This window comes from Streptococcus sp. HMSC072G04 (assembly GCF_001813295.1).
In the GTDB taxonomy this organism is placed as follows: domain Bacteria; phylum Bacillota; class Bacilli; order Lactobacillales; family Streptococcaceae; genus Streptococcus.
Map to the genome: position 1 here is coordinate 82029 of NZ_KV812035.1, position 57671 is coordinate 139699.

Annotated in this window: 49 protein-coding genes and 1 pseudogene (1 of these 50 only partly in view); 7 read left to right on the forward strand and 43 right to left on the reverse strand. The window is 42.8% G+C overall.

What is annotated here, in order from left to right:
* From HMPREF2904_RS11965 to HMPREF2904_RS07810, 33 genes and pseudogenes are all read right to left on the reverse strand, one after another.
* A pseudogene (locus tag HMPREF2904_RS11965) lies at nucleotides 1–513 on the reverse strand (hypothetical protein); the annotation flags it as partial.
* 138 nt (nucleotides 514–651) lie between these two features.
* A complete protein-coding gene (locus HMPREF2904_RS07660; protein ID WP_070661564.1) occupies nucleotides 652–4125 on the reverse strand; it encodes a GBS Bsp-like repeat-containing protein in 3474 nt (1157 codons plus the stop codon).
* 145 nt (nucleotides 4126–4270) lie between these two features.
* Nucleotides 4271–5323, reverse strand: a complete 1053-nt coding sequence (locus tag HMPREF2904_RS07665) for a glycosyltransferase (RefSeq protein WP_070661567.1) — start codon at nucleotides 5321–5323, stop codon at nucleotides 4271–4273.
* A gap of 15 nt (nucleotides 5324–5338) precedes the next feature.
* Nucleotides 5339–6436 carry a UDP-galactopyranose mutase gene (glf, locus tag HMPREF2904_RS07670; RefSeq protein ID WP_070661570.1) on the reverse strand — a complete coding sequence of 366 codons (1098 nt, stop codon included), beginning with the start codon at nucleotides 6434–6436 and terminating at the stop codon, nucleotides 5339–5341.
* Between the two features lie 78 nt (nucleotides 6437–6514).
* The gene (locus HMPREF2904_RS07675; RefSeq protein WP_070661573.1) at nucleotides 6515–7672 is read right to left on the reverse strand and encodes a polysaccharide polymerase; all 1158 of its coding nucleotides are present in this window, start codon (nucleotides 7670–7672) and stop codon (nucleotides 6515–6517) included.
* 139 nt (nucleotides 7673–7811) lie between these two features.
* Nucleotides 7812–9230 (reverse strand): flippase, encoded by a 1419-nt coding sequence (locus HMPREF2904_RS07680; RefSeq protein WP_070661576.1) that lies wholly within the window; start codon nucleotides 9228–9230, stop codon nucleotides 7812–7814.
* 6 nt (nucleotides 9231–9236) lie between these two features.
* Nucleotides 9237–10262, reverse strand: a complete 1026-nt coding sequence (locus HMPREF2904_RS07685) for a zinc-binding dehydrogenase (RefSeq protein WP_070661579.1) — start codon at nucleotides 10260–10262, stop codon at nucleotides 9237–9239.
* A 1-nt stretch (nucleotide 10263) separates the two neighbouring features.
* Nucleotides 10264–10971: an IspD/TarI family cytidylyltransferase gene (locus HMPREF2904_RS07690; RefSeq protein ID WP_070661582.1), complete on the reverse strand. Its 708-nt coding sequence runs from the start codon at nucleotides 10969–10971 to the stop codon at nucleotides 10264–10266.
* A gap of 56 nt (nucleotides 10972–11027) precedes the next feature.
* Complete coding sequence (locus tag HMPREF2904_RS07695) at nucleotides 11028–11993, reverse strand: glycosyltransferase family 2 protein (protein WP_070661585.1); 966 nt, start codon at nucleotides 11991–11993, stop codon at nucleotides 11028–11030.
* Nucleotides 11993–13087, reverse strand: a complete 1095-nt coding sequence (gene wecB / locus HMPREF2904_RS07700; protein WP_070661587.1) for a non-hydrolyzing UDP-N-acetylglucosamine 2-epimerase — start codon at nucleotides 13085–13087, stop codon at nucleotides 11993–11995. The genes HMPREF2904_RS07695 and wecB overlap by 1 nt, the downstream gene beginning before the upstream one ends.
* A complete protein-coding gene (locus tag HMPREF2904_RS07705; RefSeq protein WP_070661590.1) occupies nucleotides 13084–14169 on the reverse strand; it encodes a glycosyltransferase family 4 protein in 1086 nt (361 codons plus the stop codon). Before HMPREF2904_RS07705 ends, wecB begins: the two co-directional genes overlap by 4 nt.
* Nucleotides 14144–14869, reverse strand: a complete 726-nt coding sequence (locus HMPREF2904_RS07710; protein ID WP_371106549.1) for a WecB/TagA/CpsF family glycosyltransferase — start codon at nucleotides 14867–14869, stop codon at nucleotides 14144–14146. Before HMPREF2904_RS07710 ends, HMPREF2904_RS07705 begins: the two co-directional genes overlap by 26 nt.
* Before the next feature lie 17 nt (nucleotides 14870–14886).
* A complete protein-coding gene (locus HMPREF2904_RS07715; protein WP_070661596.1) occupies nucleotides 14887–15672 on the reverse strand; it encodes a LicD family protein in 786 nt (261 codons plus the stop codon).
* 3 nt (nucleotides 15673–15675) lie between these two features.
* Nucleotides 15676–17052 (reverse strand): sugar transferase, encoded by a 1377-nt coding sequence (locus HMPREF2904_RS07720; protein WP_049484064.1) that lies wholly within the window; start codon nucleotides 17050–17052, stop codon nucleotides 15676–15678.
* 19 nt (nucleotides 17053–17071) lie between these two features.
* Nucleotides 17072–17764: a tyrosine-protein kinase gene (locus tag HMPREF2904_RS07725; RefSeq protein WP_021154082.1), complete on the reverse strand. Its 693-nt coding sequence runs from the start codon at nucleotides 17762–17764 to the stop codon at nucleotides 17072–17074.
* A gap of 12 nt (nucleotides 17765–17776) precedes the next feature.
* Nucleotides 17777–18472: a Wzz/FepE/Etk N-terminal domain-containing protein gene (locus HMPREF2904_RS07730; RefSeq protein WP_070661600.1), complete on the reverse strand. Its 696-nt coding sequence runs from the start codon at nucleotides 18470–18472 to the stop codon at nucleotides 17777–17779.
* Between the two features lie 44 nt (nucleotides 18473–18516).
* Nucleotides 18517–19248 carry a capsular polysaccharide biosynthesis protein Cps4B gene (cps4B, locus tag HMPREF2904_RS07735; RefSeq protein WP_070661603.1) on the reverse strand — a complete coding sequence of 244 codons (732 nt, stop codon included), beginning with the start codon at nucleotides 19246–19248 and terminating at the stop codon, nucleotides 18517–18519.
* A complete protein-coding gene (locus tag HMPREF2904_RS07740) occupies nucleotides 19245–20714 on the reverse strand; it encodes an LCP family glycopolymer transferase CpsA (RefSeq protein WP_070661606.1) in 1470 nt (489 codons plus the stop codon). The genes cps4B and HMPREF2904_RS07740 overlap by 4 nt, the downstream gene beginning before the upstream one ends.
* 188 nt (nucleotides 20715–20902) lie before the next feature.
* Entirely contained in the window at nucleotides 20903–21508 is a 606-nt protein-coding gene (gene nrdG, locus HMPREF2904_RS07745) for an anaerobic ribonucleoside-triphosphate reductase activating protein (RefSeq protein WP_031574364.1), read from the reverse strand.
* A gap of 4 nt (nucleotides 21509–21512) precedes the next feature.
* Nucleotides 21513–22013, reverse strand: coding sequence for a GNAT family N-acetyltransferase (locus tag HMPREF2904_RS07750; protein ID WP_070661609.1), 501 nt, complete (start codon nucleotides 22011–22013; stop codon nucleotides 21513–21515).
* 43 nt (nucleotides 22014–22056) lie between these two features.
* Complete coding sequence (locus HMPREF2904_RS11500; RefSeq protein ID WP_009731858.1) at nucleotides 22057–22197, reverse strand: hypothetical protein; 141 nt, start codon at nucleotides 22195–22197, stop codon at nucleotides 22057–22059.
* An 11-nt stretch (nucleotides 22198–22208) separates the two neighbouring features.
* Nucleotides 22209–24419 (reverse strand): anaerobic ribonucleoside-triphosphate reductase, encoded by a 2211-nt coding sequence (gene nrdD, locus HMPREF2904_RS07755; RefSeq protein WP_070661710.1) that lies wholly within the window; start codon nucleotides 24417–24419, stop codon nucleotides 22209–22211.
* A 122-nt stretch (nucleotides 24420–24541) separates the two neighbouring features.
* Nucleotides 24542–26380, reverse strand: coding sequence for an MFS transporter (locus HMPREF2904_RS07760; protein ID WP_049492625.1), 1839 nt, complete (start codon nucleotides 26378–26380; stop codon nucleotides 24542–24544).
* A 171-nt stretch (nucleotides 26381–26551) separates the two neighbouring features.
* Nucleotides 26552–28087 carry a cardiolipin synthase gene (gene cls / locus HMPREF2904_RS07765; protein WP_070661612.1) on the reverse strand — a complete coding sequence of 512 codons (1536 nt, stop codon included), beginning with the start codon at nucleotides 28085–28087 and terminating at the stop codon, nucleotides 26552–26554.
* Nucleotides 28088–28364: 277 nt separating this feature from the next.
* Nucleotides 28365–28775 (reverse strand): SP_0198 family lipoprotein, encoded by a 411-nt coding sequence (locus HMPREF2904_RS07770; RefSeq protein ID WP_070661615.1) that lies wholly within the window; start codon nucleotides 28773–28775, stop codon nucleotides 28365–28367.
* A 76-nt stretch (nucleotides 28776–28851) separates the two neighbouring features.
* Complete coding sequence (locus HMPREF2904_RS07775; protein WP_070661618.1) at nucleotides 28852–30084, reverse strand: bifunctional folylpolyglutamate synthase/dihydrofolate synthase; 1233 nt, start codon at nucleotides 30082–30084, stop codon at nucleotides 28852–28854.
* Nucleotides 30085–30391: 307 nt separating this feature from the next.
* A complete protein-coding gene (locus HMPREF2904_RS07780) occupies nucleotides 30392–30697 on the reverse strand; it encodes a DUF1292 domain-containing protein (RefSeq protein ID WP_003001941.1) in 306 nt (101 codons plus the stop codon).
* A gap of 22 nt (nucleotides 30698–30719) precedes the next feature.
* Nucleotides 30720–31139, reverse strand: a complete 420-nt coding sequence (ruvX, locus tag HMPREF2904_RS07785; protein WP_023919889.1) for a Holliday junction resolvase RuvX — start codon at nucleotides 31137–31139, stop codon at nucleotides 30720–30722.
* Nucleotides 31139–31405 (reverse strand): IreB family regulatory phosphoprotein, encoded by a 267-nt coding sequence (locus HMPREF2904_RS07790; RefSeq protein WP_003002070.1) that lies wholly within the window; start codon nucleotides 31403–31405, stop codon nucleotides 31139–31141. The genes ruvX and HMPREF2904_RS07790 overlap by 1 nt, the downstream gene beginning before the upstream one ends.
* A gap of 124 nt (nucleotides 31406–31529) precedes the next feature.
* Nucleotides 31530–32126 carry an SP0191 family lipoprotein gene (locus tag HMPREF2904_RS07795; RefSeq protein WP_049492643.1) on the reverse strand — a complete coding sequence of 199 codons (597 nt, stop codon included), beginning with the start codon at nucleotides 32124–32126 and terminating at the stop codon, nucleotides 31530–31532.
* A 135-nt stretch (nucleotides 32127–32261) separates the two neighbouring features.
* Nucleotides 32262–32660 (reverse strand): transcriptional regulator Spx, encoded by a 399-nt coding sequence (spx, locus tag HMPREF2904_RS07800; protein WP_003009108.1) that lies wholly within the window; start codon nucleotides 32658–32660, stop codon nucleotides 32262–32264.
* 87 nt (nucleotides 32661–32747) lie between these two features.
* Nucleotides 32748–33893 (reverse strand): recombinase RecA, encoded by a 1146-nt coding sequence (gene recA, locus HMPREF2904_RS07805; RefSeq protein WP_003002082.1) that lies wholly within the window; start codon nucleotides 33891–33893, stop codon nucleotides 32748–32750.
* Nucleotides 33894–34013: 120 nt separating this feature from the next.
* A complete protein-coding gene (locus HMPREF2904_RS07810; RefSeq protein ID WP_049507412.1) occupies nucleotides 34014–35282 on the reverse strand; it encodes a competence/damage-inducible protein A in 1269 nt (422 codons plus the stop codon).
* A 377-nt stretch (nucleotides 35283–35659) separates the two neighbouring features.
* Here HMPREF2904_RS07810 and HMPREF2904_RS07815 point away from each other — a divergent pair, with 377 nt between their 5' ends.
* The gene (locus HMPREF2904_RS07815) at nucleotides 35660–36691 is read left to right on the forward strand and encodes a S66 family peptidase (RefSeq protein WP_070661621.1); all 1032 of its coding nucleotides are present in this window, start codon (nucleotides 35660–35662) and stop codon (nucleotides 36689–36691) included.
* Between the two features lie 62 nt (nucleotides 36692–36753).
* Here HMPREF2904_RS07815 and HMPREF2904_RS07820 read toward each other — a convergent pair whose 3' ends face one another.
* From HMPREF2904_RS07820 to mutL, 3 genes are read right to left on the reverse strand one after another with little or no spacing between them, the layout of a single operon-like run.
* Nucleotides 36754–37317: a DNA-3-methyladenine glycosylase I gene (locus tag HMPREF2904_RS07820; protein ID WP_070661623.1), complete on the reverse strand. Its 564-nt coding sequence runs from the start codon at nucleotides 37315–37317 to the stop codon at nucleotides 36754–36756.
* A gap of 9 nt (nucleotides 37318–37326) precedes the next feature.
* Nucleotides 37327–37920: a Holliday junction branch migration protein RuvA gene (gene ruvA, locus HMPREF2904_RS07825; protein ID WP_070661626.1), complete on the reverse strand. Its 594-nt coding sequence runs from the start codon at nucleotides 37918–37920 to the stop codon at nucleotides 37327–37329.
* Between the two features lie 20 nt (nucleotides 37921–37940).
* A complete protein-coding gene (gene mutL, locus HMPREF2904_RS07830; protein WP_070661713.1) occupies nucleotides 37941–39884 on the reverse strand; it encodes a DNA mismatch repair endonuclease MutL in 1944 nt (647 codons plus the stop codon).
* Between the two features lie 249 nt (nucleotides 39885–40133).
* Here mutL and HMPREF2904_RS07835 point away from each other — a divergent pair, with 249 nt between their 5' ends.
* Together HMPREF2904_RS07835 and HMPREF2904_RS07840 are read left to right on the forward strand one after the other, a co-directional pair.
* Nucleotides 40134–40574: a LytTR family DNA-binding domain-containing protein gene (locus tag HMPREF2904_RS07835; RefSeq protein WP_049503862.1), complete on the forward strand. Its 441-nt coding sequence runs from the start codon at nucleotides 40134–40136 to the stop codon at nucleotides 40572–40574.
* On the forward strand, nucleotides 40568–41023 hold the full coding sequence (locus HMPREF2904_RS07840) for a DUF3021 domain-containing protein (RefSeq protein ID WP_070661629.1): 456 nt from the start codon (nucleotides 40568–40570) through the stop codon (nucleotides 41021–41023). Before HMPREF2904_RS07835 ends, HMPREF2904_RS07840 begins: the two co-directional genes overlap by 7 nt.
* Before the next feature lie 32 nt (nucleotides 41024–41055).
* On the opposite strand, the gene mutS is transcribed toward HMPREF2904_RS07840, so the two are convergent.
* Nucleotides 41056–43605 carry a DNA mismatch repair protein MutS gene (mutS, locus tag HMPREF2904_RS07845; protein ID WP_070661633.1) on the reverse strand — a complete coding sequence of 850 codons (2550 nt, stop codon included), beginning with the start codon at nucleotides 43603–43605 and terminating at the stop codon, nucleotides 41056–41058.
* A gap of 131 nt (nucleotides 43606–43736) precedes the next feature.
* Nucleotides 43737–44177 (reverse strand): arginine repressor, encoded by a 441-nt coding sequence (gene argR, locus HMPREF2904_RS07850; protein ID WP_023919910.1) that lies wholly within the window; start codon nucleotides 44175–44177, stop codon nucleotides 43737–43739.
* A 104-nt stretch (nucleotides 44178–44281) separates the two neighbouring features.
* Here argR and argS point away from each other — a divergent pair, with 104 nt between their 5' ends.
* Together argS and HMPREF2904_RS07860 are read left to right on the forward strand one after the other, a co-directional pair.
* A complete protein-coding gene (gene argS / locus HMPREF2904_RS07855) occupies nucleotides 44282–45970 on the forward strand; it encodes an arginine--tRNA ligase (protein WP_070661636.1) in 1689 nt (562 codons plus the stop codon).
* A gap of 153 nt (nucleotides 45971–46123) precedes the next feature.
* A complete protein-coding gene (locus HMPREF2904_RS07860; RefSeq protein WP_070661639.1) occupies nucleotides 46124–46369 on the forward strand; it encodes a MarR family transcriptional regulator in 246 nt (81 codons plus the stop codon).
* Nucleotides 46370–46563: 194 nt separating this feature from the next.
* Here the strand turns inward: HMPREF2904_RS07860 and nrdI are convergent, their stop codons facing one another.
* From nrdI to malQ, 5 genes are all read right to left on the reverse strand, one after another.
* The gene (nrdI, locus tag HMPREF2904_RS07865; protein ID WP_045760033.1) at nucleotides 46564–47019 is read right to left on the reverse strand and encodes a class Ib ribonucleoside-diphosphate reductase assembly flavoprotein NrdI; all 456 of its coding nucleotides are present in this window, start codon (nucleotides 47017–47019) and stop codon (nucleotides 46564–46566) included.
* 61 nt (nucleotides 47020–47080) lie between these two features.
* The gene (locus HMPREF2904_RS07870; protein ID WP_070587705.1) at nucleotides 47081–47596 is read right to left on the reverse strand and encodes an ABC transporter permease; all 516 of its coding nucleotides are present in this window, start codon (nucleotides 47594–47596) and stop codon (nucleotides 47081–47083) included.
* Nucleotides 47597–48022: 426 nt separating this feature from the next.
* Nucleotides 48023–50833: a GbpC/Spa domain-containing protein gene (locus HMPREF2904_RS07880; protein WP_070661645.1), complete on the reverse strand. Its 2811-nt coding sequence runs from the start codon at nucleotides 50831–50833 to the stop codon at nucleotides 48023–48025.
* A gap of 494 nt (nucleotides 50834–51327) precedes the next feature.
* The gene (gene glgP, locus HMPREF2904_RS07885; RefSeq protein ID WP_070661648.1) at nucleotides 51328–53586 is read right to left on the reverse strand and encodes a glycogen/starch/alpha-glucan family phosphorylase; all 2259 of its coding nucleotides are present in this window, start codon (nucleotides 53584–53586) and stop codon (nucleotides 51328–51330) included.
* A 45-nt stretch (nucleotides 53587–53631) separates the two neighbouring features.
* Nucleotides 53632–55161: a 4-alpha-glucanotransferase gene (gene malQ, locus HMPREF2904_RS07890; protein WP_070661661.1), complete on the reverse strand. Its 1530-nt coding sequence runs from the start codon at nucleotides 55159–55161 to the stop codon at nucleotides 53632–53634.
* A gap of 446 nt (nucleotides 55162–55607) precedes the next feature.
* Between malQ and HMPREF2904_RS07895 the strand changes: the two genes are divergently transcribed.
* Both HMPREF2904_RS07895 and HMPREF2904_RS07900 read left to right on the forward strand, forming a co-directional pair.
* The gene (locus tag HMPREF2904_RS07895) at nucleotides 55608–56864 is read left to right on the forward strand and encodes an extracellular solute-binding protein (RefSeq protein WP_070661664.1); all 1257 of its coding nucleotides are present in this window, start codon (nucleotides 55608–55610) and stop codon (nucleotides 56862–56864) included.
* 127 nt (nucleotides 56865–56991) lie between these two features.
* Nucleotides 56992–57671, forward strand: the 5' portion of a protein-coding gene (locus HMPREF2904_RS07900) for a sugar ABC transporter permease (RefSeq protein WP_070661667.1). 616 nt of this gene lie beyond the right edge of the window; only the first 680 of its 1296 coding nucleotides appear in the window; the start codon lies at nucleotides 56992–56994; its stop codon lies off the right edge, out of view.

A 57671-nucleotide genomic window follows, 5' to 3' on the forward strand; every position in this document is an offset into this window, starting at 1 on the left:
GGCATGAGACCAGAATGGAATCTTCACTTCTTCATAACCATCCAAGCCTTGAAGATTCTTAGCCGTAATGGTGAAGGTCCCCTCTGAATCTGATTTTTCAATAGTCAAATCTGCTGAAACAGGAGATTCCTGTTGAGGAACACTCTCATTTCTTACTGCTACCACTCGTGCGCGTGCGCCATATGGTGCACGACTAGCTACCACAGCTGGTGCTGGTTGCTCTGATACAACCTTGTCGCTAGTGCCCTTGTCAGAAGACTGGTTATTGCTAAGAGTCGGTGTGATAGGTGCTGCCTCTGTTGCAACGGTATTTTCTGTCTGAATACCTTTCTCAACTCCCACTTCTTCGCTCACGGTATTCTGTGCTTCTGATGAAGTTGTTGTTGCAACGATAGCTGATGTATTTTCTGGTGTTTGATCAGACGCATGTTGCTCATCGGCTTTGACTTGTTGTGTCGAAAAAGCCAACAAAACGGCTGTCCCAGCATAAAAAATAAGATCTTTCTTTTTCATGTATCTTCCTTACAATTTTTTATACGGTTGTACCCACATAGTAGTATTATAGCACAAACCGCCGGATCAAGAAACAATATCATGAGAAGAATCCTATTTTTAAAGAAAACAGAAGGCCAGATTGGCCTTCTGATTAGCTTATGCAAAAATTGAGAAGAAAGGTGCTCCAAGCTTGTTATCCATCGGGTCCTTACTCTTAATAGAGTGAAGATAATTGATGGAGTACCAGCCGTTGTTGCCGCTATTATATGGATCGCGAACATAGGTTCTTCCATTGTCATAACCATGCAAGACCAATTCATGAGTATAAGGATCACTAGTAAATTGGCTATTACCTACTGCAGCAAGTACATGCTTGCCAGCCATGAGGGCTTCTGCAATGCCTCCAGCTCCATTAATCAATTGGCTCTTCAAGCCCCAGTTACGAGTGGCAGCTACAATCCCATCAGAATCTGTTCCTGCTTCACCTTTGTTGAATGAATCCGTATTGTTGTAGAGATAATCAGCTACTGTTGTTGGCAAAATAGTTCTACCTAGGATATCTGTGAAGGTCATAGCAAGGGAGGTTGGCACACAACCTGACTGATCGACATTGCTCACACCGTAATATTTTCCAGCCCAACGAGGATCCCGTTGAGAATAATAGGTTGTTTGTGGATTCACCTTTTGATTTCGTGGAGACAAGGCTGTCTGACCGAGGTTAAAACCTTCAACTCCTCCATCTTTGTAGTCTACATAGACGTGAGTGGTATAGTTGCCCGCTTCATTACCGTGATTATTGGCAGAGACAGTGATCTCTGTGTGCATACCTGTCGGCGTTGCGGAATACCAGTAAAGATTTTCTTGATGAGCTTTAGACCAAGCTGCGACACGAATATTCTTAATCTGACGTCCCTGAGGTGCTTGATCTACAGCTACTGTATAAGTCCCGTTCGTTGCATTGACATTCTTGATAGCAGCTTGCGTCTTGGTCATGGCATTTCTAACTTCTACGTCTGTAGTAGTGGTACCAATACCGATCCGAGAACCATCATTTTGAATGTAATAAAGGTGAACATGGTACTTACCAGTAGAGTTCTTATGATCGCTCGCTTTGACCGATACCTTGTAATCTCCGTTCGCTTGGCGTGTTGCTTCATACCAGCGAATATCGTCTTGGCCATCCTTATCAGACCAAGTAGGAACTTGCACAGTCTGCACCCCTTTAGGGCTGTAGACATCCTTGATGATGACGTCAAATGTTCCTGTATCCTTATTGTTGTTTTGGATCAAGAGAGTGCCGGTTGGACGTGATTGATTTTTGTAATCAATAAAGGCTTTCTTGACAAACTTGTTTTGGCCTTGAGCGTCCACATAGAAGACCTGCGCTTCGTATTTGCCATCAGCGTTTTCGTGGTCACTAGCTTTGGCCGTTACAGTATATGAACCGTCTGCCTGGCGAGTTGGCGTGTACCAGATGATATCTTTCATCCCATTGGCATGAGACCAGAATGGAATCTTCACTTCCTTGTAGCCGTCGAAGCCTTGAAGGTTCTTAGCCGTGATGGTGAAGGTCCCATCTTTTTCTGATTTTGTAATGGTCAGATCAGCAGATGGTTTAGAAGCTGTGTAATCGATAAAGGCTTTCTTGACAAACTTGTTTTGTCCGTTAGCATCCACATAGAAGACCTGCGCTTCATACTTGCCATCAGCGTTTTCGTGGTCACTGGCTTTGGCCGTTACAGTATATGAACCGTCTGCTTGACGAGTTGGAGTGTACCAGATGATGTCTTTCATCCCATTGGCATGAGACCAGAATGGAATCTTCACTTCCTTGTAGCCGTCGAAGCCTTGAAGATTCTTAGCCGTGATGGTGAAGATGCCATCTTTTTCTGATTTTGTAATGGTCAGATCAGCTGCGACAGCATTGACCGGTTTTGTCGCCGTATAATCGATAAAGGCCTTTTTCACAAATTTGTTTTGACCTTGAGCATCTACATAGAAGATCTGCGCTTCGTATTTGCCATCAGCGTTTTCGTGGTCACTAGCTTTGGCTGTTACAGTATAAGAACCGTCTGCCTGGCGAGTCGGAGTATACCAGATAATGTCTTTCATGCCATTAGCATGAGACCAGAATGGAATCTTCACTTCTTTATAACCATCGAAACCTTGAAGGTTCTTAGCTGTAATGGTGAAGGTACCGTCTTTTTCTGATTTTGCAATAGTCAAATCAGCTGACACTGGTGTCTGATTTTTCTTTCCAATGGCTACTGTCGTCGTTGTTCCACCTACACCTGTCATTTGTCCATTGTTCTGAACATAGTAAAGATGGACATTGTAAAGACCGGTTGAGTTTTTATGGTCCGCTGCTTTTACATTGACGGTATAGGTCCCATTTGCTTGACGATTAGCTGTATACCAAACAAGGTCATCTTGACCACCTGTTTCTGACCAGATCGGTACAGAAACGGTTCGAACTCCATTTGGTGCCTGAACATTTGAGATGACAACGTCAAAGCGGCCCGTCATAGTATCGTTATTGACAATATCAATCTTCCCACTTAAGCTGCCTTCTGTTGGATCCGCTGCAGGTTTTGCGTTCGCTGTGAAGCGACCGGTATAGTCCACACTGTGGTCAAAGAGGTGTTTTCCTGGAAGCAATTCCGCTTGAGAAGTGAACTGCCAGGCGCCAGCTTTCCCATTGTAACGCAAGCTTTTCGCATCGTTTACAGACAGTTTTGGAGAAGGGTATTGGGCAACCCAGAAATTCTGAAGACCAAATTGAGCGGTGTTGACAGGACCTTTCTTGCGAAGATTGTTTTCATCCAACCAGCTAGCACTGGTGTAGAACATCAAGTTGGTGTAACCATTTTTACGCATTTCGTCCGCCCAAGCTTGGGTGTTGCGGTTAATATTTGGCTGCATCTTGGCATCCTCAAAGTCATTGACCATGAGGGTGTTCTTTGGAAGATTCAAGCGTTGCGCTTCTGCAATGTAGAATCGCGCTTCTGCACGCGCTGCTTCCTCAGAAGTATAGCGTGAGAAGTGGTAGGTCGATACTTGCAGACCCGCAGCCTGTGCATTACGAATTTGGTTCTCCGCATTTGGGTTCTTGTACCAAGTGTCTTCTGTCAATTTGACAACGACACCGCCCACGCCTTTATTAGCTAGGGTACGGTAGTCGCCAATACTAATGTCTCCGTTGTGGCTACTCACATCAACGAATGATTTTGGTTGAACCGCCACATCTGTTGAACGACCAGCAGGAGCGTGAGCGCCTGTGTTAAAGAAGGTCGTGCTTCCTGTATTAGACGGAAGAGGAGTTTCTTCTTTCTCAGTCGTCGATGCTTCTGTAGCTTTCTCTACAGATGGGGTTCCACTTTCTGAAGCCGTGGTCTTGCTCGCAGGTGCTACAGACTGTTCGGTCACATTTGCTGGTGCTGCATAGTTACTTGCGATAGGTGCTACCGACTTTTCAGCAACGGCCACTTCTGGCACTTTTTCAGCTTGGACTTGCTTGCCTTCAGTAGTAGCGGCCTCGTTTGAAACCAGCTCATCTGCACTGACTCCCTGAGCAGATACAGCCATCAAGACTGCCGCTCCGGCATAAAAAATAAGATCTTTCTTTTTCATATAAACTTCCCTTTATACAAATTTTATACGTTAATCATTTTACCACACGGTTTCAGCGATGAAAAGTTTTATAAGGCAAATTTTTAAAATTAGTGATATTTTTTTGAAAAACTAAAAAAAGAAGTCTGTCTGACTTCTTTTGATCTTATGATAAATGCTTTAAGGCTGTCTTTAAATAGTGACCATCTCGGATTTCCTGACCAACACGCTTGGCATTGTCTACCAAATCTTGGTAATCGGCATCTGAAAGATTGTCGATTGTCTCCTTCAAGTCATGAAGAGACTCCACTGCAATCCCACAGCCCTTCTCAAGCACAAAGTGAGACAAGGCTGACTGTTTCCACACCACCAGCGGGAAGCCCGATGCTAGATAAAGCGACGCCTTGTGAGAGTTGTTGTAGCGAAGGTACTCGCCAAAAACACCACTACAGGTTTCCGCACTATCCCCATCCCAGACAAGTCCAAAACCACCCTCAAGGGCTGCAGGAAGCTCATCCGGTAGGAAGGATCCAAAATAAGTTTCATTCTCTAAAGCTCTACTCTCATCAAAACCAACACCATAGAGATTATAGGCAGGTTGTGCAGGAAGAGCATAGAGATAACCAGCTTTTTCCTGGGCCAAATTACCTGCCACAATCATCGGCTGGTCTTTTGTTTGCCCACTCTTCTCTTGGAAATTTGGAATCAAATAGTCGAAAATGCCAAGGCTGACAATCTTATCTTCCGCAATTCCTTTATCCACCAAGACAGATTTCATCACCGGGTTGTGGGCGATGATCCCATCAGCTGCTTTGAGAAAACTTGCTTCTTGAAGGTACATCCGAATTCTGTGTTTTAAAGGTAGTGAAGTCATGTTGGCATGGCGAAGCACTTCTAGGTCATGAATCAAGAGATAGACTTTAATCCCTCTTTTTTGTACTTTTTTAACCAAATGGGTTGAGAAAAAACTATGGTGAAGCATTGGAAACTGGATCAACAACTCATCTCCTTGCTTTAGTTGATCCAAGGCTTGTCCAAAAGCCTTTGCCTTATGGCGTTGAGCCGCAAGGGTACTCATTTGATACCAATTGTCGACGGACAAGACCAAGGGGTGATAGCCTTCTTCTTTTACAATACTTTCTACGTCATTGCGCGCTTTATTTCCCGCGTTCTTTGCGTTGACATCATGCAGGAATTCTTCTTTTAAGTAGTATTTCATAGATTATCGTTTCTCTTAATCAAACTCATTTGCCACGACTTCTAGAGCACGCTCAATGACCACGTGCATGTCGTAGTATTTATAATCTGCCAAACGTCCACAGAAGATAACCTTGTCATTTTTGGCTGCTTCTTCTTGGTACTTAGCAAACATGGCATTGTTCTTTTCATCATTGATGGGGTAGTAGGGCTCATCGCCTCGTTTCCAATCAGCTGGGTATTCACGGGTAATCACCGTCTTCGGTTGAGTCCCATACTCGAAGTGCTTGTGCTCAATGATCCGAGTATAAGGAACTTCACGCTCGGTGTAGTTGACCACAGCATTACCTTGATGATTTTCCTCATCCAAAACTTCGTGTTCGAAACGCAGACTACGATATTCCAACTCCCCATGTTTGTAGTCACAGTACTGGTCAATCATACCTGTAAAGACAACTTTATCAGCTGAAGCTTCAAGCTCTTCACGATTGGCAAAGAAATCAACCCCAAGTTCTACTTCTACATCACCCAACATGTTTTCAATGATGACGTTGTAACCACCGATTGGAATCCCTTGGTAACGGTCATTAAAGTAGTTATTATCAAAGGTCAAACGAACTGGTAGACGTTTGATGATAAAGGGTGGAAGGTCTGTGGCAGAACGTCCCCATTGTTTTTCAGTGTAGCCCTTAATCAACTTTTCGTAGATATCTGGGCCGATCAACTTGATGGCTTGTTCTTCCAAGTTCTTCGGTTCAACATCTTTCATGTCAGCTGTCTGCTCAGCAATCTTGTCCTTGACTTCTTGAGGAGTCTTGGTTCCCCACATAGCATAAAAAGTATTCATGTTAAAGGGAAGATTGTACAGATTGCCCTTGTAGTTAGCTACTGGTGAGTTGATATAGTTGTTGAATTCAGCGAACTGGTTGACATAGTCCCACACTTTTTTGTTGGACGTATGGAAAATGTGGGCACCGTACTTATGGACGTTGATGCCTTCAACCTCCTCACAGTAGATATTTCCACCAATGTGATCTCGCTTGTCAATCACTTTTACTTTTTTACCACGTTTTGTAGCTTCATGTGCGAAAATGGCTCCAGACAAACCAGCACCAACAATCAGATAATCGTACATAATAGACTCCATTTTTCTATTTTAAAATATATCTAAGCTCTCAGCCGTATCATAGACTCATAGCTATAGATTAGATCTTCAAATCCCCCCAATTTCCTCACTATAAGAGAGGGAATGGTTCGGCTTCTTTTTGACAACTTCTGTCGCAAAAAGTGTGAACATAAAGATGTTATAAGTCGGTACAAACCAAAATGCTTCAATCATACAGTTAATTGCAATGAGGGACAAGATCGCAACAAATAAATAACGCCCCTTCTTGAATTCATATTTTGAAACAATGACATAAATGCCGACTAATAAAGCAACCGGTACGATACCATATGTAAATAACATCTGAACATAAGACGAATCGACATAATTATAATTGAGGACAGACTCTGTGCTTCCTCCGGATCCAATAAACTGAACCTCTCTTGTTCCAAACCAATTCAAAGGATATAAATTAAAAGCATTTTTACCCAAGGCTAACCGACCTGTAATGAATTGATTAATTTGAACATAAAGTGGAGATGACCAGGAGAAATGATAGGTCAAGTAGATCATTCCGCTTGAAAAAAGGATGATCGAATAGGGCAACAAGTGGTACAACTTCAACTTTTTCTCTTTTGTGAAATAGAAGAAGAGAAAGAGCAAGACAGCGACCAAAAGCGAGATCGCATTCATACGAGCGTCACAGAACTTGATAATAAAGAGAGCTAGAAGAACGCCGCTCAGAGATCGTAAGCCAATATACCGATCTTTTAGCAAATAGGAGATTGCGACATAAAGGTAGAAACAATGGGCTGCGAAATCTGTTGGATAGATAAACCCAAATGAATTACGGATAACAGCACCCCGACTATATTGTAAGTTTGGAACTACCTTTAACAGTGACAATAGAAATACTGTAAGGACTATCGTACCTGCAACACCTACATAAGTTTTTAAAATGACTTTCCTATCCGCATTGACCAGTAAAACCATTAAGAGAGAATAAACTAAGAAATTTAACTTATCCGTCTTGAAATAAACCATAACAGCTACCATCAATAACATGGCAGACAAGATTAGATAATGATAGGGAATCGAGATTTTATTAAAAAAACGAAGCAATAAGAGAGCTACAACCACTAAGAGGGAGCTCGCACCAACATGCAAAAAGCCCTTATTTAACATCGTAGTGGATATTGTATTAAAGAAGATCACAATCGAGACGACAAAACCAACCAGTAGATCGTCAAATTTCATTTTTATCATTAAATTACCTGATAAAGAATTTTTAAAGAAAAGCTCATTCTGTTTAGATTAGAAGGCCTGCTTAGGGAACACCCCTGCTATAGCATTCTTTTCTAAAGATTTTGTTTACTTAAAAATTCATATCCTTCCTTTCTACTCTCTACTGTTTATTTAAAAATTGTTGTTTTAATTCTTTCACATCTACCACTCTCAGAGATAGGATAGCGATCAGATAAATGATCCCACCAAGCACCGCATACACGAGTACATTCAGAGTAGGGGTGAAATGTAGGAATGGTTTTATAAGGAGCAAGAGGCCATACATCACAGCAGATGCAAAAATAATTTTTGTCATAGACCCAATAATTGGAACTTCCCTGAGGTAATGACGGGTATAGTACAATTGAATCAGCCATACCAAGGATTCTGTTAAGACGGATACAATGGCTGCACCGATAAAACCAAAATGAGGTAAGAAGAGCACATTCAACCCGACACTGACGATAGCAGGAATCGTAGTTGACAGCATAAATTCTTTGTTCTTATCATGCGGGATGAGAATTTGAATCCCCATGATATTGGTCCATCCGATGAAGAACATACGGAAGATCATGATAGCGATGGCATAGCGAGCATCTTGGAAATCCTTCCCTAAGAAGAATCGAACAAAGTCATCGTTGACGATCAGCATACCCGCAATAATTGGGAAAATGACCAAATTATAGATCAAAAAGGACATTTGGTGCATCTTATTGACAGCCTTGTGGTCTCCTGAAGCCAAGAGACTCGCCACGCGCGGAAGCATGACACTTCCTAAAGACGTCACAAGGGTCAGCAAAATATTAACCAATTTCAAGGCCTGGTCATAAATCCCTACATCCTTTGTAGAGGCGAGAGCACCCAGCATAGTTCGATCCAAGGTGACATAGAGGGAAATGGCAATCTGCGGTAAAAAGAGCAGAATGACCGGTTTTAAGTGCACCCGTGCATAAGCCAAATCAAAATGGGCTTTCCCAATGAACTCCCGAGCAGGTAGCCACATGCTGAGCTGACCTAAGAGCTCAAAGATAGTGAGTAAGAATACATAGAGATACAAATCATTGGCAGATTTGACAAACAAGAAGATGGAGATGACTCCAACCAGTTTGACCGTGATATTCCGAACCGTAATCTTGCGGAAGTCCTCTAACCCCTGAAAAAGCCAGGAGATATCGAGTCCCTTAGAAACCAAGCTAAGTCCTAAGATATAAGCGACAGGATTTTGCATGGAAGGTAGCGCCAAGCACAGCAAGACATAGAGTAGGATGGACACAAAGGTCGCTCCCAACTGGAGGGTATAAATCCCCCAGAAATTCTTTTGAATGTCTTTGCGGTGTCCTGAGATCTCCTTGGTTCCGTAGTTAGCCACTCCCAAGGTCGCCAAAAGGATAAAATAGGTGACGATGGAGTTGAAATAACCATAGGTCCCCAAGTCATTCGAGCTAAAGACCCGTGTCACATATGGGGTGGTGATAATCGGCAAGATAATCACCAGCAACTGGTAGGAGAGATTATAGGCGTAATTTTTTAACACTTTCATGACTGTCTACAATCCCCACTTGAAGACCGTTTTAAACGGTGTGATCAAATCCGTCGCAAAAGCTCGATGAATATCTGGAATGGTTTGAACTTCTCCATCAACGTGGATAATGTTTTTCAAACGACTTTGGACTCGACGATTAGCCAGCATCTCTACAGCCCGCTCGAAATCTTCACGACCTGAGCGAGAAGACCCTACAAAAGTCAAGCCCTTTTCAAGAACATCCCTTGTATTGACTGCGACCCGGTTGTCACTAACCCCCATCAACATCACAGTTCCTTGGGGTTTGATATGATCAATAATATCATTGATGGCTGGTTCGCTTCCTTGACCACCAGTACATTCAAAGGCGTGATCAAACCGTTGATCGTCTGTCAACTCGCTGGTCAAAATCGCCTGATGGATAAAATTAAACAATTGCAGTTTATCACTATTGCGCCCTACGACCGTAATTTTCAACTCTGGGTAAAGATAGTGCAAAGAAGTCGCAACAACATATGAAAGACTACCGTCACCTAAAATCAAAACTGACTCTCTTCGTTGGTGGGCAATAAGATCAAATCGATGAATGGCATGCATAGCAACACTACTAAACTCCGCTAAAGCTGTCACAGGGCCTCGAACTTCCTCTGGGTAAGCCACTACACGATCCAGCGGTAAGGCAACCACTTCCTGCATAAAGCCATTAAAACCACTAGACAAGAAGTGTGTCCCCTCCAAATAATTTTCAAAGAAGGCACCCTCTGATTGATGGGGAGGCTGATTGGGAACCATAGCCACGATCTGTCCTGGTTGATAGGTCCCCGTAGGATCCGCTACCACGATACCAGACGACTCATGGATCAGGGCCATGGGTAATTTCTTTTTAAGCACTTTAGGATCCCGCTTCCCTTGATAGTAACGTTGGTCCGCATGACAAATAGCCATGTAATAAGGGCGAATCAACACCTTGTCTCCACGGCTCATGTCTTCTTCTTGGTATTTGATGGTGATGTTTTTCGGCTGGGTCAGCTGAAAGATTTGGTTCAACATATTAATTGTCCTCAATCATACCGCGTGCAATTTTCAAATCTGTAATCGTCGTAATTTTAATATTGGAATATTCCCCTTTTGCAAGGGCAACTTTTTTGCCATTAATGACAAAGATCTTGCAGGCATCTGTCAAGACTTCTTTCTGCTGGTCACTCAAATCATGGTACAAGGCAAGGAAGTCTTTCATTTTGAAGGTTTGAGGGGTTTGACCCTGATAGAGGTATTGACGTTCTGGGATATCCGTGATAAAGGTATTATCTAAGCTTTGAACAATGGTATCGGTCGCTTCGACCACTGTATCCACCACATCATGACTCTTAGCTAGTTCAATGTTTTCTTGGATAGTTTTGAGGCTGACAAAGGGACGAACGGAATCATGAGTGACGATAATATCCTCATCTGTTAAAGGTTGCACCTCATCGATAGCCAAGATGATGTTTTCGATGGTAGAGTTGCGGTCACTTCCTCCCTCTACAACCACGATCCGATCCTTATAAGAAGCCAAGTATTTGTCGACCAGGTCTTCCGTATAGGTCACCCAGTCCGGATGAATCCCCAATACAATCTTTTGAATCTCATGGACTAATAAGAACTTCTCAACGGTATGGATTAAAATAGGACGTCCCCCCAAATCCAAAAATTGTTTGGGCATATCCGTAATCCCCATCCGTGAGCCTGTCCCACCTGCTAAAATCCCTGCATAAATCATCCTAAACCTCCTGTGTTGTCTCATTTCCCTTCTCTAGAACATGGCTATTTAGCAATCTAGCCTAGTTTTGCTCTCACCTTTTGATACAAATGAGGAGAAAGGAGCAAAAGAAGGTATTTGAGTTTATTTTTTCTTGTAATATGTGAATTGATTAGAATATCTTTCCAATAGCGACGATACTCTTTGCGAATCTTATTGACTTGGTCATACATTTGAGAACCTAATAAGGCATGGACCACATGCAAGCCATTAAAGACATAGCGGGTATTGACCGCTTTTTTCATTTCCGGATCATCAGGATAGTCTCGCTCGACATAGGCTCTGTTCCATTCCATGGCCTTGTAGAAATTCAAGAGCCGATCGCTATAAGAAGAATTGACGATACTCCCTGGTCTTCGATAGTATTTATAAAGATTTAGATCGCTAACTGCAATTTCCTCACAACAAGCAATATGTTCATAAGCAACAGCCAAATCTTCATAAATCATTCCTTCTGGATAGGGATGTTGGAGTAAGATCTCTTTCTTGTAGAGTTTTCCTCCTGAATGGGTCCCAACGTGGTGACCATAGAACATTTCTATCAGAGCTGTATGGCGTTCTAATTTCCTAGCGCCCTTTTCATTTAGATCTCCTGAAAAATCTTTGTCCTCATAACTTCTGACTTCAATGACCGGGGTCGATACGAGGTCAACATTATACTGGTCTTTCAATCCCATTAAATATTCAACAGTTCTACGATCATAATAATCATCTGAATCAAGGAAGATAATCCAGTCAGTTGTCGCAGCTTTCACTCCTGTATTTCGAGCATTAGACAATCCCCCATTTTGAAGATGGAGCACTCGAATACGGTCATCTTCCTGAGCATACTGGTCACAAATTTCTCCTGATCGATCCGTCGATCCATCATCGACTAGGATGATTTCAATATTTGAATAGGTCTGTTGTCTAAGACTACCGACACTATACTGTAAATACTCCTCGACATTATAGACCGGTATGACAATCGAAACCTTTTCCATTATGCTAATCCCTTCATGATAATTTCTACAATCTGTTGACAAGCCGTTCCATCCCCATAAGGATTACTTGCCTGGCTCATCTTCTCGTATTCATCTTGGTCTTCCAGAAGGAGCTTGAAGTTGCGATAGATGTTTTCTTCTTCTGTTCCGACCAATTTCAAAGTCCCTGCAGCCACACCTTCTGGACGCTCTGTCGTATCACGCATGACAAGGACGGGCTTCCCTAAAGAAGGCGCTTCTTCTTGGACGCCACCTGAGTCCGTCAAGATCATATAGCTTTGGTTCATGAAATTATGAAAATCAATCACTTCCAAAGGCTCAATGATTTTCATTCGCTCATTCTCTCCAAAAATCTTGCTAGCCAATTCTCTGACTTTTGGATTTTTGTGAATAGGATAGACCACCTTGACATCTTCAAACTCTTCTAAAATCCGGTTGACCGCACGGAACATGTGCTCCATAGGTTCTCCAAGATTCTCGCGACGGTGGGCCGTCAACATGATGAGCTTGCTTCCTTTTGCCCATTCCAATATAGGGTGGTCGTAGTCTTCTTGGACTGTAGTTTTTAAGGCATCAATAACGGTATTTCCTGTAACGAAAATATTGGTCCGTCCTTCTTTTTGAAGATTCTCTTTTGAAACCTGGGTTGGAGCAAAATTGTAATCTGCCACTATGGAAGTAGCTTGACGGTTAAACTCTTCAGGGTATGGGCTTTGGAGATTGTAAGTCCGAAGGCCTGCTTCCACATGCCCCACTTTGATGCCCATATAAAAGGCCGCCAAAGCTGTTGCAAAGGTGGTTGTGGTATCTCCATGGACGAGGACAATATCAGGTTTTTCATGCTCCAAGACTGGTTGGATTTTTTCCAATATAGAGGTCGTGATGGTAAATAATGTTTGATTGGCCTTCATAATGCCTAGATTATAGTCTGGAACAACACGAAAAACGTCTAAGACTTGGTCCAGCATTTCCTTGTGCTGCCCTGTTACACAGACTACCGTTTCAATGGTATCGTGTTGTTTGAGTTCATTGACCAAAGGACACATTTTAATGGCTTCTGGGCGCGTCCCAAACACTAACATTACTTTTTTCATTTTGAACCCTTCCTCATCGATTGGTAAAAGTTGCGATAGTTGTTTAAAAAGATCGGATAGCTAAACTTGTTATCATAATCTCTCTTTGCTTGAGCAGCTAAAGAGGCTCTTTTCTCAGGATCCTCTGCCAATTTTTTAATTGCTTGAGCTAAGGCTTGCGGATCCTCAGCTGGGACGAGGATCCCATTGCCAGAATTCACCACTTCGTTCACACCTGGAATATCTGTTGCAATCATGGTTTTGCCGTTCATAAAGGCCTCGATTGCGACCAATCCAAATCCTTCAAAGACAGACGGAAGGACACAAAAGTCAAAGCTATTGATACACTCTACCACGTCGCTTCGGTAGCCCAAAAAATGAATTCTTTCTTCAAGAGCCAATTCTTTTGTTTGATTTATCAAATCATTTTTTAATTCTCCGTCACCGACAAGAAACAAGGATACACTTGGATTTGTCACAAGTGACATGGCTTGGATCAGGTAGGGTAAGCCTTTTTGTTCGGATAAGCGAGCGATACAGCCTATTTTGATACCGTCACATTTAGTAATTTCATTTACTGTATGCTCACTTTGTTTCATTTTCACTCCATTATAAATCACAACAGAGTTTTTTGACCTTACATCATTAAGGATATTTTCCTGGACAGCTTGACTGACAGCAACCGTTCGAGCCTTTCCTAGGGCGAATTTATAAAGTGGTAATTTATCCTTGAAAACATTATGGGCTGTGTAGACATGGATCAATTTTGGATGGCGCATCTGTAACAAACGAATATAGAAAGCAGCCATCCGGTGATGGGTGTGAACAAGAGTGATCTCATTTTCTTTGATGATCTTGGAAAGACTAGCAAGAATCTTAAGCACAGTAGCTGGCTGTTTGCTATCGACGTCTAGAATCCGATGGTGTTGAATCCCATTCTCTGCTAGTTTTTCTTCCCACAATCCACCAGTAGACGCAACATGAACCTGGTCAAATTCATCCTTGAGGTCTGTCGCCAACTGATAGACAATGCGTTCTGCCCCACCGATATCCATGGTCCGCGAAATGTGCAGAATATTATTTTTTTGCTTTCCGTTTTTCATGTACTACTCTCTTAATAAAAGTGGCATTTCCGACAAAATAGCGCTTAAAGAGCCGTTTTGGCTCATTGGCCACACGGAACAACCATTCCAGATTGGCCTTTTGCATCCACATAGGTGCCCGCTTGATATGTCCTGAAAGGACATCAAAGCTTCCTCCTACTCCCATAAAGACAGAATTGACTCCATTGTCCATAAACTTCTGGATCAAGTACTCTTTTTTAGGAGAGGTAATGCCAACAAAGACAAAATCTGGATTCTTCTCACGAATATCCTCTTGAATAGCCTCCTCCTCTTCAGCAGAGAAATAGCCATTGCGATGGCCCACTACTCGGAGATTTGGATAATCCTTTTTAAAGATGGCCAACATATCGGTCAAGACTTCCTCTTTTGCCCCGAAGAAGTAGACCGAGTAGCCTTTTTCATTGGCTAAATGGAGCAATTCCTGCATCAAATCAATGCCTGCCACGCGCTCTGGTACAGCATAACCCAAATAGCGCGCCGCGAGAACAACAGAAGCGCCGTCTGCATTAATGATTTCAGATTCATTGACAATCTTCTTGATGGCTTCGTCTGTCGCACACTGATTGAGCTTATCTGCGTTGACCCCCATCAAATGGAGTGGTTTTTTATCTCGTACAAATTCTTCTGTAGCAGCAACGGTTTCTGCCATTGTTAAAGGGTCAATTCTGACCCCCATCATTGTAAAACTTTTCAAGCTTATTCTCCCCAAGTGGATTCAAAGTGACCTTTTTGCTCTGATTCTTCTGGCAACTTCATATAATCGCCATAGATCTTTGTCAGATAAGCATCCGGATCAGCATGACCACTGATTTTAATAGTTTCAAAATCAAGGAGTTGTGGCTCCCCAAATACCTCTTTGTAGGCCAATTCTCTCTCGCGATAGGATCCTAAGACATTTCCCACGAGATCACTTGTCTCAAAGTCATATTTTTTGATCGTATTTTGTAACTTCTGATTGATTTTTTCAGTATTTAGTAACTTGTCTAGGTGAAGGATCTTAGAGACCTTCACAATTGTATTTTCAAAGAAACCTCGGTCGCGATTGTGCAATCGATTGATGACAGATATTTTTGAAAGGGCACGGTAATACTTAATTTTATTGGTGTGTAAGAAATAGTGGAAACCATCTGATGGGTAACCATCTAAAGGAAACACATCGATAAAAGGACTACACACAACCCCACCAAATTCAATTTGAAGGGAAGTATCCATGATGGAGGTATTGCCTAAATTATCATCATGAATTCTTAGGATAACATGATCCGGCAATTCCTTTTCGCAAATTTCCAGGAATTTTTCATAATCTTTTCTAGGCATTCCCAAATCCATATCGTCATCCCAGGGAATAAAGCCCTTGTGACGAATGGCGCCCAACAAAGTACCCCCTAAAGCATAATATCGAAGATTGTGTTTTCTGCAAATTTCAATATACTTTTCTAGTAAGGATAATTCTCCTAATTGAATCTGTCTAACTTTACTCACGGGCTACTTCGCTCCTTCTTTTCTAAGTACAACCTTCACGGTCTTGAGCAAGATCTGAATGTCTCTCCAGATCGTCCAATCATCCATGTACGCAACGTCCAGTTTGACCACTTCGTCAAAATCCTTGATTTCACTGCGTCCGCTCACTTGCCAAAGTCCCGTAATACCTGGTTTGAAGCTGAGTCGGCGTTTTTGGGCTGGCGTATATTCTTGGTATTCGTCAACCGTTGGGGGACGAGTCCCGACCAGACTCATATCACCGATCAGAACATTGTAAAATTGTGGCAATTCATCGAGACTGGTCTTACGGATAAAGCGTCCGATTGGCGTTACCCGCGGATCATTTTCCATCTTGAACATGCCACCTGTCATGGTATTTTGTGCCATGAGATCTTTCTTAATTTCTTCGGCATCCACACGCATGGAGCGGAATTTATAGAAGTTGAAATACCGTCCGTTCTTTCCGACCCGTTTTTGTACAAAGAAGGCAGGTCCACCATCTTTGCGGATTAGAGGAACCAAAACGATACTTACTAGTCCACAAATCAAGAGTCCAAAGAGGGCTCCTGCAATGTCCAAAAGACGTTTGGCAAATACGTGGCTCGGTTTGTAGAAATTGGTTGAGAAAGTGACGACACTTAGTCCCCCGACTTCTCGAACCCGTTTATTGCCTAAGGAAGCGAAGTTAAAGGCATTGAGATTGACCGATACATCGATCCCCATACTCTCAAACTCCGAGACCAAGTCACTAATATTGTAGTCCTCACTTGGCAGATTGATAAACACTTCATCCACCACTTCCTTGGTCACAAAGTTCATCATTTGATCTGGCTGCACCACCCGTACACCCGAATGGGTAAAATCCGTATCGTCCATGACGGTGACACCGATCAATTCCCCATGATAGAGGCTGGGCGAATGCAGAATATCAAAGACTTTTTCCATCCGACTGGTCGCTGTGATCAGGAAAATCTTTCTCGAGCTTTTTCGCCGTGGTGAAACAGACTTCCGGTATCTCTTCAGCAAGAGATCCATGACATAGACAGAAAAAGTATTCAAAAGAAAGAAGTAGATCATCCCCCGACGAGAGATGGAAAAGACCCCATCGAGCATAAAAGAGGTAAAGGTGATCCCAACAGCGAAAAACACATTGTATTTCAAAACCTGAAAGAGCTCATCCAAGTAGCCCCTGCTGTAAAAACGATAGGCAATATTGCTAATGTAGAAAGCTACAAAATGTAAGAGATAGAGAATGGCGATCGTCTGTGACGTGTATTCTGCATCCTTAAAAAGACTCACAATGTAAGCTGAAAATAGGACAGCTAAACTTTGAAAGAGAACAATATTTAGTTTTTCCAGTTCAATTCTTTCTTCTCCCATTTCCCCTCAATCCTATTCTTTACTTTTTCCCGTACTCTCCGTAAGATCCGTATCCTCCATACGAACCATATTCAGCAGCTTTAATGTTAAATTTATTGAGCACAACTCCCAAGAAAGGTGTGCCTGTTTGTTCTAATTGGTCCTTAGCTTTTTGGACAGCCTTGCGTCCATTGGCGCCAGATTCCGTGATCAAGACAGTTCCATCACAGCGTTGAGCAATAATGGCCGCATCAATCACCACCCCGATTGGAGGCGTGTCGACAATGATGTAGTCAAAATGCTCACGCAGGGCATCCATCATCACGGTGAAGTTCTTGCTTTGCAAGAGACCCGTTGGGTTTGGTGCTACCTGTCCAGACTCGATGATATCCAAGTTTGGAAAATCAGTCGCATACAAGATTTGGTCCAATTGGCTACGACCAGATAAGAAGTCGGTCAACCCTTGAATCTTATCCCGGCTACGGAAAATCCCTGTCATGACAGAGTTCCGGATATCACAGTCGACCAAAAGGGTCTTGTAACCCGCACGCGCAAAGGCAACCGCCAAGTTGGTTGAAGTGGTTGATTTTCCTTCATTTTCTTGAACAGATGAGATGGCGATGACTTTTAAGTCCACCCCACTCAATTGGATATTCGTCGCAAGGGCATTGAAGTACTCTTCGGCCTTCCGAATTTCTTGTAATTTGTTTTTTGAAATTTCTAACGTATTCATGCGATCCCCAGTCTACAGTTTCTTAATATCTGGCACAATACCAAGTAAGGTGAAGCCCATCAACTCTTCGATATCTTCTGGTCTCTTGACACGATCGTCCAAGACTTCTACTACGACCATGAGAACCACCATGAGGCCTGCTCCAGCAATAAAACCAAGGAGGACATTGCGTCGGATATTTGGTGAAGAAGGTGATTGAGGCACTTCTGCTTCATCCAAAGTCGTAACATCTGACACCTTGGTCACAGAAATGATCTTTTCAGCTGCTACATTCCGAAGGCCATTGGCAATGCGAGCCGCTTCTTTTGGATCTCCGTCCTTAGCCGTGATCGAAAGGATACGAGTATCTGTTGGAACGGATACACTGATCTTTTTCGACAACTCAGCTGGTGTCATATCGAGTTTCAATTCTTCGATGGCTTGGCTCAAGACATTTTGAGAAAGAATGATTTCACGGTAGTCCTTAACCAAGTAAGAACCAGCCTGCAAATCAGAGTTTGTCAAGGCATTGTTATCTTGGTTTTGACGACTGACCACGTAGATCCGGCTAGTACTTTGGTATTCTTTCTTGGCTAAAAAGGCACTGTAGCCAAATGCTGCAATGGCAAAGACAAGAGCGACCAAAACGATCGAAAACTTGCGTTTCCATAGGGTCTTCAGCATAGCGAAAACATCAATTTCCACTGCTTGATTTTCTTGATTGTTCATTTCCTAATTACTCCTTCATGTGGATCTCTCCACCTGTTTCCTGGTTAGATTAATTCATCCGCTAACAAGAGTTCTTGATTGCTGACAAAGAGAGCTTGTGCTCGTCGTTCTCCGTATTCTTCCTTGATCAAGCGATAGGCTTCTGCCATATAAGGCGGTCGTTTATCCACATTGTGCATATCACTGGCAACAAAGTGCACCAAGTCTTTTTCTAAGAAGTACCGAGCTCGTTTTTTGAGTTGTTTTTGTTCATCCCCAAAGAGGCGAGGCTTGAGAACACTGGAACTATTGATCTGCATGTAGCAGCCCATGTCAATCATCTCTTGCACGCGCTCCTCATTTTTCTCCAAGCACTTGTAGCGCTCGATATGGGCCACCACTGGTGTCACACCTAGATGGAGCAAACGGTCCAAGGCCGTATGGATCTCCTTATAAGGTGTTCCCATGCTGAATTCAATCAGCGCAAAGCGCGTATCTGCCAAACGCGGAATGATCTTTTCTTCCAGTTTTTTCAAGACATCATTAGTAAAGTAGATCTCTGCCCCGTAATGAATCGTCAAATCTGGCGCGACCTCTGCCGCAATTTTTTTCACTTCTTGAAAATTTTCAGAAATCTTTTCTTCGGGAGTTTCAAACATCCCCTTGCGACGATGAGAAGTGGAGATAATGGTCCGCACCCCTTGGCGATAGCTTTCTTCCAATAAGGCACGCGTATCTTCTCTTGTCTTTGGTCCATCATCCACATCAAAGACGATGTGCGAGTGGATATCAATCATTTTTCTTTTCCTTCCATTACTTTTTGAATGGTTTCCTTGGCCTTGGTCAAGCTAGCTTGATCCAACTCCATAACATAGAGGTTGTAACCAGGCATAGCATAAGACGGCAAGTCATTTCGTCCTTGACCGGTAATCGCTTGAGAAGTCACCTCATAAGAACCACCCGTTTCTAACTGGGTATTGATCAAGTTCATCATAGTCGGCAACTGCATATTGGTTTGGACAGAATCTTGGAGGTTTCCGATAATCTCATTGTAGTTGCTTAAGACCTTGGTAGAGGTCAACTTTTTGATAATGGCCGCAATGACTTTTTCTTGGTTTTTCCCACGGTCATTGTCGCCACCTTGAAGAGAGTAGCGTTCTCGGACAAAACCGAGGGCTTGCTCTGAATTCAAATGAACCTTTCCAACTGGGAAATGGAACTTGCCATGAAGGCTCGTAAATTCTTGGTCATTTTCCACATCGATTCCCCCTAGAAGGTCAATCAACTTGAGGAAGGAGGTGAAATTGAGACGAACGTAGTAGTTGAGCTTGATATCATAGAGATTCTCAAGGGTATGGATCGAAGCATCCACTCCGTAGATCCCCGCGTGGGTCAACTTATCATTTTGGTTGTTACCACCATCTGCAATCGGTACATAGGCATCCCGCGGCGTCGTTGTCAATAGGACTTGCTTGGTCTTCCGATTGACGGTCATGATGATATTGACATCTGAACGAGAAACCGAGGTTACCGGCCCATAGGTATCGATCCCGCTGACATAGATGTTAAAGACATCCGCATTGGCAGATACCTTGCTCGTCGCTGCCACTTCTTTTCGGATCTTGTAGGAATAGATTTTCTTCAACTTCTTCGCATAGTCCGCATCTTCTGCGGCAATGGTATCCTCAAAGGTACTGTTGAGGACCATAGCAGAAGCATTCCCTTCTTGCAGGCTCTTATAGGCATCAAGATAAGTCGGTGCATCCACTACAGAAATTTCCTGACCCTTGGTCTTTTTGATGTTGTCCAAGAGGGCAGTAAGATTAGCTTCGTTATTGTTGCCCTTTGGGGCCACCACTTCCTTGATTTCTTTGATATCTTTGATGTCACTGTCTTTCTTGACATAGACAGCCATCTCAAACTCTGTATAGTTAGAGTGGCCATTGACATTACTGGTCAGATTCAGCAGCTGTTGACTAGCAAACAAAACTCCTGAACTAGCCAATAAGCCGACAAGAAGCAAGACCAAAGTTGTTTTTTTGGCCTGATTTTTGATCACAAACCAAGCTGATAAGAGCAAGAGAAGAGCTAGTAGTGCAATCACGAGAACATTGACATAGCGAAAAGCCAAGATGTTATTGGCCAACATGGTATAGGTCGCCCAACTTGTAGTCATAAGCAAAAAAATAAGCAATACGGAATTAATGATTCGCAATTGCCCCCACTTATGCTCTGAACGACGACTCCGTCTCCTTTGTGACATAAATACCTCCAATTAGTCCTAATTATATTTATTGTAACATATTTTTAGCAAAAAATGCATTAATTATCACTTTTTTGTCCATTATGTACATTTAAAAAGTAAGCGTTTTCCGAAACGGGCGAAATCCCTTGTATACTTATGCAGAGAATCCAAAAAAACCGGGTGAAAACCCCGGTTTTTTGAAGATTCTACAAAAGATCATCTCGTTTGACCTGCTCAAAACTTTCTTTACCGTCATTGAGCTTGTCCCAGATGACGACTTTTCCTTCTTTGAGGGATTTTTGAACATCAATGATCCGCTGGTTAGAAGAGCCACGAAACTGCAACATGAGGTTGCGTTTGCTCTTATCATAGCGGCCATCAACCAGAATATCAATCAGCGAGAGAAGCTCTAGTTTGTCTGGCGTCTCTAGCATCATTTCTTCCCAAGTGTAGCCAGTCCAAGACCAAATGTCTTTGTCGGGCAACTCTTTCCGAATGCGTTTAACGAGAGGCAAAAGAATTCCAGTATTCAGGAATGGCTCTCCACCAAGCAGGGTCAAGCCCTGGACATAGGGTTGGGCCAGATCAGCCATGATCTGCTCTTCTAACTCTTTGGTATAGGGAATACCTGCATTGAAAGACCAGGTCGCTACATTGTAACAGCCCTCACAGTGAAACATGCAGCCGGCCACATAAAGGGAATTGCGCACCCCTTCGCCATCGACAAAGTTAAAAGCCTTGTAGTCGATGATGCGCCCTTGACTCAGTTCCTCACTCTTCCATTCGCCTGGTTTAGGTGTATTCCATGTCATCCTTCTACTCCACTTCTATCCAATAACGCTCCGTTCCATTTCGAACATCTTCAAATTGGCTGCCATTAGCTAAGATAACCGCTCGACTGGCCGGATTGTCCGTGCTACAAGTCACCAGAGCACGATGGATGTTCTTTTCTTTAGCTACTCGCATACCTTGACGGAGAGCTTCCTTGGCATAACCCTTGCCTCTTTCAGAGGGACGGATGGAATAGCCAATATGACCAGCATAATTCAGCAATCCCTCATTTAGTCTCAGCCGTAGATTCAAAAAACCTAAAGCATGACCTGATTCATCAAACAATACGAACTGAATTGATGGAACGCGATTTTCAGGCAAGTTTATTCCCATTTCTTTATTAAGGTTAGTTTCTAGCCACTCCTCATAATCAAAGTTCTCAGCATCCCAAAAGCCGCCGTCGTGGGCCGACTGGGTCTCTTCGAACTCTGTCATCATGTTTAGAATGGCCTCTTTATCCGCTAGAGTTGGTCTACGTAATTTCATCTTTACCTCCCCATAAGAGAAAAGTGAGAGCGGACTCTCACTTTTATTTTTTCTTAGCCTTTTTTAAAAATTGTTCTCTCAGGCTTGCTACTCGGTCTTTTTTATTGACTCCACCTGTTGAATGTTTCTCGTGGAATCGTTGCACCTGAGCCTTGCCCTTATCATCTAATTGGTATTTTCCCATAATGTCCTTTTCTAATCTATCACTTCATGTCCACCATACTTGATGGTAGATCCATTCATGTGTTTGACCCGCGCAGCGATTTCTTTATGTCGTCCATTGACCATGGGGCGAGCTTGTGGGTTTCCTAGATAACCACAGGTCCGTTTGACCACATCAACCGTTTTAGGATCGCTATTGCCACAGTTTGGACAAGCAAATCCGCGCTCAGTCGGCGTGAAGTCTCCTTCAAAATCACACTTGTAACAACGGTCAATCGGTGTATTGGTTCCGAGATAACCGACTCGGTCATAGGCATAATCCCAAACCGCCTCAAGGGCTTTTGGATTTTGTTGGAGCACAGGGTATTCACAATAGTGGATAAAGCCACCAGAAGCCCCTGCTTCAGGATAAATTTTTTCAAAATCCAACTTCTCAAATGGGGTTGGGTTCTTACGAACATCGTAGTGGAAACTATTGGTGTAGTATTCCTTGTCTGTGATATCCGGAACCTTCCCAAATTTCTCCGTATCCAGGCGACAGAAGCGGTCTGTCAAGCTTTCTGACGGTGTCGAATAAATAGAGAAGTGGTAATCATACTGGTCAGACCATTCTTCCACGCGCGCTTTCATATCCTTGATGATATCGATCGTGAATTGTTTGGCTTCTGGATTGTGTTCCCAATTTGGACCATAAAAGACGGTTGCAACTTCATAGAGTCCGATATAGCCAAGAGAAACGGTTGCTCTGCGATGACGGAAGAGCTGATCTACCTGGTCATATTTGCCCAAGCGTTTCCCGAAAGCGCCATATTGGTAGAGAATCGGTGCATTGGCTGGTGTCGCTTCTTTGGTGCGTTCCACCCGGTAAACCAAGGCATCTTCAGCGATGTTCATCCGTTCATTAAAGATTTGCCAGAATTTCTCCTTGTCTCCGCCAGATTCCAAGGCAATTCGAGGTAAATTGACCGTCACGACTCCAAGATTCATCCGGCCAGAATTAACTTCCACACCATTCTCGTCCTTCCAACCTTGAAGGAAAGAGCGACATCCCATGGGCACCTTGAAGGAGCCTGTCAATTCTACAATCTTGTCATAAGAGAGGACATCTGGATACATGCGTTTCGTCGCACATTCCAAGGCCAATTGCTTAATATCATAGTTAGGCGTTCCAGGCTCTAAGTTGAGTCCCCGCTTGAGGGTAAAGATTAATTTTGGAAAAATGGCTGTCCGATGTTCCGATCCAAGACCCTTAATCCGAATTTCCAGAATCGCCTTTTGGATTTCCCGTTCGAAGCGATTGGTTCCAAGGCCAAAACCAAGCGAAGTGAAAGGAGTTTGCCCGTTTGAAGTAAAGAGGGTATTGATCTCATATTCTAGCGATTGCATGGCATCATAGATGTCTTTTTGAGTCTTACTCCAAGCATAGTCCTCTTGCTTTTCAGGAAGTACCCACTCTTTGGCATCCGCTAAGTGTTTTTGGTAGTTCTTTTCTGCATAAGGGGCCAAGACTTCATCGATCCGGTCTGCTGAACAGCCACCATACTGACTAGAGGCCACATTGGCAATAATCTGCGAGATTTGTGCCGTTGCAGTTTGGATAGACTTAGGACTTTCGACTTCTGCATTCCCGATTTTGAAGCCATTTCTGAGCATGCCTTCAAAATCGATCAAACAGCAGTTGGTCATCGGTGTATAAGGGCTATAGTCCAAATCATGGTAGTGGATGTCCCCTTTTTGGTGAGCATTGGCTACGTGTTTGGGCAACATTTTAAGACCAATAGACTTACCAACGATCCCTGCCGTCAAGTCCCGTTGCGTATTAAAGACATCACTGTCCTTATTGGCGTTTTCATTGACGACGGCTTGGTCCTTATTGAGGAGTTTGCCAATTGTAAAGTTGATATCCGTCGCTTTTGAGCGCTCAAAATCCCGCTGGGTGCGATAAGTAATGTAGCTCTCTGCAATCGCATATTCATTAGCTTGAAGCAATTCATGCTCGACGACATTTTGAATCTCATAGATCTTCACGCCATTTGGAAAACGTTCCAAAATCTCTGCGATCACACGATCGACAATGGCTTCTAGTTTGGCTTCCATCACGGGAGTGAGAGAAGTCACTTCTTCTGTCGCCTTCAACAAGGCTTTATAAATTTTTTCAACATCGAATGGAACACGACGGCCATCTCGTTTTTCAACAAAAATATCCGGGGCCATTCTCAGTTTTTCTTCTCTCAAGGTGATCATACCAAACATGCCTCTCTTCATTTATTTACATACAAGTTGTATTATACCACTCCAAAAATAAAAATCAATATCTTGTGGTAAAAATTCTAAAAAACTTTCTAAAACACAAGATATTGATTTTATTAAGAGCGTTGATAGAGTTTGAAATGACGGTATTTCTTCTCAACGAGACGATAATTTTCTTTGAGCAAGTCTTTCATTTTAGAGGTCAACTCCACCTGATTGTTGACCACAATATACTTAGGTTCAGACCGATCGATTTGTTGGATCACATTGGTCCGATTTTCATTAATCCCTAGATAAGAAGTTGGGGTCAATAAGGCAGAAGCGGCCAAACGATCGCTTTCTTGATAGAGAGTAGCTGTCGCATCCCAAGCATAAATGGTATCTTTCGACTTGGTGTGATTTTTAATGTAGCTGGCAATAGCACTCCGTTCACTCGATTGACCAGACTGAAGCACAACATCTTGAACCACCGGATTCGCCAACAGGTAGACAAGGGCTACTAGCGGTAAGAAAACTTGGCTCGTAAAGTAAGCGGCCCAAACTTCCTTGTTTTTCTTCTTCCGACCACGACGTTCGATCCCATCGTTTTCTTCCCCATCTCGTGAGAACCAGATCGCAAACAAAGGAAGAACAAATGGCAACATCGGTAATAATTGGTAAGCTCCCTGTTCCGGAAGACCAATCGACACGATGAGGACTACCAGGCTACCTGCCCATCCCATAAAGCGGAAGATCCGGCGAGCACTGCTATTTTGCTTCGTAAAGGACATCAAAAAGGCAGAGACCAGACCAAAGGCGAGCGCCAACAGTCCATAATAAATGGCATTACTGAAGGTCTGTCCATTGCTAAAATTCAAGGCATTAAAGACATAGGTTACTTGGTTAATGGCATAGCCAAAAGTCTGATTCAAAACGGTGATATAGCCAATTGGATAAAAGACAAGTGAAAAACCAAGGAGAGCTGCTAGCAGTTGATAAAAGCCACGCGCCCATCTCTTCTGCTTGATGTTAAAGGCTGTTAATCCAAGGAAGGCCAACAAATAAAACAGGGCACTGGTCATCGGATCAATCAAGAAAGCCACAGCTGCAATCGCACCATAAAGGATAAAGCCTTCATCCTTACGATGCCCAATCAAATAAGCCAAAATGAAATTCATGCTGGCAAATAGGATTGGAAGACTAAAGAGAGTCACATAAGTTCCTCCAAAACCAAGGCCTAGCACCAAGAAATAAAAGAGTAACTGGACATTCTTCGCTGTATCTTTATCAGACACCAGCAAGCGCACAACCCGATAGAGATAGGTACCCGCAAAGAAGAGGGCAATCGCTTGGAGGATCATCAAGATCCAATGTCCACCAGCTAAACTTCCCAACCAGTTGATTGCATAATAGAGCAGACCATTGGTTCCGTAAAAATCACCAAACGGTACTTGCCCCTTGGTCATTGCCCAGCCAGCATACAAGTTTTGCGATTGTTGATTGGTTGCAAAACGGGTTAAAAATGGCACCCCGACATGCAGCAAACTAATCAAGAGACTCAACACAAAAGGAATCGCTAGGGGGACTGGACGCTTAGCTTGACGACGGATCGGCTCAACTGCCACATCTGCTTCTAGCTCTTCCGTATTCTCTTCTACCTTCGATGCTTCCGCTTTTGTCGCTTCAACTCCCGCCTTACGCGAACGACGACTCATCCGACTGAGCGGTTGCTCCGCTTCCTGTTCCAATTCTTGTGTAGGTTCTGCTATTGCTTCTGGCTTGGCATCACTAATTTCCTCTGATGCCTCCATTGCAACCGGCTCCTCCAAGACTTCTGCCTGCTGGCTATGAGTCGGCTCTTCTTCACGAAAGACTGATTTATCTAGCACCTCGCGAATTTCACGTGTATCCTGAAAACTGTCTCCCACGTGAAGCCCTAACTTTTTCGAAGTCATTTCTTGCTCTTTTTCGCTCATTCTTTTTCCTTTTCTTCGCTATTCCTCTGCTCTTTCCTTTTAGAAAAAAGCCCATTATCTTCTCTAGTATACCAAATTCTGCCGACCATGTCAGCCTCTTGCCACATAGTTCTATGGAAAAAGAGTCAGGCCTCTCGGTTTCTGACTCTTTCTTCTATATTCTCACACCTATTACAACATCGGTGCGAACAATTGCATAATTTCCTTGATTAAGCTTTGGTGCCATGTAAAGCGGAATGTATCCTCTGTAATTTCTTGAGACACTTCAAAGATATGGTCAAAGTCCTCCCGAATCTTTTTCAAGGCAGGCGTCCGATACATCCAGACAGCATTTTCATAGTGATGGACCAAACTGCGGTAGTCAAAGTTGATCGACCCTACAACCGCCATTTCGTCATCTGCCAGGACTTGCTTGCTATGGACAAAACCAGGGGTATACTCATAAATCTTTACTCCTGCATCCATCAGATCCAAGTAAGCCCCACGAGTTACGATTTGGATTAATTTTTTATCTGGAATATGCGGGGTCACGATCCGAACATCTACCCCTCGAAGGGCTGCATTGCGGATATCCTCTGTCAAATCATAGTCAATGATCAAGTAAGGAGTTGTGATGTAGACATAATCCGTCGCTTGGTTGATCATATTTTGATAAACCGTCTTTCCGACCTGCGACTTGTAAATCGGCTTTGGTCCACTCCCATAGGGAATATAGAGCCCCTCGCCTTCGACTGCCTTGTTTTCAATATGATAGCGGTCAAAATCCTCGATTTCCCCACGGTTGATGTACCAGTTCATGAGGAAGAGTCGCGTCAAGGCCTTAACAGCTCGTCCATCCAAACGGATGGCACTGTCCTTCCAGTGACCAAACCGCTCAATGTGGTTGATGTACTCGTCTGCCAAATTGACACCACCCGTATAGCCGATCTGCCCATCAATGACCAGAATCTTGCGGTGATCTCGGTTGTTATAAGCCACTGTTAGACGTGGGATCACCTTGTTAAACTTATGGGCATCAATCCCCATCTTTCTCAAGCGTTTGGTATAGTTCCCAGCCAAAGTCGCCATACAGCCGATATCGTCATAAAGGAGTTTGACCTCAACCCCCTCTTTCACTTTCTGCTCTAAAATCTCTAGGATACTGTTCCACATCAAGCCCTCATCAATAATGTAAAACTCGATGAAGATAAATTTTTTCGCGGCTTTTAGATCCTCTAGTAGTTGCGCATACATCTCCTCCCCTAGAGGGTAAAAGGTCGATGCCGTCCCATTGTAGAGATCCGCATTGTGGTCCATGGATAAAATCGACTTGACCAAGCCATAAACCGCCTTGCTTTCTTGCTTGAGCTCCTTACGCAACTGATGACTATTGTCCTCTCGAAACTTCATGGACTCCATATTTTTCAGCTGGATCATTTCCTTTTTGGACAAACGCCGCTCTCCAAACATGAGGTATAAAAGCGATCCAAAGACAGGAATGACGGCAATCAAGAGCCAGGTCACCTTATTTTCAGGCGGGGTATTTCGATTAACAATAGCTAAGATTGTCGACACATATAAGAGCCCAATGACTGCAACAGATAGCCAATGAGGGAACCATCTATTAAGCCAGAAGAAGGCCGCAAAGGATGCCCATAGTTCAAAGCCCATAAACAAAATACTAAATCCATATTTGGACATTAATAGACGTAATTTTCGAAAGGTCACAGCATCCTCCTTTTTTTCTTTCTACTAGTATACCAATTCTTTTTACCCGTTGCAACGACCAACCAAACCCCTTCTAGACAAACAAAAAGAGAGTGGGACAGAAGTCCTAGCCTCTCAATTATTTTTGGATTGTCGAGCAAGACGCAGTGGTTGAGTGGGCTCTACTACGCTGATTTCATCAGTTTTTACAGCCCTACTCAACTGTTCGGAGGTGGGACGACGAAATCGAATTCTAACGAATTACCGATTTCTGTCCCACTCTCTCTTGTTTCGTCCCTTATTGCTTGGTCAAAACGATAATCCCTTGATCATCCTCTGCTTGCTCTAGGTCTTCTAGCGACAACTGATCTCCTTCGATCCGATAGCGATAAGGCTCATCTCCGATACGCATGGATTGATTGACCGGATCAATACTAACCTCTTTGGCCTCTTCTTCTCCATCAGCATCTTGCACCGTAAACGTGCCTTTTCGACCCGTCACCACCAAGAGGATCGTATTTTCCTCGTCCTGTCCACGATAACTGCCATCTATGGACACCCCTTCTTTCTGTTCTTCACTCGCTGACGTCACAGTCTGTGATGAAGCAGACGTCTGTTTGCTCGAAGTCTGTGTCGCTTTTTCTTGCTGGCTACAAGCAGTCAGGAAAAGGGCTGCTGCCAAGGTCATTATAGACATGATTTTTTTCATTAAGATCGACTCCTTTCGCCATAACCGTATACCATCTACCACCAGTATACGCCAAGAAAGTCTTTAGGTCAATTGTTTACCCCTCTAATAAAAATGCCCTTACTTCTGCAATAAAATACAAGGATCCTGTCACAAATAAGACTTCATCTGGACGACTCTGATCCATAAATTCTTTGATATAGGCCTTGTAGTCCGCTACATAGGGCAGGTCTTGTCGGTCACCTTGTTCCACCACTTCTCCGTAATGGAAGGTTGTCAAAATCAATTCAGCTTCTGGTAAACCGGCTTGAAGCGTTTGGAGCATCCCGCTATAATCTTTTCGCTTGAGGGCTCCAAATAAAATCTTCACGCGCTTTCCTGCTAAGCTATTGGCAAACTCGATCAAGCGCAACATAGCGTGAGGATTATGAGCGCCATCCAGATACACCTGGTCGCCAAACAACTCTAGACGTCCCGGCCACCGCGTCTCTTGTAAGGCCAGCTTGACCTGATCCATATCCACTTCTTGATCTAGGCCTTCCATATAGAGGAAAAAGGCCTCTAGAGCTACTGCAGCATTTTCCCGTTGGTAATCACCCTTTAAGCCCAGAGACGGCAAGACAAGATCCATGTTTTCATTCCAAAAACGATCCTGCTCTAAGCCAAAATCTTTCTGGAAGGAGTGGAGATCCACAGCCAATTGTCCGGCCCTTTCTTGACAAACAGCTATAGCATCATCCGACAAGGGGCCCACAACAGCTTTCTTGCCCTTCTTAAAGATTCCTGCCTTTTGCTGGGCGATTTCCGCAATCGTCCCTCCCAGTGTTTCCTGGTGATCCAGGCCAACCGAAGTGATCACTGCGATCTCTCCCGTCACTACGTTGCTCGTATCTAGAAGCCCACCGATACCAACTTCCAGCAAGACCACGTCCACAGCTTGTTCCTTAAAATACAAGAGGGCCATGAGGCAGATAATCTCAAAATAAGAGAGTTGATCCTGGGTTTGAAGCAAGGTCTGCTCCATTTGTTGGACTTCTTGGCCAATCCGAGTAAAATCTTCATCTGAAATTGGCTGATCCCCAATACAAATCCGATCATGGATACTGATCATATGAGGAGAAGTAAAGGTCCCAACCTTCTTCCCATGAGCCATCAACAATTGACGCAGAAAGGCGATTGTGGATCCCTTCCCATTGGTTCCTGTCACATGAAGAATCGGATAAGCCTTATCCGGCCTCCCTAAAAGGCTCACTGCCTGCTCCATACGATCCAGTCCCGATCGAAAATTCAGACCGATCCGACTATTCATCCATTGCTCAATCTTATTCACATCTTCCTCCTAAAAGAAAAAAGCGACAAAACCTCTTCTGACGTTTGCGCTCCTTTCTTTTGTAGTTATTTCGTTCTTATTTTACAGCAAGTCCATCGGACTTACCAACTCTCTCTAGTTTCTAGGAGTTGGGCTAAAAACGTCCCCCGGACTTACTTGCGGTCTTTGTTTCTAGCGCAAGGGTAAAAACATCCACCGGATGTTTCAACTCTTTCTAGTTTCTAGGAGTTGAGGTGATACAGTCTCCCAGACTTACCAGCTCTCTCGTATTTCAAGGAGCTGGGCTAAAAACGTCCCCCGGACGTTTTTACTCCTCCATAAAGCTGTTGAAGACTTCTTCGATCATATCCCATTCTGCATCTGAGTCTTCTGGGATTGGTTGAAGGTCACCTTCTGTTCCGTCTTCGTTTTCTGTAAATGAATAAGCTTGGATTTCAACTTCGCCGTTTTCATCTTCTTCTGCATTTGCAGGGATCAAAAGGACATAGTTCTTTCCAAATTCTTCTTTGCCATCAATGGTCAAAAGAATTTCAAACAAGGTTTCATTTCCTTGTTCATCTACCAATGTGATTAATTCACGTTCTTCATGGTCGTGGTTATGATCATGTGCCATACTATTCTTCCTCGTTTTCTTTCTAAAAATTGCGATCTAAATAATTTTGTAAAATAAGCTGCGCTGCTAACTTATCAATAACTTTTTTACGTTTGCTACGGCTAATGTCTGCTTGCTCAATCAACATCCGCTCTGCAGCAACTGTCGTCAACCGTTCGTCTTGGTAGTCGACAGGCAACCCAAACTTTTCAGCAATCATGGCGCCATAAGCCTGACTGGCTTCCACACGCGGTCCGCTGGTGTTGTTCATGTTTTTCGGCAAGCCCACAACAAAACGGTCCACCTTGTATTGAGCTACTAATTCGGCTAAGCGCTCCAAACCGAATTCTTTTTTGTCTTCATCGATTTGGATGATTTCAAGACCCTGAGCTGTAAAACCGAGAGGATCACTCACAGCAACCCCGACGGTCTTTGAGCCAACATCCAATCCCATAATTCTCATTAGAGGTCTATTCCTTGCCCTTTCAAATAATAACGTACCAATTCTTCAACGATTTCATCTCGTTCATATTTACGAATTTGGTTCCGTGCATTATTATAACGAGGTACATAGGCAGGATCACCACTGAGTACGTATCCTACGATTTGATTAATTGGATTGTAGCCTTTTTCATCCAGTGACAAGTAAACATCTTTCAAGGTCTCGCTAATTTCCTTACGATTTGAATCATCAAGATTAAAACGTACTGTTTCATCTGTAAATCCCACAAGAACACCCTCTTTCCTTAGAATATTACTATTATACCATAATCAAGAGTTTTCCACAACGGTCAAGCCCTTGATTTTACAGCTTTTTCAAGCATTTTTGAGCTATTTCAGTTAAACTGTTTTTTTATTTTTGCTCACTTGCTCCAGCATTGATAAGATTGTCCGCAAATTGACTCGGTGTCAACTTCAACAACTCTGGTAAGTGATTGTTTTTGAAGTAAGTCATGCCTTCGGCCTTCTTCACATCCATTGCTTCAAAGTCATAGGTGATCGTTACCTTGTATTCATTCTCATTTTCCAAGGTCAAATCAGCTGTAAAACCTGGCACTGTCAAAGCTTCCTTAAAGGCATCGTCCTTGTTAAAGGATTCTCTCAATTGCTTTTGTGCTTCTTCGACTCCAACCTGTTGGATCCCTTTTTTCAACTCCTCATCGGTTGCCGTCACATTGATGGTCTCCAATTTTTTAAAGGTATTCCCCACATAGGTGACGATTTGCGTCTGTTGTGTCCCCTTGTCATCTTTTGGAAAGACAAAGGTCCTAGTGATGACTTTATTTTCTTCAGCTTTTTGCAGAATACTCTTATTATCCTTTTGCAGTTGCTCTGCTTTTGCTTGGATTGCCTTTTGTTCACTTGAATTTGGCGTTTTCGCTTGTTTTTTTTGACCGCATCCAGTCAAACACAATACAAGCGCACCCAATAAGAAGATTTTCCTTTTCATTTTCCATTCCTTACTAGTTATTGTTTTCTAAAATATTGTATCATAGATTTCGTAAAATGGCGCAGTAAACTGCTTTTCATTCCGATTTTTAACAAGAAAAAATCAGAAACACATTGTTTCTGATTTTCAATCGCTTTAAAGAGCTGCACGCATCCGCGCTTCTGCATTTTCTACATTTCGAACTGATCGTGGCAAGAAGGCACGAATATCGTCTTCTTTGTAGCCCACTTGGAGACGTTTGTCATCTACCAAGATCGGACTTTTAAGAATACGAGGTGTTTCCATGATGATGTCAATGACTTCATTGACACTCAAGTCTTCGATGTCCACTCCTAGATTTTTAGCGTATCGATTTTTTGAAGAGACAATACTTGCCACTCCATTTTCAGTCTTTGTAAGGATATCCAATAATTCTTCTTTGGTGATTCCTTCCTTACCGAGGTTTTGTTCTTTATAAGTTAGCTGGTGAGCGTTGAGCCAAGTCTTTGCTTTTTTACAGCTGGTGCAACTTGACACTGTATAAATTTTAATCATGCATGCACTCCTTTCGCTACACGATAATACTATCGTATTAAATTATAACACAAAAACCATCAGTCTAGCGACCTATTTTGAAAAAAATTAATCTTCAATTTCAATCGCGTCATCTAAATCAAGAGTTACTTCTTCTACGACAGGAGCTGCTTCTTCAGTTTTATCAAGGGTTTTCACTGCTTCGTCTTCTTCGATCAAACCAAAATGAACCCGAACCTTGTGGTCGATTTCGTCAAAAATTTCTGGGTGGTCAGCCAAGAATTTCTTAGCATTTTCAGATCCTTGACCAATTTTTTCACCATTATAGGAGTACCACGCACCCGCTTTTTGGATGATATCCAAATCTGTTGCAATCTTCACCAATTCACCCGTACGTGAAATTCCTTCCCCGTACATGATTTCAACCATGGCTTCTTTGAACGGTGGAGCCACCTTGTTCTTCACAACCTTGATCTTAGTTTCCTTACCAACATTGGTATCTTTTTGGTCCCCAGTCCCCTTGATTTGAGTGTTTCCACGAACATCTAGACGGACAGAAGCGTAGAATTTAAGGGCACGACCACCAGGTGTGGTTTCAGGGTTCCCAAACATGACCCCAACTTTTTCACGCAATTGGTTGATAAAGATGGCAATGGTCTTCGTCTTATTGATCGAAGCTCCGAGTTTACGCATCGCTTGGCTCATCATCCGCGCTTGCAAACCAACGTGGCTATCCCCGATATCTCCATCGATTTCCGCACGAGGTACCAAGGCCGCAACAGAGTCGACAACCACCAAATCAACCGCACCAGAGTCGATCAATTTACCAGCAATTTCAAGTCCTTGTTCCCCTGAGTCTGGTTGAGACAAGAGAAGTTCGTCGATATTGACTCCGAGAGCTGCTGCATAAGATGGATCCAAGGCATGCTCCGCATCGATAAAGGCAGCAATGCCTCCTTCTTTCTGTGCTTGCGCTACTGCATGGAGGGCAACGGTTGTTTTACCAGATGATTCTGGACCATAGATTTCGATGATACGACCTTTTGGATAACCACCAGCACCCAAGGCAATATCAAGCGCCAAGGAACCAGAGCTCATGACTTGTACTTTTTGTTCTGCACGTTCGCCCAGACGCATGATCGATCCCTTACCAAAGTCTTTTTCGATCAACTTCAGGGCATCATTGAGCGCTTTTTCACGCTCATCTCCAAATTTCTTAGAGATATCATCTAATTTTTTCTGTTTTTTCGCCATTCTTTTCTCCTATGTTTTTACTATACAGGAAATGCATGCAACTCACCGACGTTTTCCGTCATTTGAAAGGCACATTTCCTATCCATTTTTAGAATTATTCTTCATTTGGCACAAGCTTCATTATACCAAATTTTCACCATTTAATACAGCCAAGCGCACCAAATTAAAGGCATGAAGGACTGCAATTTCGCGGACATCCGCCCGGCTACGTCCAGCGATATTGACTTGGACACTATCCACTCCATTTGGAGTCGCAAGTCCGATAAAGACGGTCCCTGCTGGATGCCCTTCTAGACTATCTGGCCCCGCAACTCCGGTTAGGCTAACACCATAATCGGATCCTGTTAACTTACGGGCCTGTGAAGCCATGGCTTGAGCTGTAAAGTGAGACACCACTCCATGTTGCTCTAACTCTTGAGCTGGAATAGACAACATCTTGCTTTTTTCTTCCAGACTATAGGTGACAAAACCACCTGCAAAGATGCTGGACGCCCCTGAAAAATCTGCCAGAGTCGCTTGGAAAAGGCCAGCCGTCAGGCTTTCTGCAGCTGTAATGGTCTTACCAGTCCGTTTCAAGAGATCAAAGGCCACCTTGGCCATCGAATTATCATCCCCATAACCATAAAACAACTTATGCAAGGGTTGATGGTCCAGGGTATGGCGTGATAAGATTTCCTTTTCTAAGACATCGAGCTTAGCATCCGCTGAAGCTTGATCCTTCGCCTTTGTAGACAGACGCAAGGTTACTTCTCCCGTCTTGGCATAAGGAGCCACCGTCGGATCACTCTGCTTTTCAATGATATCGGCTAGGATCGTAACCAGCTGGCTTTCCCCAATCCCAAAGAAGCGCAAGACTCTTGAAAAGAGCTCTTCCCCTGTCGTCAAATGAGGCACCAATTGTTCATTGACCATGGGTTTTAACTCACTTGGTGGGCCAGGTAGAACGACATAGGTCACACCATCAACTTCAATCAAACCTCCAACCGCGAGACCTGTACGGTTTTGAAGGGGGATTGATCCGGCAATCAATTGTGCTTGTCGCTCATTATTGGGCGTCCGGACATAATCAGGGCGACTGGCAAAGAAGGTGTCGAGTTTGGCAAGCGCTGTTGGATCAAAAACCAGTTCTTTCCCTAAGAACTTAGCAAGGGTTTGCTTGGTCAAATCATCCTCTGTTGGCCCAAGTCCACCACATAAAATCACCAAATCACTGCGTTTTGAAGCTGTCTCAATGGTCGAGAAGAGACGACCTTCATTGTCTCCTACCGCCACATGATAATAGACATCAATCCCTAAACTAGCCAATTTTTCAGACAAGAATTGAGCATTGGTGTTGACAATTTGTCCTGTTAGAATTTCTGTTCCAACTGCAATAATTTCCGCCTTCATGGTGCCTCCCACTTATACTATTCGTAATTTTCATTTCATTTTAACACAATTTCCTAAATTATTTAAAAAACAGATTGAAGATAAAGTCCATTTTGGACAACTTTTTTCAATCTTTTTCTTTTAGAGTATAAAGTAAAAAACTCATAGAAATACTATTACATCAGCATCCCTAAGAGTTTTAACTATGTGGCAATCAACTTCTAAAGGGCTATTTTCTATTGTTGATAGAGCTTATCTATATTCTGAAGCAACCATATCGAGCGGTTGCTTTTTGACTACTTTCTTGATCTAAAAGCTTTCTTCTGACTCTAATTCTTGTTGTTCCCCCTCATCTTTTGTGATACAATAGCATCAATTTATTTCTAGGAGGATGAGATATGGTTTCTACTATTGGTATTATAAGTTTATCTAGTGGGATTATCGGAGAGGACTTTGTCAAGCACGAAGTGGACTTGGGGGTCCAACGACTCAAATACCTCGGACTCAATCCTATCTTTTTACCTCATTCACTAAAAGGCTTAGACTTTATCAAAGAACATCCTGAAGCTCGTGCAGAGGATTTGATTCAGGCCTTTTCTGATGATAGTATCGACATGATCCTATGCGCCATCGGTGGAAACGATACCTATCGCTTGCTACCTTATCTTTTTGAAAATGACCAACTACAAAAGGTTATCAAACAAAAGATTTTTCTTGGCTTCTCGGATACGACCATGAACCATCTCATGTTGCATAAACTAGGAATCAAGACTTTTTACGGGCAATCCTTTTTAGCAGACATTTGTGAGTTAGACAAGGAAATGCTGCCATATAGCCGCCACTACTTTAAAGAATTAATTGAGACTGGTAGAATCTCAGAAATCCGCCCTAGTAACGTTTGGTATGAGGAACGGACTGATTATAGTCCCAAGGCTCTGGGAACACCTCGTGTCAGCCATGCAAATACAGGTTTTGACTTGTTACAAGGCAATGCTCAGTTTGAGGGAGAAATCCTCGGTGGTTGTCTTGAGTCTCTCTATGATATTTTTGACAACTCTCTACACGCAGATAGCACAGACCTCTGCCAAAAATACAAACTTTTCCCTGACTTGTCAGACTGGGAAGGAAAAATTCTCTTGCTAGAAACAAGCGAAGAAAAGCCTGAACCTGACGACTTCAAAAAGATGTTGCGGACTTTAAAGGAAACTGGTGTATTCGAGGTCATCAGTGGACTATTAGTCGGAAAACCTATGGATGAAACTTTCTATGACGACTATAAAGAAGCACTATTGGATATCATTGATAGCAATATCCCGATTGTCTATAATCTGAATGTCGGCCATGCAACTCCAAGAGCAATTGTCCCCTTTGGAGTCCACGCGTATGTAGATGCAACGGAGCAAGTCATCCACTTTGACTATAACAAATAAAGCTGGGAAGAATTTCTCAGCTTTTTTTCTATATTCTCAGATACTCTAGTTACCTATACTCACTAATCACCGTTTTTCCATTCACAATCATTCTCATGGTCATCAACCAGGCCTGCTGCTTGTAGGAAGGATAAAACTGCGACTGATCCGGTGAACTTAAAACCACGTTTTTTAAGATCCTTGGCTAGCTTCTCAGAAAGAGCTGTCTTCGCTGGAACCTGCCGGTAATCTGGAACATCATTGACGATGGTTTTCCCATCTACAAAAGACCAAAGATAAGCATCAAACGATCCAAATTCCTCCTGGACTTGTAGAAAGGCTTGAGCATTCGCCCGTGTCGCAAAAATCTTTGCACGATTGCGGATGATGGCTGGATTGTCTAACAAAGTTTCCAGTTCAGAGTCGGTCATCTCTGCGACGCGTTGAAGGTGGTAACCATGAAAAGATTCTCGGAAAGCCTGCCGTTTATTGAGCACTGTTTCCCAAGATAGACCGGCCTGATAAGTCTCCATACAGAGCAACTCAAAAAGCGCTTGGTCCTCATGTAGGGGCTGTCCCCATTCTTCATCGTGGTAGGCTACATAGAGCGGGTTATTCATTTTAACCCAGCCACAACGTTTTGGCATCTTCTTCTCCTATTTCACCAACATCTTAAGGGCAGACTTGATATAGTTTTCAGCAGTATCAGAAGTTCCTTCAAAGAATTTCTTGATTTTCTTGAGTTCCGTTGCCTTGTAGCCCAATGCCAACATGGCTTCCATGGCTTCTTCAAGGGCTTGGTTTTCTTCTACAACTTTGGCTTTGGACTGAGCCGGTGCATCTTCTAGATCAAGATTGATCTTACCTTCTAGGTCCAAAACCATCTGTTGGGCTGTTTTCTTGCCGATCTTCGGAAACTTGGTCAAGTAAGTGATGTTCTTGCTTTCGATGGCTTGGACAAGGCCTGCATTGTCATCTGCAGCAATGATAGCCAGAGCTGAGACAGGTCCAATCCCAGAGACTGAGATCAAGTTTAAAAAGAGCTGTTTCTCTTCTTCGGTCGCAAAGCCATAAAGAAGGTGAGCGTCTTCCCGAACCACTTGGTGCAGATAGACGTGCACCTCTTGATTCATTTTACCAGAGTAGGCATAGGGATTGGCCACATGCAAGAGATAGCCGATCCCAGCTGTCTCCACCACGATGTATTTGGCGGTGATTTTTGTTAAAATTCCTTTAATGTATTCGTACATAATCTTCCTTTATTGTTTGATTAATATTTGCCCAATTCCCGTAAACTGGTGTGATTTTCCTGAATGCGTCGGAACATCTTTTCCATATCTGACTTGGTAAAGTTAACCAAAACCGGACGGCCATGAGGGCAGTTATAAGGGTTGTCACATTGGGACAGTTGATAGATCAGATCGCGTGCGGAGTAATCATCCAGCGTGTGGTTGGCCTTGATGGAGCGTTTGCAGGACATCATGATGGCCAACTCCGCCCGGTATTTCTTGATAGACACTTCCTTGGTCAAAAGGAGCATATCACACATTTCATAGATACCCGACTCGATCTCTTCTTCCTTCATCCAGATCGGATGCTCCCGCAAGATCAACTGGTTGGCTCCGTACTCTTCTAAGTAGACGCCCACTTCCTCTAAGAGGTGCTTGCGCTGTTGCAGGCGGATCAGATCGTCTGTAGGGAACTCAAAGATATAAGGCACTAGCAGTTGTTGCTGACTACCGTCTACATCCCCGATGCTCTCCCGGTATTCTTCGTATTTGACCCGCTCTTGGGCCGCGTGCTGGTCAATGATATAAAGGCCCCCATTGCCTTGGGCAAAGAGATAGGTTCCATGCATCTGACCAAAATATTCCAACTCTGGGAAGGTCGAATGTTCTTCCCCATCCAACTTATCATAGGCCTTGTCTAGACTAGCCAGATCCAACTCTGGGTGATCCAGTTCATCATAAACCACAGTCTTTCTTTCCGCAAACTTGATCGCGCTTGTTGGTTTTTCTACGGTGTTTTCTTGGTTTGTAGAATCAGCAGTTAGCTCATCTGCTAGAGGCCGTTGAGGATCTGCCACTTCTTGTCGAAGTTTGAAATCTTGACTTTCTCGGTCATAATAGAGGCGGTTTTCTTTTAAAGGCAGGGTCGTCTGTACTGGCTTTTCTGTTCGACGAATAGTCGACTTGGCTAGATTTTCTAGAGCATCCGGAATCAGGTCCTGCTCTTTCAAAGCGTTCGCAATAGCCTGGGAGATCAAGGCCATTAGTTCTCGTTCTTTGGAGATGCGAACCTCTTGCTTAGTGGGGTGAACATTGACATCCGCTAAGTAAGGGTCGATCTGGATATTAATGATCGCGAGCGGGAAGCGGCCCACCATGAGTTTACTGCCGTAGCCGTCTAAAATAGCTCGATTGAGCAAGAAATTCTTGATATAACGGCCGTTGATAAAGAGACTGATGTAATTACGATTGGCACGAGTCAATTCAGGCAAAGACACAAAGCCCGTCACTTCAAAATCCAGGTCGCGATTTTCAATGGCCACCATCTTCTTGGCAGACGCGAGGCCATAGACACCCGCAATCGCTTGCCGGAGATTACCCGTCCCCGCTGTTTTGGTCATTTCTTTTCCATCATTGATCAAGGTAAAGGCAATCTCAGGATGGGCCAAGCTCAAGCGATTGAGAATATCCACGATATGGGATAGTTCTGCCTGCTGGCTCTTTAAATACTTGAGACGGGCAGGTGTATTAAAAAAGAGATCTTCCACTGTGATCTTGGTCCCGACAGGGCTTGTCGCTGGCTCCAATTCCTCAATTTCGCCACCCTTTGCGACCAATTTGGTCCCGTGGGCAGCTCCTTCTTGCGCCGTTAGAAGGGTTAGAATACTGACAGAAGCAATGGAAGGCATGGCCTCACCACGAAAACCAAGTGTTCGAATACGAAAAAGATCCGCTTGACTCTTGATCTTACTGGTCGCATGTCGACGGAGGGCCAAAGCGACCTCATCATGCGCAATTCCTTCCCCATTATCTGTAATCCGAATCGACTTCAATCCTGCTTCTTCGATTTCAACAACGATCTGGCTAGCTCCAGCATCGATCGAGTTTTCAACCAATTCCTTGACCACGCTAGCAGGTCGTTCAATCACTTCACCTGCCGCAATCTGATTGGCTAGGACTTCTGGCAATTCAATAATCTGTGACATGTCTGCTCCTTTACCTATTTTTTCACCGATACATGTAGCTCTATTATACCACAGATCCACAAGACTCCCTTTCTTAAAAAACGTAGGCTTGTCCCCATCTTCTTCCTTAAAAACCGCATAGGCAAAGAAAACGACCACATAGACAAATTTCCTTGTCTTCCCTTTGGAAAAAGTGTTTAATAGTAGTGTAAAGAAGGAGCCGGGCTAGCAGGCCAACCGACTTTACCCAAAGGAGGGAGAAACGATCTTATGAAAGTTGAAGTACACATTGATTCCCACTTCCAAGAAGAAGCGGTGATGATCACAGCACCTGCACTGTCTGCGCGTGTAGAGAAAATCCGAGACTTTGTGGAAGAATTGGATCAAAAAGGGCGCTTACGTGCCAAGAAGGATGGGGAAGCTTACCTGATCGAAAGCCAGCTATTCCAACGTTTTTACATTGAAAATAGGCAAGTAATTGGTGAGACCATGACAGATCAATTTATTCTGACTGGGCCTCTCTATCAGTTATCTGAAGACTTACCGACCTGCTTTCTCAAAATTTCCCAATCTGAAATTATCAACACAAAAGAAATCGATCACCTGCACTTTACCAGTGGAGGATCGGTGCAAATCTATCTTAAAAACGGGAGTCTGACTTACTCCTCCCGTCGTTACTTAAAAGCCATTAAGGAGAAATTATCATGCTAAAACAATCTTTTTCTGACGCCCTGAAAGGTATTCTCATCGGGCTCATCCTATCCATCTTCTTTTCCTACCTCTTCTCACCTGAGTTGTACCTTCCCTTAAGTCCCAACTCTGCAGTCGGCCGCTGGATGTTCTTGCATCATGTTCACGGCTCACTGGTCATGCTTTATTGCGCCCTCGTTTGGGGTGCGATTGGGGTCCTCTTTAGCTTCGGGAGTCTCCTCTTTCAAAAAGACTGGAGCCTCTTACGGGCTACTCTGAGCCATTACTTACTCATGTTGCTTGGCTTTATTCCCCTAGCTACGTTAGCTGGCTGGTTTCCAGCACGACTTGGCTTTTACCTCTTACTCGTTGTCGAATTCACCCTCGTTTACGTGATCATCTGGTTGGTCTCCCATCATTTTTATAAAAAACAAGTCCAAAAAATCAACCAAAGCATTGCTAACCACTAAAAGAAGATCCTCGCTATCACGAGGATCTTCTTTTATATTTTCTTTTTCAATTCGGCGACTGCCATCATGACTTCCATGGGAGTCATGTTGTAGAGATCCAGATTCTTCAATTCTGTGATCACTGTACTTTCTGTCTCTTCCTCAAAGAGGGACATTTGTTCAGCAACCTGCGAAGATACTTCCTTTTTAGGAGTTGCATCCGCAAGCGGTACTTGCTGGGCTTGTCCTTCTAGCTTGGTCAAAATCGCATCCGCCCGCTTCAATAATTCTTCTGGCAAACCAGCGATCTTGGCCACGTGAATCCCATAGGACTTATCTGCTGGGCCGGGTTCAATCTTGTGCAAGAAGGTAACCTGTCCATCTCGCTCCAAGGTCGCAACATGAACATTTTCCAAACGGGACAAGGTCTCTGAGAGAGCCGTCAACTCATGGTAATGGGTCGCAAACAAGGTTTTGGCACCGGTTCGATCGTGAATGTATTCGATGATGGATTGGGCGAGGGCCATCCCATCATAGGTCGCTGTTCCCCGTCCCAACTCATCAAACAAAATCAAGGACTGAGGCGTTGCCTTGCGAATGGCGTGATTGGCTTCCATCATTTCCACCATAAAGGTAGACTGACCCGATACCAGGTCATCAGCAGCTCCGATTCGGGTATAAATCGCATCAAAGATTGGCAACTCGGCCTTTTGCGCTGGAACATAGGAGCCAATCTGGGCAAGAATCACAATGATCGCCAATTGACGCATATAGGTAGACTTCCCGCTCATATTTGGCCCAGTAATCAGCTGAATATCCCGTTCTTCATCCATAAAGATGCTATTAGGAATATAGGACTGGGCTCCCATCACTTTCTCAACAACCGGATGGCGACCTTTGTCGATCGCGATTCGTCGTTCTTCATGAAAGAGGGGACGATTCAACTGTTGTGACTCAGCGACACTGGCTAGACTTTGTAAAACATCAACTGTCGCAATCGCCTGAGCTAATTGTTGCAGACGTTGGATATACTTGCCAACTTCTTCACGAACCCGCATAAAAATCGTATATTCCAGATTAGCAGACTTCTCACGCGCCTCTAGCATATCTCCTTCGATGCGAGCTAATTCCTCCGTACCAAAGCGTTCTGAATTTTTCAAGGTCGCCTTGCGGAAAAAGTGAGCAGGAACGTGACTCAATTGAGAATTGGTGACATGGAAATAGTAGCCATCCTTCTTGTTGTAATCGATCTTTAGACCTGTAATGCCGCTGGCTTCGCGCTCCTTGGCCTCAATCTCAGCAATCCAACCAGTACCATCCCGAAGAACGACACGGTATTGATCCAATTGCTCGTCAAACCCAGTTCGGATGATATTTCCCTCTGTAATAACAGCAGATGCTTCCGGAGCAATAGCTGAGGTAATCAAGCGGTGCAACTCAGGAAGTTCATCCAAGCGTGCAATCAAGACATCTAAGACTGGATCACCAATCCCCAGTAGAATCGACTTGATCGTCGGCACATGACCCAGAGTATCTCCTAGCTGCAAGAGATCCTTAGGATTGATCTTACCAAAGGAAACCCGACTCGCTAAGCGTTCAATGTCATAGACCCCTTTAAGGCTGTCGGTCAAATCGCTCCGTTCAAAGAAATGATCCATAAAGACCTGAATGATGTCCTGGCGCTCTCGTATCCGTTTCAAATCGACCAAGGGTTTCTGAATCCAGGACCGCAACAAACGACCTCCCATGGCCGTCTTGGTTTCATCTAAATACCAATACAAGCTACCATGTTTCTTCCCAGTTCGCGCATTCTCTGTCAAATCAAGACTAGCCTTGGTCGCAAAGTCCATCTGCAAGAATTCGCAAATCTCATAATGATGGGCTTTTTTGAGGTGGCTCAATTCCCGCATTTGTGTCTGGTGGACATACTGGAGAAGTTTTCCAGCCGTTTTCTTTTCTAGCTCACTCAACTGATCCCCTAAGAGTTGAACATCGTCGAGCGCCGTCTCTACATGTGACAACAAGAGATTCATCTGGCTAACAAACACACGCTCTTCCTGTTCTGGCAACTCATAACCCAGGACCACCTCACGCGCACGTAAATTGCGGATTTCTCCACAAACCATGCTAAAGTCATTGAGGGTCGTCACTTGAAATTCCCCAGTCACCAGATCCATATAGGCTAGCCCAAAATCATTTCCTGAACGATCCAAAGCAACCAGGAAGTTGTTCTCACTATCTGGCTTGGTCGAATCCACCACTGTACCCGGCGTAATCACCTGTACAACTTCCCGCTTAACGACCCCCTTGGCTTCTTTGGGGTCTTCCATTTGTTCTGCAATCGCGACCTTATACCCCTGTTCAATGAGAACATCAATATACTGCTGAGCCGAGTGGTAGGGAACACCTGCCATGGGGATCGGATTCTCTGCATTTTTATTCCGTGAGGTTAAGGAAATCTCTAAAATTTGAGCTGCATTCACTGCATCTTCATAAAATAATTCGTAAAAATCTCCCATTCGAAACAGCAAAAAGGCATCCGGATAGTCTTTTTTGATATCTAGATACTGCTGCATTCCAGGGGATATTTTCTCTACTGCCATACTTCTTTATTCCTTACTGTTGCATCATTTTCTGACACAAGCTCCATAGATGAAAACAGGAGTAGATAGCTCACTATCTTCCTCCTTTTGACATCTTAACGGGGTATTTTCTTTCTTTTCAAGGGGCTTGATTACTGCATCATCCCTAAAATTTCATTTTGAATTTCAATGGCTGCCTCTTGGTCTCGACAAACAATCAAGAGGGTATTGGCCCCTGCTACTGTTCCCAAAATACGCTCATCTGACATTTCATCTACACCATTGGCCAAGAGAGCTGCTTCTCCCAGCTCTGTCCGCAAAACCAAGGTGAATTCTGCTCGTGAGACTGACTTGGCATGGCTAGACAACATAATATAAATCTCTGCCACTTCAGGCTCATTGGGCAAAATATAATACAACTGGTCTTTTCGTTTCACCTTGACTAGACCCAGATCGCGCAAATCTCGTGACAGAGTTGTTTGCGTTACAGCAATGCCTTTTGCTTCTAATCGATCCTGAATCTCTTTTTGAGTCGACAATTTTTCATTTCGAATCATTTGTTGAATCAAAAGGTGACGTTCTGTCTTTTTCATTGGACCTCCACTTTTGAATAAATATACTTTAAATTATACCAAAAAAATTGAAAATTCGCTCAGAATTGTGTTAAAATAATAGTTAAAAGGACTAAGGAGCTAATATGAACAATAAAGAACTCATTGCTAGTGAATTGGCCAAAGTGATTGACTCTCTTGACCAAGATGCTATTTTAAACTTGCTTGAACAACCAAAATCATCTGATCTTGGTGATATTGCTTTTCCAGCCTTCTCACTTGCAAAAGTGGAACGCAAGGCTCCTCAAGCAATCGCTGCAGATATCGCTGAAAAGATCGACCAAAGTGCCTTCGAAAAAGTCGTTGCAACTGGACCTTACGTGAACTTCTTCTTAGACAAATCTAAAATCTCTGATCAGGTAATCAAATCCGTCATCGAAGCAGGTGCAGACTACGGCCAACAAGACGAAGGTAAAGGTCAAAATATCACCATCGACCTTTCAAGCCCAAACATCGCAAAACCATTCTCAGTTGGTCACTTGCGCTCAACCGTTATCGGGGATGCTCTTTCAAACATCTTCCGCAAAATGGGCTACAACACGATTAAAATCAACCACTTGGGTGACTGGGGTAAACAGTTCGGTCTCTTGATGGTGGCCTACAAAAAATGGGGTAGCAAGGAAGCTGTCGAAGCCAATCCAATCGATGAATTGCTAAAACTTTACGTTCGAATCAATGCTGAAATCGAAAACGATCCTGAGCTTGATGAAGAAGGACGTAAATGGTTCAAAAAATTGGAAGATGGGGATCCAGAAGCAACTGAATTGTGGCAATGGTTCCGTGACGAAAGCTTGGTGGAATTCAACCGTATCTACAAACTCCTCGGTGTTGAGTTTGACAGCTTAAACGGAGAAGCTTTCTACAACGACAAGATGGATGAAGGGGTTCAAATCCTTGAAGACAAAGGCTTGTTGAAAGAATCTAAAGGGGCTAACATCGTTGAGCTCGATGATGTCAACCTTCCACCAGCTATGATTAAGAAATCAGACGGTGCCACTCTTTACATCACTCGTGATATCGCAACCGCTATCTACCGTGCACGGACTTACAACTTTGTGAAAAACATCTATGCTGTAGGTCAAGAACAATCCAACCACTTCCGTCAGTTGAAAGCTGTACTGAAGAAAATGGGATTTGACTGGAGCGACGATATGGTTCACGTTGACTTTGGTTTGGTGACAAAAAACCGCCAAAAATTGTCAACTCGTAAAGGAAATATCATCCTTCTCGAACCAACTCTTCAAGAAGCCATCTCTCGTGCCAAAGCGCAGATCGAAGAAAAGAACCCTGAATTGGAAAACAAGGAAGAAGTGGCACATGCAGTCGGTGTTGGTGCGGTTAAATTCTACGACTTGAAGACAGACCGCCGCAATGGGTATGACTTCGACCTAGAAGCCATGGTATCCTTTGAAGGAGAAACTGGACCTTACGTTCAATACGCTTACGCTCGTATCCAATCTATCCTTCGCAAAGCCAACTTCACACCATCTACAGATGCGACATACAGCTTGAGCGATCCTGAAAGCTGGGAAATCATCAAGCTTCTCCAAGACTTCTCTCGTGTCGTGAAACGTGCTGCTGAAAACTATGATCCATCCTTGATCGCAAAATATGCTATCAACTTGGCTCAAGCCTTCAACAAATACTATGCACACACTCGTATCTTGGATGAAAGCCCAGAACGCGAAAGCCGTCTTGCTCTTAGCTATTCAACTGCAGTAGTCTTAAAAGAAGCCCTTCGCTTACTTGGTGTCGATGCACCTGAGAAAATGTAATTTCTTATCTAATGATTGATAAGTAGAACATCTCTTATGGGAGTGAGAGGAGAAACTAAATGCGATTCAATTTAGTTCATTCTCACTCCTTTTCTCATGCCCAATGCCCTTCATTCTCTACATTTTCAGATCCTTTATATACAGGAGAAATCTATGAATCAAACCGTTTACATCTTAATCCTCATCAGTTTAGTGGTCCTCTTTTTATTTAACAAGTACGAAAGAGAAAAACTACAACGGCTCTTACAAGAGCAACTCTTGAAAGATCAAGCTTTCAAAGATAGCATCAAGGAAAAAATCCAAGAGACCGACAATATCAACGATGTCATCCATGTCATCAATAAAGACTATCGATTGGGGCTTCTACTTGCTAAAGAAATCACAGAAAAATTAAAATAAAGCGTAAAAGAGAGAGTGGGACAGAAATCGGTAATTCGTTAGAATTCGATTTCGTCGTCCCACCTCCGCACAGTTGAGTAGGGCTGTAAAAGCTGATGAAATCAGCGTAGTAGAGCCCACTCAACCACTGCGTCTTGCTCGACAATCCAAAAATAATTAAGAGGCTAGGACTTTTGTCCCAGCCTCTCTTTATTTTAAAGATGATACAAATCTTCTACAATCGCAGCTACTTTTTTAATATCTCCCAACATCCCCCGCATTTCAAAATCGGCTAACATAGGGAAACCAAAGCGTTGGCTGTATTGCTTAGCGGTTAAACAATATTGATTGTTAAAATTCCGATTGCCTGACCCAACCACTCCTAAACACTTGCTAGCGTTGTCTCCATAAGCAATAAAATCCGCAACATCTGTCGTCAAAATTTCCACATCGCCATTGTCAACACCATTTCCACCCTCCAAATAGGTAGGCAAAAAAGTGATAAAAGGATTGGTCATTTCAAAGAAGGGCTGGCCCTCTTTGACCAGGTCTTTCACATGCACTTTCTCGATTTCAAGTCCGGGATGGGCTTCCAGCAAATAGTCACTTAAGCGGCGGACAAAACTCTCTGTATTCCCACTCAGACTAATATAAACAAAGGATACTTTCATCTTTTTTCTCCAATCAAGAAGCTCTCTTATCCTCTAAGAGAGCTCCATTCAAACTTATCTATTATGCCGTAGCTTGAGCTTTTCTCAAACGCAAGGTTTTATACAAAACAATTCCAAGGAAGAGAAGAGATAAAGCAGTCAAGAGTAACAAAGCAATGGACGAAGATGCCAGATATCGTTGGCGAAGGGACGGGGTTGAAAAACTAGCTAATAGTGGACGCCCTGCAAAATAATTATAGCAAGAGAAGGCTTGACTTAACAAAATCTGCCCCATATAAGTATAATGTGCTGTTAACAGATCCTGCTTCATAAAGAGAAAATAGAAAGTTGCCAGTAAAGCAATCAGAATCAGGGAAACAAATAAAAAGGTTAATGGAGACTGATTGAGTTGGGCTGATTTCTCATAATATGTCACATAGTCAGCCTTGTCTTGAGCCGTTGTTAAACCAAGTTGTTTCGCAAAATCATCTGTCAACTCAAAACTCTTTGAAGCTCCAAAGGTTGAGACAGCTGATGTTAGGGTTCCAACCGTAGAGAAAAATAACAGGATATAAAGATAGATAGGTTTCTTTTTCATACAAACTCCTTTTCATTTCTTACACCCTATTATATCGCGATACAGATAGAAAGGCAAGCGCCTCAAAACCGTGGAAGCACTTGCCTGATCACTGATACGTTCAAATGAAATTCATTTGGAAAAGTAATGTGTGCAAAAGATGAAAAGCCATCGCAACAGTATCATTGGAATGATTAGAGATATAACGGAGTCCTATAAACTTTCATTCGAACACCACCAGTATACCTCATTCTCTTCTTCTTGTGTCATCCATTTCTATTCTGCTTCATTTCGACACGATTTGGTATATAAAAGCCATTTCCTCTCCTTATCCAAAAACTATTCTGTTCTATTTCTCAACTATTTGGTCATCACTCCATCAAAAAAGCCAGAAGGACTTGCCTTCTGACTTTCTTTATTTAGATGAATGAACGAAAGAAACAAGAATTAATCTTCTTTTTTCTTGCGTGCAAGACCCAATCCAAGCAATCCAGCCATCGCACCTGCAAGAACAGCTGCAGTTGAGCTTTCTGTACCTGTATTTGGAAGCGCAGGTGTTTGTGGTTGCGCAGGTTGTACAGGCTGTTCCGGAACTTCAGGAGTTGGTTCGGTTGGAACCTCTGGAGTTGGTGGAACAATTGGTGTTGGTGGGTTGTATGGAGTTGGTGGAGTTGGAGGAACTGGTGTTGGTGGGGTTGGAATATCTGTTTCCGTTACCACTTTATTCTTATGCCATTTCACTTCAGCTTCCGGTTTCACCAGATTCGTATTTGGAACGACTTCAGGAGTCGGTGGGGTTGGAGCTGTTGGTGGAGTTGGAGCTGTTGGTTCCTCCACATCGACCGTAATCACAGTGTAGTTAGGTGCTGTTGGCGGAGTTGGTGATTTAGGTTCTTCAGGTTTACTTGGCTCTGCAGGTAGATTTTCCACTGTAATCGTTGGTGGAGTTGGAGCCTTTGGTTCGGTTGGTTTTGTTGGCTCTTTCGGTTCTTCTCCTGGCTCTTTAGGAAGACCTACATTTGAGTTGATGGCAAACCAGTAAACCGTTGGTTGACCAGCCGCATTGGCACCATTAGCCGTAAAGACTAAGTGTCCATCTGACATCTTCAAGCCTGCTCCACCATAATAGAGGTATGGAGAAGATGGATTATCCCAACCTTCAAGAGTTGTTGAAGATTCACCGTTAAAGACAGATCCATGTTCAATATATTGGTTATCTTTAAAGGAAGTTACTTCTTTAGTAGCAGCATCATAAGAAACACTTGAGTTTGGAATTGGAATAAATTTATTATTTCCAACATTTACAGACTCTTGGTGTTCCACGTTTTCAAATTTCTTCTTAGGTGTGAACGTAATTTGGCCTGTAGTTGCATCTACTTTGTATGATCCGATAACATCATCCTTACCTTCAAAGGTAAATTCTTCTGTACCAATAGAATGAACACTTCCTGAACCCGAAGCATTTACAGTTAACGCATCCGTTACTTCTTCCTTCTCAGGTGTCGTACCAGGAACCCATTTACCTGTGTCATCTTTAACATAACCATATTTCTGAGTCACAATTTTGAGAGGGTTGTCTGCTGAAATGGAAACAGTTGCAGTACCAAAGTCTGCTTTTCCTGTTTTAACCTTCACTTCATTGTTTTCAATGCTCATGGATGAACCATCTGCATATGGATCCCAAGTTCCACGAACAGTGTTGCCATCTTTATCTTTGGCTTCTACTGTAAGGGCACGAGGTTTATCTCCACTATCTACATATGATGCACCTGTCCAGTGGTTGAGGGAGTTCAAAGCGACAATGGCATTGCGTTGAGTCAAATCAAATTTATTGCCATCACCATCATAGAATTCAACATCAACAGCAACCTTAACAGGTTTGTCTTGGTCTGTTGAAGCACCCACTGTCATGGTTACCGTTGGATCTGCGTTGACTGCTGCAATCCCTTTGCCATCATTTGATGGAAGACTTAAAATCTCATAACGGTAAATCACACGTTTGATTGGATGCATATCCGTATTTTCACGCATGCTAGACTGATTCAAGTTATCATAAGTAACGACAAATTTATCGCCTTCCTTCACTTGAATGTACTCAGTTTCATTATTGGCCCAAGGACTAGTCGCTACAATATCTGAAGCTTCCAATTTATTGGAATCATATTGATGGACATTGCTTGTATTTAAACGAGCTTGAGCATCACGAGTAAGATAAGTGCTGATGCCGTCAATGGTGTGAGTTGCACCACCTTCACGTTGGAAGGTCAAATCTTGAACAGTTGAAACATTTTTAAGGTCAGCATACGCATTGTCTGTCATATATTTGTCGTATGCTTGTTTCGCATCCGTATATTGTTTTTTGGCAATTTCGTATTCAGCTAATTTCTTTTGATAAGCAATATAATCATTTTCGTACTGTGCTTTTTCAACATTGTACTTTTTAAGATCAGCTTCGTATTGAGCCTTGGCAGCATCTTCTTCTGCCTTCTTCGCTACCAATTGATCATAAGCTTCTTTATCTTTATCGTATTGCGCTTTCTTAGTTTGGTATTCTTGTAAATCTTTATCGTATTGCGCTTTCGCTGTATTGTAAACAACCATTTCTGCTTCATACTTAGCTTTTGCTTCTGCATTAGCCTTATCCGCTGCTGCTTTTTCTGCTACTTTGGCATCATAAGCTGCCTTTTTAGCATTGTACTCTTCTAAAGCTTTATCATAAGCTGCCTTTTGCTGATTGTACTCTGCTACTTTCTTTTGATAATCTGCTTCTGCTTCCGCATTTCTCTTTTCAATCAATGTGATTTCTTGAGATTTTGCTTCATACTCAGCTTTGGCCTTTTTGTAGTTTTCAACGACTGTGTTGATTTCAGCTGTTTGAGCTTTGTTATCCGCTTCTGCTACTGCGATAGATGGTTGTACTTTTTCAGCCTCTTCTGTAACGGTCACACCTTCTGTAGCTGCATCAGCTTTTGCTTTTTCAAGTTCTGGTGATTCTACATAAGTCGTTGTAACTGTTTTATTCCCTTCTGTCACAGTTGTAGATGTCAACTTAGAACTTGTTGCAACAGCTGCATCACTTGTTGTTGTCTCTGTAGTGGTTGCTTCAGTTGCAGGTGCTGTTGCCTCATCCGCTTTCACTTCTGCTCCGTAGGTATTAACAGTAGCCAATCCAGCGATGGCCAATGATACAACACCCACTGACAACTTACGAATTGAAAATTTTTCCTGCTTCGAAACATGTTCACGATAGCTTTTCATTTTCAAAACTCTCCTTTTTATTTATGTTTTAAAAAATCTCACTGTAGAGGCAAAAATATGCTACTGCCAGTTAACTCTATTGTATCACGATCAACCATTTTTAAATATTTGTTAATTTAATTTTTTATTTTACTTTAAAGATATAACAACTTGAAACTCCAAAGCTTCCGGGACTTCCTCATTTTTTAATTGAAAATATATGTAAACACCTGTGAAAAAGTCCTTTATTTTCAAGGGTTTTCACTCTGCTTTTTTTTTTTATAAATTTCACCGGAAGGCTTTTTGAGGGGGAGTATTTTTTTATACCAATAGATTAGATTTGAAGGTTAAAATAAAAAATTATGTAATAATTTCCCTGCCGGATCGGAAAAATTCAAAAAAACGACACTATTTACAGATATGTCCATTATCTAAATTTCTTCCTCTTTCTGTTCTGAAATAAAAAGTCATGAAAAAGACCAAAGTCTCAAGGACCTTGGTCTAATATCGGGTGATTAGTTTAAGTGCCAGATGTCTTCGTTGTACTGAGCGATCGTACGGTCAGATGAGAAGAATCCTGCTTTCGCAATGTTAACGATGACTTGATCCAACCATGCATCACGGTCTTCGTAGTCAGCCAACATGCGTTCTTTGGTTACAATATAGTCTTCCAAATCAAGAAGAGTCATGAACCAGTCTTTGTTGATCAATTCATTGTGAAGACGAGTCAAACGTTCTTTGTCCCCAACTGCAAGAACGGCATCGCTGACGATGAAGTCTACCAATGGTTTGATGGCTTCACGTTCATAGAAGTCTGCTGATTTGTATGCTGATTTGGCATAAAGATCGATAACTGTTTCTGAATCTTCACCGAAGATATAGATGTTGTCACGTCCAACCAATTCAGCGATTTCCACGTTGGCTCCATCTATAGTACCAAGTGTCAACGCACCATTCAACATGAATTTCATGTTACCAGTACCTGAAGCTTCTTTCGAAGCAAGAGAGATTTGCTCAGAAATATCGCTAGCTGGGATCAAGTAGCTTGCAGCAGTTACGTTGTAGTTTTCTACCATAACAACTTGCAAGTGTGGAGCTACTGCTGGATCGTTTGCAATCACTTCAGACAAGCAAAGGATCAAGTGGATGATATCTTGTGCAATGGTGTAGGCAGGAGCTGCTTTACCACCAAAGAGAACAGTAATTGGACGAGCAGGGATATTTCCAGCTTTGATGTCCAAGTATTTGTGGATCACATACAAAGCGTTCATTTGTTGACGTTTGTATTCGTGAAGACGTTTGATTTGGGTATCAAAGATAGAATTTGGATTGATTTCCACACCTTGATGGTCTTTCAAGAAACGAGCCAATTTGCGTTTGTTGTGAGACTTGATGTTTTCCAATTTTGCTTTGACTGCATCTTTATCTTCATAAGAAAGAAGGTCTTCCAATTTAGATGCGTCATGGTGCCAGTCACGTCCGAGGATATCATCCAAGTAGTGTGACAAGGTTGGGTTGGCATGCATGAGCCAACGACGGAAAGTAATACCGTTTGTTTTGTTGTTGAATTTTTCAGGGTAAATGTCGTAGAAGGCTTTCAACTCAGAATTCTTCAAGATTTCTGTGTGAAGTGCCGCTACCCCGTTTACGCTAAATCCATAGTGGATATCCATGTGTGCCATGTGTACGCGATCATTCTCATCGATGATTTGAACAGCTGGATCTTTGTATTCAGCGCGAACACGGCGGTCCAATTCTTCAATGATTGGAACCAAGTGAGGAACCACTTCTTGCAAGAAATCAAGTGGCCATTTTTCAAGGGCTTCTGCAAGGATGGTGTGGTTAGTGTAGGCCGTCATGCTACGAACGATAGAGATGGCTTCATCCATTCCAATACCACGTTCTGTCAAAAGACGGATCAATTCAGGGATGACCATTGATGGGTGAGTATCGTTGATTTGGACAACAGCATAGTCAGCAAGGTCATGCAAGTTACTTCCTTTTTCGATGGCTTCGTCGATGATCAATTGTGCACCATTTGATACCATGAAGTATTGTTGGAAGATACGGAGCAATTCCCCTTGACGGTTACTATCATCTGGGTACAAGAAGAGGGTCAGGTTGCGAGCGATATCTGTCTTGTCAAAGTTAATACCATCTTCAATAATAGATGAATCAACTGAATCCAAGTCGAACAAACGCAAACGGTTCTTGGTATCAATCTTGTAACCAGGGACATCGATATCATAAAGGGTAGAAGTCAATGTGAAATGTGCAAATGGCACTTTGTAGCTACGACTTGAACGAACGAGCCAGCTTTGGTCAGTCAACCATGCGTTTGGAATCGTTTCTTGTTGGTTGTTCTTAAATACTTGTTGGAACAAACCAAAGTGGTAGTTCAAACCGACCCCATCCCCTGTCAAACCAAGGCTTGAGATAGAGTCGATAAAGCAGGCTGCCAAACGTCCCAAACCACCGTTACCAAGTGATGGTTCCAATTCCACTTCTTCGACTTCGATCAAGTCTTTACCAGCATCTGACAATTCTTTTTTGACATCGTCGTAAAGACCCAAGTTGATCAAGTTGTTAGACAAGAGTTTACCGATCAAGAACTCAGCTGAGATGTAGTAAACTTTTTTCTTACCAGTATTTAATTTCTTTTGCGCGCTTGCTTGCTTGGTGTAATTTAGCAAGGCAATGTACAATTCTTCATTTGAACATTCAGCAATTGTTTTTTGATGATGATCAATCACATATTTTTGTAATGATTCCATGTTGAGAGTCTCCTTTATTTCAACAATTTTTAATAGGGGGAAAGATTATTTTTCTGCTTTCTTAACTTCTTTTTTCAAGTCTTTGTTTTCACGACGATAAATCGTTGTGAAATCAAGCAATTCTTGCTCGACAGCTGGAGTCAATTGATCCGCTGTCATCCGCCATGACCAGTTACCACCGAGAGTAGATGGGAAGTTCATCCGAGCTGAGCCATCTAACTCAAGCAAGTCTTGCATCGTAGCAATCGCCATGAAGCTGACGGAAGCAAAGACTGTGCGAAGCATAGCATGTGGTACAGATTCGTACTCTTTCCGGTTGGTATAACGAGCAAGGTACTCGCGAGTTGGATCGTCGATTTCATTGCGGTACCATCCAAGAACTGTGTTGTTATCATGTGTTCCAGTGTACATCACAGAGTTGTTTGGTGCCAAGTGAGGGCTATCGATACTTTCATCGTCAGGATTGAAGGCAAATTGAAGAATCTTCATTCCTGGGAAGCCAGTACGTTCGCGAAGCTCAATGACTTCATCCGTCATAAAGCCAAGATCCTCTGCGATGATGTTCAAATCACCGAGTTCTTCCTTCACTGCTGCAAAGAGTTTGTAGCCAGGACCTTTGACCCATTTACCAGGTGCTGCAGTTTCAGAACCAGCTGGGATTTCCCAGTATGATTCGAAACCACGGAAGTGGTCGATCCGAACGATGTCGTAGATCTTGAAGCTTTCACGCAAGCGTTCAATCCACCATTGGTAGCCATCTTTGTCCATTGCTTCCCAGTCATAGATTGGGTTCCCCCAAAGTTGACCAGTTGCTGAGAACTCATCTGGCGGGCATCCTGCAATGCAAGTTGCCTTCCCGTTTTCATCTGTTTTGAAGAGATGAGGATTAGCCCACATGTCGCTTGAATCTTCCGCTACATAAATTGGCATATCTCCCACAATTTCAATGTGGTGGTCGTTGGCATAAGCTTTCAAGGCCAACCATTGTTGGAAGAAGAAGAATTGAGTCACACGATGGTAAGTCAATTTATCTGCCAATTCTTCACGGTAGTTAGCCAAAGCTTTTGGCTCACGCGCACGAATAGCTGCATCTGGCCATTCTGTCCAAGCTTTCAAATCAAAGTGTTCTTTAATAGCCATGTATTCTGCGAAGAGCTCCAACCAAGAAGCATTGGCTTCACAAAATTCTTGGAATTCTTTTTGATCACTTGATTTTAAGAAATTGGCAACTGCTTTTTCAAGCAAGGGACGACGTTGTTCGAAAACCTTTGCATAATCCACTTGAGTAGGATCTTGACCAAAGTCCACTCCTTTAAGGTCTGCTTCTGTCAACAAACCTTGCTCGGTCAAAAGATCGAAATCAATAAAATGAGTGTTCCCAGCAAAAGCTGAGAAAGATTGGTATGGAGAATCTCCATAACTAGTTGTACCAAGCGGCAAGATTTGCCAGTAACGTTGCTTGGTCCGAACGAGGAAATCAACAAAATCATATGCTGATTGTCCGAATGATCCGATTCCGTATTGTCCAGGAAGGGAAGAAATGTGCATCAAAACACCACTTTGACGTTTTTTCATGGGTTACCACCTCTTTTTATTTCTTTGAAGCCTGCGATTCGGTGCACGGCATGGGTATCGTTGCAGAGTCGTATCCAGCTCTCAAGCGGCTCTACTCTTTGTTAAAATCGAACAGGCGCAACTCAGTTTACGCAATTTTTGCGAAAACGTTTGCGTACCATGTCATTATAAACTTTTTCCATATTTTCTGCAAGGGGTTTCTTAAAAAACTTTTTATCTTTTTTTAAAAAGCCCCGTATCTCTAGTTTAGTATTTATTATTAGCAATGTCAATGAATTAGCGGTTTTTATAGAAGAAAGTTCGGAATTGAAATATTTTTTAAAAAATTTTTTAAAATCACTTGCAAACGTTTTCGCCTTGTGATATACTTAAGTCGTTTTAGGAAAACGTTTGTCTAAAGCGGTTTCTAATTATTATCTTTTTTTATTCTTTAGGAGGAATAAATCATGAAACGTACAATTTTACGTAGTGCTGCTGTACTTGGTACAGTTGGTTTTGCCGGCTTCTTACTTGCTGCTTGTAGCAATAGCTCTTCAGGTTCTTCTGAAGCAAGTAAAGAAATCAACGTCTATGTAGACAAAGGCTACAAATCTTATGTTGAAGAAGCTGCAAAAGCTTTTGAAAAAGAAAATGGCGTAAAAGTTAAAATCAAAACTGGTGATGCCCTTGGTGGATTGGATAACCTTTCTCTTGATAACCAATCTAAAAAAGCTCCAGACGTTATGATGGCACCATACGACCGTGTAGGTGGTCTTGGTAACGATGGTCAATTGGCTGAAGTGACATTAAACAAAGATAGCCACACAGACAAAACAACTGAAGCTCTTGTAACAAACGGTGGTAAAGTTTACGGTGCACCTGCTGTCATCGAAACTTTGGTTCTCTACTATAATAAAGATCTTGTAAGTGAAGCTCCAAAAACATTTGGTGACCTTGACAATCTTGCAAAAGATAGCAAATACGACTTTGCTAGCGAACCTGGTAAAACAACTGCCTTCTTAGCTGACTGGACAAACTTCTACTATGCTTACGGTTTGCTTTCAGGTAATGGTGGTTATGTATTTGGTAAAGATGGTACAGATCCTAAAGATATTGGATTGAACAACCAAGGTTCTGTAGACGGTATCGAATATGCGAAAACTTGGTATGCTAAATGGCCAAAAGGTATGCAAGATACAAAAGCTGCTGCTAACTTCATCCAAACACAATTCCAAGAAGGTAAGACAGCTGCTATCATCGACGGTCCTTGGAAAGCTGCTTCATTGAAAGAAGCTAAAGTAAACTACGGTGTCGCAACTATTCCAACTCTTCCAAACGGAAAACAATATTCTGCCTTTGGTGGTGGTAAAGCTTGGGTTATCCCTGCAGGTGCGAAAAACCTTGATGGTGCTCAAAAATTCATTGACTTCTTGACAAGTACTGACCAACAAAAAGCTTTGTTTGACAAGACAAATGAAGTTCCTGCTAACACAGAAGCTCGTAAATATGCGGTTAGCAAAAACGATGAATTGACAACTGCCGTTGTTGATCAATTCAAGAACGCTCAACCAATGCCAAACATCTCAGAAATGAGTGCTGTTTGGGATCCAGCTGCTACTATGTTTTTCGATGCTGTAAGTGGTAAAAAATCTGCAAAAGCTGCTGCTGACGATGCAGTGAAATTGATTAAAGAAACCATCGAACAAAAATTCGGTAGCAAATAAGACAGTTTTTAGGTTTGAGTAAGAGGTTGGAGACAAGGTCCCAACCTCTTATGTTCAATTTTCAAGCATAGCTTACTGTCTGACTTGTCTTCTTGCTCTCTAGCAAGGACATTATAAGGAGATTTGAATGACTACAGAACAAAACCCTAAAAAGGCTATGTGGCTCTCTTTGATCCCGGGTCTTGGGCAAATTTATAACAAACAAAAAACCAAAGGCTATATTTTTCTTGCCGTAACCGTTCTCTTTCTCGTTTACTTCATTGGAATCGGAGCTGGAGAATTAGCGAAATTGGTCACACTTGGAACAGTCCGTGGACAAGATAATTCCCTCTTTATCTTGATTCGTGGTGCCTTCCACTTGATCATTACCATTGTTTACTTCCTATTTTATGCCTTAAATATTAAGGATGCAGGAACTGTTGCAAAACGCATTAACAATGGTATTGCCGTTCCAAAAACTGGAAAAGAAATGGTTCATGCGATCTATGAAAATGGATTCCCTTATCTTTTGATTATCCCTTCTTATATCGCTATGACCTTTGCGATTATCTTCCCAGTTTTGGTAACTTTGATGATCGCCTTTACAAACTACGATTTCAAACATACTGCTCCAACAACCTTGCTTGATTGGATCGGGTTCCAAAACTTCACTAATATGTGGACCTTGAGCACCTTCCGCTCAGCCTTTACATCTGTTCTTGGCTGGACCTTGATTTGGGCTCTCGCAGCTTCTACTCTTCAAATCGTTCTTGGTATCTTGACTGCTATTGTTGCGAACCAACCATTTGTAAAAGGAAAACGGATCTT

Bases quoted from the DNA above. Each gene is read 5' to 3' on its own strand.
- HMPREF2904_RS07660 (WP_070661564.1), bottom strand. From the start codon at position 4,125: ATGAAAAAGAAAGATCTTATTTTTTATGCCGGAGCGGCAGTCTTGATG.
- HMPREF2904_RS07665 (WP_070661567.1), bottom strand. From the start codon at position 5,323: ATGAAATACTACTTAAAAGAAGAATTCCTGCATGATGTCAACGCAAAG.
- glf (WP_070661570.1), bottom strand. From the start codon at position 6,436: ATGTACGATTATCTGATTGTTGGTGCTGGTTTGTCTGGAGCCATTTTC.
- HMPREF2904_RS07675 (WP_070661573.1), bottom strand. From the start codon at position 7,672: ATGATAAAAATGAAATTTGACGATCTACTGGTTGGTTTTGTCGTCTCG.
- HMPREF2904_RS07680 (WP_070661576.1), bottom strand. From the start codon at position 9,230: ATGAAAGTGTTAAAAAATTACGCCTATAATCTCTCCTACCAGTTGCTG.
- HMPREF2904_RS07685 (WP_070661579.1), bottom strand. From the start codon at position 10,262: ATGTTGAACCAAATCTTTCAGCTGACCCAGCCGAAAAACATCACCATC.
- HMPREF2904_RS07690 (WP_070661582.1), bottom strand. From the start codon at position 10,971: ATGATTTATGCAGGGATTTTAGCAGGTGGGACAGGCTCACGGATGGGG.
- HMPREF2904_RS07695 (WP_070661585.1), bottom strand. From the start codon at position 11,993: ATGGAAAAGGTTTCGATTGTCATACCGGTCTATAATGTCGAGGAGTAT.
- wecB (WP_070661587.1), bottom strand. From the start codon at position 13,087: ATGAAAAAAGTAATGTTAGTGTTTGGGACGCGCCCAGAAGCCATTAAA.
- HMPREF2904_RS07705 (WP_070661590.1), bottom strand. From the start codon at position 14,169: ATGAAAAACGGAAAGCAAAAAAATAATATTCTGCACATTTCGCGGACC.
- HMPREF2904_RS07710 (WP_371106549.1), bottom strand. From the start codon at position 14,869: ATGATGGGGGTCAGAATTGACCCTTTAACAATGGCAGAAACCGTTGCT.
- HMPREF2904_RS07720 (WP_049484064.1), bottom strand. From the start codon at position 17,052: ATGGGAGAAGAAAGAATTGAACTGGAAAAACTAAATATTGTTCTCTTT.
- HMPREF2904_RS07725 (WP_021154082.1), bottom strand. From the start codon at position 17,764: ATGAATACGTTAGAAATTTCAAAAAACAAATTACAAGAAATTCGGAAG.
- HMPREF2904_RS07730 (WP_070661600.1), bottom strand. From the start codon at position 18,472: ATGAACAATCAAGAAAATCAAGCAGTGGAAATTGATGTTTTCGCTATG.
- cps4B (WP_070661603.1), bottom strand. From the start codon at position 19,248: ATGATTGATATCCACTCGCACATCGTCTTTGATGTGGATGATGGACCA.
- HMPREF2904_RS07740 (WP_070661606.1), bottom strand. From the start codon at position 20,714: ATGTCACAAAGGAGACGGAGTCGTCGTTCAGAGCATAAGTGGGGGCAA.
- nrdG (WP_031574364.1), bottom strand. From the start codon at position 21,508: ATGACATGGAATACACCTAAACCAGGCGAATGGAAGAGTGAGGAACTG.
- HMPREF2904_RS07750 (WP_070661609.1), bottom strand. From the start codon at position 22,013: ATGAAATTACGTAGACCAACTCTAGCGGATAAAGAGGCCATTCTAAAC.
- HMPREF2904_RS11500 (WP_009731858.1), bottom strand. From the start codon at position 22,197: ATGGGAAAATACCAATTAGATGATAAGGGCAAGGCTCAGGTGCAACGA.
- nrdD (WP_070661710.1), bottom strand. From the start codon at position 24,419: ATGATCACCTTGAGAGAAGAAAAACTGAGAATGGCCCCGGATATTTTT.
- HMPREF2904_RS07760 (WP_049492625.1), bottom strand. From the start codon at position 26,380: ATGAGCGAAAAAGAGCAAGAAATGACTTCGAAAAAGTTAGGGCTTCAC.
- HMPREF2904_RS07770 (WP_070661615.1), bottom strand. From the start codon at position 28,775: ATGAAAAAAATCATGTCTATAATGACCTTGGCAGCAGCCCTTTTCCTG.
- HMPREF2904_RS07780 (WP_003001941.1), bottom strand. From the start codon at position 30,697: ATGGCACATGATCATAACCACGACCATGAAGAACGTGAATTAATCACA.
- ruvX (WP_023919889.1), bottom strand. From the start codon at position 31,139: ATGAGAATTATGGGATTGGATGTTGGCTCAAAGACCGTCGGGGTTGCT.
- HMPREF2904_RS07795 (WP_049492643.1), bottom strand. From the start codon at position 32,126: ATGAAAAGGAAAATCTTCTTATTGGGTGCGCTTGTATTGTGTTTGACT.
- spx (WP_003009108.1), bottom strand. From the start codon at position 32,660: ATGATTAAAATTTATACAGTGTCAAGTTGCACCAGCTGTAAAAAAGCA.
- recA (WP_003002082.1), bottom strand. From the start codon at position 33,893: ATGGCGAAAAAACAGAAAAAATTAGATGATATCTCTAAGAAATTTGGA.
- HMPREF2904_RS07810 (WP_049507412.1), bottom strand. From the start codon at position 35,282: ATGAAGGCGGAAATTATTGCAGTTGGAACAGAAATTCTAACAGGACAA.
- HMPREF2904_RS07815 (WP_070661621.1), top strand. From the start codon at position 35,660: ATGGTTTCTACTATTGGTATTATAAGTTTATCTAGTGGGATTATCGGA.
- HMPREF2904_RS07820 (WP_070661623.1), bottom strand. From the start codon at position 37,317: ATGCCAAAACGTTGTGGCTGGGTTAAAATGAATAACCCGCTCTATGTA.
- ruvA (WP_070661626.1), bottom strand. From the start codon at position 37,920: ATGTACGAATACATTAAAGGAATTTTAACAAAAATCACCGCCAAATAC.
- mutL (WP_070661713.1), bottom strand. From the start codon at position 39,884: ATGTCACAGATTATTGAATTGCCAGAAGTCCTAGCCAATCAGATTGCG.
- HMPREF2904_RS07835 (WP_049503862.1), top strand. From the start codon at position 40,134: ATGAAAGTTGAAGTACACATTGATTCCCACTTCCAAGAAGAAGCGGTG.
- HMPREF2904_RS07840 (WP_070661629.1), top strand. From the start codon at position 40,568: ATGCTAAAACAATCTTTTTCTGACGCCCTGAAAGGTATTCTCATCGGG.
- mutS (WP_070661633.1), bottom strand. From the start codon at position 43,605: ATGGCAGTAGAGAAAATATCCCCTGGAATGCAGCAGTATCTAGATATC.
- argR (WP_023919910.1), bottom strand. From the start codon at position 44,177: ATGAAAAAGACAGAACGTCACCTTTTGATTCAACAAATGATTCGAAAT.
- argS (WP_070661636.1), top strand. From the start codon at position 44,282: ATGAACAATAAAGAACTCATTGCTAGTGAATTGGCCAAAGTGATTGAC.
- HMPREF2904_RS07860 (WP_070661639.1), top strand. From the start codon at position 46,124: ATGAATCAAACCGTTTACATCTTAATCCTCATCAGTTTAGTGGTCCTC.
- nrdI (WP_045760033.1), bottom strand. From the start codon at position 47,019: ATGAAAGTATCCTTTGTTTATATTAGTCTGAGTGGGAATACAGAGAGT.
- HMPREF2904_RS07870 (WP_070587705.1), bottom strand. From the start codon at position 47,596: ATGAAAAAGAAACCTATCTATCTTTATATCCTGTTATTTTTCTCTACG.
- HMPREF2904_RS07880 (WP_070661645.1), bottom strand. From the start codon at position 50,833: ATGAAAAGCTATCGTGAACATGTTTCGAAGCAGGAAAAATTTTCAATT.
- glgP (WP_070661648.1), bottom strand. From the start codon at position 53,586: ATGGAATCATTACAAAAATATGTGATTGATCATCATCAAAAAACAATT.
- malQ (WP_070661661.1), bottom strand. From the start codon at position 55,161: ATGAAAAAACGTCAAAGTGGTGTTTTGATGCACATTTCTTCCCTTCCT.
- HMPREF2904_RS07895 (WP_070661664.1), top strand. From the start codon at position 55,608: ATGAAACGTACAATTTTACGTAGTGCTGCTGTACTTGGTACAGTTGGT.